At 34.9% G+C, this 57,671-nt stretch carries 51 protein-coding genes (2 of these 51 only partly in view); 26 read left to right on the top strand and 25 right to left on the bottom strand.

Annotation, left to right across the window (positions count from 1 at the left end; all coding sequences use genetic code 11):
• The 5 genes from BXU01_RS06140 to BXU01_RS06120 all read left to right on the top strand — a co-directional run.
• Nucleotides 1–1,043 carry the 3' portion of a winged helix DNA-binding domain-containing protein gene (locus BXU01_RS06140; protein ID WP_083692255.1) on the top strand. Its footprint begins 31 nt before the window's first position, so 1,043 of the gene's 1,074 nt are visible here — the last part of the coding sequence; the start codon falls outside the window, past its left edge; its stop codon occupies nucleotides 1,041–1,043.
• Between the two features lie 111 nt (nucleotides 1,044–1,154).
• Nucleotides 1,155–2,594, top strand: a complete 1,440-nt coding sequence (locus BXU01_RS06135; protein ID WP_083692254.1) for a nucleoside recognition domain-containing protein — start codon at nucleotides 1,155–1,157, stop codon at nucleotides 2,592–2,594.
• Between the two features lie 366 nt (nucleotides 2,595–2,960).
• Nucleotides 2,961–3,422 (top strand): IS200/IS605 family transposase, encoded by a 462-nt coding sequence (gene tnpA / locus BXU01_RS06130; RefSeq protein ID WP_083692252.1) that lies wholly within the window; start codon nucleotides 2,961–2,963, stop codon nucleotides 3,420–3,422.
• A gap of 142 nt (nucleotides 3,423–3,564) precedes the next feature.
• On the top strand, nucleotides 3,565–4,290 hold the full coding sequence (locus BXU01_RS06125) for a hypothetical protein (RefSeq protein WP_083692251.1): 726 nt from the start codon (nucleotides 3,565–3,567) through the stop codon (nucleotides 4,288–4,290).
• Between the two features lie 70 nt (nucleotides 4,291–4,360).
• Entirely contained in the window at nucleotides 4,361–5,965 is a 1,605-nt protein-coding gene (locus BXU01_RS06120; RefSeq protein WP_083692249.1) for a fumarate hydratase, read from the top strand.
• Between the two features lie 134 nt (nucleotides 5,966–6,099).
• Here the strand turns inward: BXU01_RS06120 and BXU01_RS06115 are convergent, their stop codons facing one another.
• Together BXU01_RS06115 and dinB are read right to left on the bottom strand one after the other, a co-directional pair.
• A complete protein-coding gene (locus BXU01_RS06115) occupies nucleotides 6,100–6,594 on the bottom strand; it encodes a PAS domain-containing protein (RefSeq protein WP_083692247.1) in 495 nt (164 codons plus the stop codon).
• Between the two features lie 101 nt (nucleotides 6,595–6,695).
• Nucleotides 6,696–7,778: a DNA polymerase IV gene (gene dinB / locus BXU01_RS06110; RefSeq protein WP_083692245.1), complete on the bottom strand. Its 1,083-nt coding sequence runs from the start codon at nucleotides 7,776–7,778 to the stop codon at nucleotides 6,696–6,698.
• 138 nt (nucleotides 7,779–7,916) lie between these two features.
• Here dinB and BXU01_RS06105 point away from each other — a divergent pair, with 138 nt between their 5' ends.
• Nucleotides 7,917–8,651 (top strand): metallophosphoesterase family protein, encoded by a 735-nt coding sequence (locus BXU01_RS06105; protein ID WP_083692243.1) that lies wholly within the window; start codon nucleotides 7,917–7,919, stop codon nucleotides 8,649–8,651.
• 48 nt (nucleotides 8,652–8,699) lie between these two features.
• Nucleotides 8,700–9,227, top strand: coding sequence for a DUF6646 family protein (locus BXU01_RS06100; protein WP_055094314.1), 528 nt, complete (start codon nucleotides 8,700–8,702; stop codon nucleotides 9,225–9,227).
• A 76-nt stretch (nucleotides 9,228–9,303) separates the two neighbouring features.
• Here BXU01_RS06100 and BXU01_RS06095 read toward each other — a convergent pair whose 3' ends face one another.
• From BXU01_RS06095 to BXU01_RS06070, 6 genes are all read right to left on the bottom strand, one after another.
• On the bottom strand, nucleotides 9,304–12,087 hold the full coding sequence (locus BXU01_RS06095) for a M4 family metallopeptidase (RefSeq protein WP_083692242.1): 2,784 nt from the start codon (nucleotides 12,085–12,087) through the stop codon (nucleotides 9,304–9,306).
• A 369-nt stretch (nucleotides 12,088–12,456) separates the two neighbouring features.
• On the bottom strand, nucleotides 12,457–13,110 hold the full coding sequence (locus tag BXU01_RS06090) for a 3-oxoacid CoA-transferase subunit B (protein WP_083692240.1): 654 nt from the start codon (nucleotides 13,108–13,110) through the stop codon (nucleotides 12,457–12,459).
• A gap of 99 nt (nucleotides 13,111–13,209) precedes the next feature.
• On the bottom strand, nucleotides 13,210–13,911 hold the full coding sequence (locus BXU01_RS06085) for a CoA transferase subunit A (protein WP_083692239.1): 702 nt from the start codon (nucleotides 13,909–13,911) through the stop codon (nucleotides 13,210–13,212).
• Nucleotides 13,912–14,123: 212 nt separating this feature from the next.
• Nucleotides 14,124–16,430, bottom strand: coding sequence for a penicillin-binding protein 1A (locus BXU01_RS06080; protein WP_083692237.1), 2,307 nt, complete (start codon nucleotides 16,428–16,430; stop codon nucleotides 14,124–14,126).
• Between the two features lie 10 nt (nucleotides 16,431–16,440).
• Complete coding sequence (locus BXU01_RS06075; protein WP_083692235.1) at nucleotides 16,441–16,920, bottom strand: gliding motility lipoprotein GldH; 480 nt, start codon at nucleotides 16,918–16,920, stop codon at nucleotides 16,441–16,443.
• On the bottom strand, nucleotides 16,904–18,256 hold the full coding sequence (locus tag BXU01_RS06070) for a regulatory iron-sulfur-containing complex subunit RicT (RefSeq protein WP_083692233.1): 1,353 nt from the start codon (nucleotides 18,254–18,256) through the stop codon (nucleotides 16,904–16,906). Before BXU01_RS06070 ends, BXU01_RS06075 begins: the two co-directional genes overlap by 17 nt.
• Before the next feature lie 377 nt (nucleotides 18,257–18,633).
• Here BXU01_RS06070 and BXU01_RS06065 point away from each other — a divergent pair, with 377 nt between their 5' ends.
• Together BXU01_RS06065 and BXU01_RS06060 are read left to right on the top strand one after the other, a co-directional pair.
• Nucleotides 18,634–24,231 (top strand): T9SS type B sorting domain-containing protein, encoded by a 5,598-nt coding sequence (locus tag BXU01_RS06065; protein WP_083692231.1) that lies wholly within the window; start codon nucleotides 18,634–18,636, stop codon nucleotides 24,229–24,231.
• 33 nt (nucleotides 24,232–24,264) lie between these two features.
• Nucleotides 24,265–25,236, top strand: a complete 972-nt coding sequence (locus BXU01_RS06060) for a type IX secretion system membrane protein PorP/SprF (RefSeq protein ID WP_083692701.1) — start codon at nucleotides 24,265–24,267, stop codon at nucleotides 25,234–25,236.
• Nucleotides 25,237–25,327: 91 nt separating this feature from the next.
• Here the strand turns inward: BXU01_RS06060 and BXU01_RS23840 are convergent, their stop codons facing one another.
• A complete protein-coding gene (locus BXU01_RS23840; RefSeq protein ID WP_083692229.1) occupies nucleotides 25,328–25,606 on the bottom strand; it encodes a hypothetical protein in 279 nt (92 codons plus the stop codon).
• A 111-nt stretch (nucleotides 25,607–25,717) separates the two neighbouring features.
• On the opposite strand from BXU01_RS23840, the gene BXU01_RS06050 reads away from it, so the two are divergent.
• Genes BXU01_RS06050 through BXU01_RS06040 form a run of 3 tightly spaced genes read left to right on the top strand, consistent with a single transcriptional unit; the run spans nucleotide 25,718 to nucleotide 28,822 of the window.
• Nucleotides 25,718–26,896, top strand: a complete 1,179-nt coding sequence (locus BXU01_RS06050) for an ankyrin repeat domain-containing protein (protein WP_083692227.1) — start codon at nucleotides 25,718–25,720, stop codon at nucleotides 26,894–26,896.
• A gap of 26 nt (nucleotides 26,897–26,922) precedes the next feature.
• Nucleotides 26,923–28,266, top strand: coding sequence for an ankyrin repeat domain-containing protein (locus BXU01_RS06045; RefSeq protein WP_083692224.1), 1,344 nt, complete (start codon nucleotides 26,923–26,925; stop codon nucleotides 28,264–28,266).
• A gap of 16 nt (nucleotides 28,267–28,282) precedes the next feature.
• The gene (locus BXU01_RS06040) at nucleotides 28,283–28,822 is read left to right on the top strand and encodes a hypothetical protein (RefSeq protein ID WP_083692222.1); all 540 of its coding nucleotides are present in this window, start codon (nucleotides 28,283–28,285) and stop codon (nucleotides 28,820–28,822) included.
• Nucleotides 28,823–28,889: 67 nt separating this feature from the next.
• Here the strand turns inward: BXU01_RS06040 and BXU01_RS06035 are convergent, their stop codons facing one another.
• From BXU01_RS06035 to BXU01_RS05995, 9 genes are all read right to left on the bottom strand, one after another.
• Entirely contained in the window at nucleotides 28,890–29,120 is a 231-nt protein-coding gene (locus BXU01_RS06035; protein WP_083692220.1) for a ferredoxin, read from the bottom strand.
• Nucleotides 29,120–30,361 (bottom strand): peptidase U32 family protein, encoded by a 1,242-nt coding sequence (locus BXU01_RS06030; protein WP_083692218.1) that lies wholly within the window; start codon nucleotides 30,359–30,361, stop codon nucleotides 29,120–29,122. The genes BXU01_RS06035 and BXU01_RS06030 overlap by 1 nt, the downstream gene beginning before the upstream one ends.
• Before the next feature lie 87 nt (nucleotides 30,362–30,448).
• Nucleotides 30,449–31,807: a rhodanese-related sulfurtransferase gene (locus BXU01_RS06025; protein ID WP_083692216.1), complete on the bottom strand. Its 1,359-nt coding sequence runs from the start codon at nucleotides 31,805–31,807 to the stop codon at nucleotides 30,449–30,451.
• A gap of 266 nt (nucleotides 31,808–32,073) precedes the next feature.
• On the bottom strand, nucleotides 32,074–32,484 hold the full coding sequence (locus tag BXU01_RS06020) for a BrxA/BrxB family bacilliredoxin (protein ID WP_056247939.1): 411 nt from the start codon (nucleotides 32,482–32,484) through the stop codon (nucleotides 32,074–32,076).
• Nucleotides 32,485–32,686: 202 nt separating this feature from the next.
• The gene (locus BXU01_RS06015; protein WP_083692213.1) at nucleotides 32,687–33,889 is read right to left on the bottom strand and encodes a lycopene cyclase family protein; all 1,203 of its coding nucleotides are present in this window, start codon (nucleotides 33,887–33,889) and stop codon (nucleotides 32,687–32,689) included.
• Between the two features lie 18 nt (nucleotides 33,890–33,907).
• On the bottom strand, nucleotides 33,908–34,372 hold the full coding sequence (locus BXU01_RS06010; RefSeq protein WP_083692211.1) for a thioredoxin family protein: 465 nt from the start codon (nucleotides 34,370–34,372) through the stop codon (nucleotides 33,908–33,910).
• Between the two features lie 220 nt (nucleotides 34,373–34,592).
• A complete protein-coding gene (locus BXU01_RS06005) occupies nucleotides 34,593–36,854 on the bottom strand; it encodes a TonB-dependent receptor (protein WP_083692209.1) in 2,262 nt (753 codons plus the stop codon).
• A 268-nt stretch (nucleotides 36,855–37,122) separates the two neighbouring features.
• Nucleotides 37,123–38,031, bottom strand: coding sequence for an NAD(P)/FAD-dependent oxidoreductase (locus tag BXU01_RS06000; protein WP_083692207.1), 909 nt, complete (start codon nucleotides 38,029–38,031; stop codon nucleotides 37,123–37,125).
• Nucleotides 38,032–38,041: 10 nt separating this feature from the next.
• Nucleotides 38,042–38,395: a MerC family mercury resistance protein gene (locus BXU01_RS05995; RefSeq protein ID WP_083692205.1), complete on the bottom strand. Its 354-nt coding sequence runs from the start codon at nucleotides 38,393–38,395 to the stop codon at nucleotides 38,042–38,044.
• Between the two features lie 93 nt (nucleotides 38,396–38,488).
• Here BXU01_RS05995 and BXU01_RS05990 point away from each other — a divergent pair, with 93 nt between their 5' ends.
• From BXU01_RS05990 to BXU01_RS05980, 3 genes are all read left to right on the top strand, one after another.
• Nucleotides 38,489–38,881, top strand: coding sequence for a Fur family transcriptional regulator (locus BXU01_RS05990; RefSeq protein WP_083692203.1), 393 nt, complete (start codon nucleotides 38,489–38,491; stop codon nucleotides 38,879–38,881).
• Nucleotides 38,882–38,955: 74 nt separating this feature from the next.
• Entirely contained in the window at nucleotides 38,956–40,827 is a 1,872-nt protein-coding gene (locus BXU01_RS05985) for an Nramp family divalent metal transporter (protein ID WP_083692202.1), read from the top strand.
• A 94-nt stretch (nucleotides 40,828–40,921) separates the two neighbouring features.
• On the top strand, nucleotides 40,922–41,575 hold the full coding sequence (locus BXU01_RS05980; RefSeq protein ID WP_083692199.1) for a metal-dependent transcriptional regulator: 654 nt from the start codon (nucleotides 40,922–40,924) through the stop codon (nucleotides 41,573–41,575).
• 398 nt (nucleotides 41,576–41,973) lie between these two features.
• On the opposite strand, the gene BXU01_RS05970 is transcribed toward BXU01_RS05980, so the two are convergent.
• From BXU01_RS05970 to BXU01_RS05945, 6 genes are all read right to left on the bottom strand, one after another.
• Nucleotides 41,974–42,375: a hypothetical protein gene (locus BXU01_RS05970; RefSeq protein ID WP_083692194.1), complete on the bottom strand. Its 402-nt coding sequence runs from the start codon at nucleotides 42,373–42,375 to the stop codon at nucleotides 41,974–41,976.
• A gap of 118 nt (nucleotides 42,376–42,493) precedes the next feature.
• Nucleotides 42,494–43,276, bottom strand: a complete 783-nt coding sequence (locus BXU01_RS05965; RefSeq protein WP_083692700.1) for an enoyl-CoA hydratase/isomerase family protein — start codon at nucleotides 43,274–43,276, stop codon at nucleotides 42,494–42,496.
• 10 nt (nucleotides 43,277–43,286) lie between these two features.
• Nucleotides 43,287–44,702: an ATP-binding protein gene (locus BXU01_RS05960; RefSeq protein ID WP_083692192.1), complete on the bottom strand. Its 1,416-nt coding sequence runs from the start codon at nucleotides 44,700–44,702 to the stop codon at nucleotides 43,287–43,289.
• A gap of 138 nt (nucleotides 44,703–44,840) precedes the next feature.
• A complete protein-coding gene (locus BXU01_RS05955) occupies nucleotides 44,841–45,389 on the bottom strand; it encodes a CopD family protein (RefSeq protein ID WP_083692190.1) in 549 nt (182 codons plus the stop codon).
• A gap of 140 nt (nucleotides 45,390–45,529) precedes the next feature.
• Nucleotides 45,530–46,543 (bottom strand): ferrochelatase, encoded by a 1,014-nt coding sequence (hemH, locus tag BXU01_RS05950; protein WP_083692188.1) that lies wholly within the window; start codon nucleotides 46,541–46,543, stop codon nucleotides 45,530–45,532.
• 236 nt (nucleotides 46,544–46,779) lie between these two features.
• A complete protein-coding gene (locus BXU01_RS05945; protein ID WP_055094375.1) occupies nucleotides 46,780–47,652 on the bottom strand; it encodes an AraC family transcriptional regulator in 873 nt (290 codons plus the stop codon).
• 227 nt (nucleotides 47,653–47,879) lie between these two features.
• Between BXU01_RS05945 and hemA the strand changes: the two genes are divergently transcribed.
• From hemA to BXU01_RS05890, 11 genes are all read left to right on the top strand, one after another.
• Nucleotides 47,880–49,130 carry a glutamyl-tRNA reductase gene (hemA, locus tag BXU01_RS05940; RefSeq protein ID WP_083692186.1) on the top strand — a complete coding sequence of 417 codons (1,251 nt, stop codon included), beginning with the start codon at nucleotides 47,880–47,882 and terminating at the stop codon, nucleotides 49,128–49,130.
• 108 nt (nucleotides 49,131–49,238) lie between these two features.
• A complete protein-coding gene (hemC, locus tag BXU01_RS05935) occupies nucleotides 49,239–50,162 on the top strand; it encodes a hydroxymethylbilane synthase (RefSeq protein WP_083692183.1) in 924 nt (307 codons plus the stop codon).
• Nucleotides 50,162–50,827: a uroporphyrinogen-III synthase gene (locus tag BXU01_RS05930; protein ID WP_083692181.1), complete on the top strand. Its 666-nt coding sequence runs from the start codon at nucleotides 50,162–50,164 to the stop codon at nucleotides 50,825–50,827. Before hemC ends, BXU01_RS05930 begins: the two co-directional genes overlap by 1 nt.
• Nucleotides 50,828–50,886: 59 nt before the next feature.
• On the top strand, nucleotides 50,887–51,912 hold the full coding sequence (gene hemE, locus BXU01_RS05925; protein ID WP_041520396.1) for a uroporphyrinogen decarboxylase: 1,026 nt from the start codon (nucleotides 50,887–50,889) through the stop codon (nucleotides 51,910–51,912).
• Nucleotides 51,913–52,002: 90 nt separating this feature from the next.
• Nucleotides 52,003–52,698 carry a hypothetical protein gene (locus BXU01_RS05920; RefSeq protein ID WP_083692179.1) on the top strand — a complete coding sequence of 232 codons (696 nt, stop codon included), beginning with the start codon at nucleotides 52,003–52,005 and terminating at the stop codon, nucleotides 52,696–52,698.
• 5 nt (nucleotides 52,699–52,703) lie between these two features.
• Nucleotides 52,704–53,081: a hypothetical protein gene (locus tag BXU01_RS05915; protein WP_083692177.1), complete on the top strand. Its 378-nt coding sequence runs from the start codon at nucleotides 52,704–52,706 to the stop codon at nucleotides 53,079–53,081.
• Nucleotides 53,082–53,083: 2 nt separating this feature from the next.
• A complete protein-coding gene (locus tag BXU01_RS05910) occupies nucleotides 53,084–53,635 on the top strand; it encodes a GNAT family N-acetyltransferase (protein ID WP_083692175.1) in 552 nt (183 codons plus the stop codon).
• Nucleotides 53,625–54,527 (top strand): oxygen-dependent coproporphyrinogen oxidase, encoded by a 903-nt coding sequence (gene hemF, locus BXU01_RS05905; RefSeq protein ID WP_083692173.1) that lies wholly within the window; start codon nucleotides 53,625–53,627, stop codon nucleotides 54,525–54,527. Before BXU01_RS05910 ends, hemF begins: the two co-directional genes overlap by 11 nt.
• 423 nt (nucleotides 54,528–54,950) lie before the next feature.
• Complete coding sequence (tnpA, locus tag BXU01_RS05900; RefSeq protein ID WP_083692171.1) at nucleotides 54,951–55,409, top strand: IS200/IS605 family transposase; 459 nt, start codon at nucleotides 54,951–54,953, stop codon at nucleotides 55,407–55,409.
• 96 nt (nucleotides 55,410–55,505) lie between these two features.
• Nucleotides 55,506–56,444, top strand: coding sequence for a DUF4421 family protein (locus BXU01_RS05895; protein WP_083692699.1), 939 nt, complete (start codon nucleotides 55,506–55,508; stop codon nucleotides 56,442–56,444).
• Nucleotides 56,445–56,485: 41 nt separating this feature from the next.
• Nucleotides 56,486–57,388 (top strand): fructose bisphosphate aldolase, encoded by a 903-nt coding sequence (locus BXU01_RS05890; RefSeq protein WP_083692169.1) that lies wholly within the window; start codon nucleotides 56,486–56,488, stop codon nucleotides 57,386–57,388.
• Between the two features lie 56 nt (nucleotides 57,389–57,444).
• Here BXU01_RS05890 and BXU01_RS05885 read toward each other — a convergent pair whose 3' ends face one another.
• Nucleotides 57,445–57,671: the end of a hypothetical protein gene (locus BXU01_RS05885; protein WP_083692167.1), read on the bottom strand. It continues 1,558 nt past the right edge of the window; only the last 227 of its 1,785 coding nucleotides appear in the window; its start codon lies off the right edge, out of view; the stop codon is at nucleotides 57,445–57,447.

Here is a 57,671-nt window from a genome sequence, read left to right as displayed (position 1 = left end):
TTGCCGCTCAAAAGCTTCTTAAAACTAGTTCAAATTCTCCCGTTGAAATTGTTCATCATCTGGGCGCCATGCAAGCACAGGATTATGCGATGGCAAAATGGGCGATTGGATCCAGGTGTAATGCGACTGAGGCAGCCATTGAAGAGGCTATAAATTCAGCACAAATTATCAGAACTCATATTCTTAGGCCAACCTGGCATTTTGTAGCTGCTGAAGATATTTATTGGATGTTGGAACTCTCTGCACCTCAAGTTAAAAGATTCACCACTTCGGCGGCTCGTAAATACGGATTTGATGCTAAGAAATTAGATCAGGCGAATTCTGTAATAGAAAAAGTATTAAGCGGAAATAATCATTTTACCCGTGATGAAATTATGCAGGAACTTAATATCAAGAAAACTTCAAGCGAAGATTTTTTGAGTGCTGCAATTATGATGAATGCAGAACTTGACGGCTTGGTTTGTAATGGTAAAATGAAAGGAAAACAAATCACATATGCTTTATTGGAAGAAAGGGTTTCTAAACCAAAATCGAAACTAACAAAAGAAGAAGCTCTGGCAAAATTAGCCTTGCGTTATTTTGAAAGTCATGGTCCGGCAACATTACTTGATTTTTCTTGGTGGTCCGGTTTTTCGCCAACAATCTGTAAATCTGCCATTAATGCAATTGAGTTGCAAATGACTTCAATCGAAATAAACAAACAAACATACTGGTTTGTAAATCAACCAACTAACAGCAATTTGATTCACGAAAGCATACACTTTCTTCCTGCTTTTGATGAAATTTTAATCTCTTATAAAACCCGTGAAGCTTCTATTGTTTTAGAACATCAACCGAAAGCTTTTACTAATAATGGGATCTTTAAACCGATTATTCTCGAAAATTCAAAAGTTATAGGAACCTGGAAAAGGACGATTAAAAAGGATCATGCAAAAATAGAAACGCATTTTTTTAGCGAGACAGAAACCTCTAAAAAAGAAATTCTCTTTGACGGAATTAAAGCTTTTGAAAATTATCTGGAAACCAAAATCATTATCGAATAAATTGATTTTTCACTAAATCATTGTGCTTTATAATAAATACTTCGAGTTTCGACTGTAAAATCTTTGTACATATTATCGCTAAATAATTACATTTACAAAAAAATTAGCATTATGGTATTAAGTAGATTTTGGTTAACGATTTTTATTTCTTCGATTCTTTTTATTGTTGTAAGTTTATTTACAGCCAACACTTATACCATTGATTCAGTTATAAATGGAAAGAAAGATGATCCCATTTTAGTCTCTGAAAAATACATCGACGAACTTCCTGCTTTTATCAAAGACAGTATCAAAAAAGCACCGGATCAAAGCATGATTATCAATCGTGACACTCTTAATGCGGATACTACTTATGTTTATAAAAATAAAACTGTAAAAATTTTTAGTGGTCTTCAAAAATCTGATGGTTTATTACCAACTTGTAAAAGTACTTTGGTCGACTTGATCTTACCGCTTATTGCTTATTTAGCTTTTTTCTGCGGATTAATGGAACTACTAATCATTTCCGGCGCATCAGGAAAATTAGCTAAGGTATTGAGTCCGGTATTTGTAAAAGTATTTCCTAGTATTCCTGAAAATCATCCATCGATATCCTATATGACATTAAACTTTGCTGCTAATTTCCTTGGGTTAGATTCGGCTGCAACTCCATTTGGGCTTAAAGCCATGGAAAGTTTACAGGAAATAAACCCGGACAAAGACAAAGCGAGTGATGCTCAAATCATGTTTATGTGTCTTCACGCTTCAGGTTTGACTTTAATTGCGACTTCGATTATTGGATATCGCGCTGCGGCAAATGCCAGTAATCCTGCTGATGTGATGCTGCCATGTATTATTACCTCTTTCATAGGTACTATTGCAGCTTTTTTAATTGTGGGAATCAAACAAAAAATCAATTTCAAAAGTGCCTCTCTTCTCATTGTCTTAATGGGATTAATTGCTGCAATTGTTGGTTTATTGATGTACGTAAATCATCTGGATCTAATTGGTAAAAATTACTTTACCTCTAACCTTTCCGGATTAATATTAATTGGAATCATTGCCTTTACTTTGATTTTTGCCTTTAAAAATGAAAAGAAATTTATAGATGCCAATACTACGCCTTTTGACACGTTTGTAGTTGGAGCCAATAATGGACTTAAAACTGGGGTTACTATTTTTCCTTATGTATTGGGAATGTTAGTAGCAATTTCTTTATTTAGAAATAGTGGTTTATTTGAAATTATCAGTAACGGAATTGCTTTTGTTTTCTCGAATATGGGAGTAAGCAAAGAAATAACAAATGCATTGCCTGTAGCGATGTTACGTCCTTTTAGCTCTGCAGGATCCCGCGGATTTTTAATTGATTCGATGAATACCTTTGGTGCAGATTCTTTAACGGCAAGATTAAGCAGTATTTTTCAGTGTAGTGCCGAAAGCACATTCTATGTTATTGCGGTTTATTTTGGTTCTGTTAATATTAAAAACACCCGTTACGCATTGGGGACAATGCTTCTGGTGGATCTAATTTGTGTGATTACGGCGATTTTTGTAGCTACTTGGTTTTTTTAAATCATTACTAAATTTAACTGGACTAAAGTCCAGCTCTACAATATGGATTGAGCCGCTGGCTCTTTTTAAAGTTCCGGAGGAACGTTTTATATTGTAGGGCCGGATTTTAATCCGGTTTAAAATAGCAATTGAATGCATAGCTTTTTTTCAAAGTTCCGGAGGAACGTTTTATATTGTAGGGACGGATTTTAATCCGGTTTAAAATAGCAATTGAGTGCATAGCTTTTTTTCAAAGTTCAGAAAGAACGATTCATATTGTAGAGCTGGATTTTAATCCGGTTTAAATTATCAAAAACGATCTTATAAAATATTTGTAAGAATAATTTTGTATTATTGTAAGGTAATTTAAATCTTTATGAATACAAAATGTCAAATACCTATCATCAAGTATATATTCAGGCCGTTTTTGCAGTAAAATATAGAGAAGCACTTATCACTAAAGAATGCAAGTCAAAAATATTAAGTGTAATTGGAAATTTAATAAATGAAACAGGATGCAAGACCATAATTGTCAATGGAACAGAAGATCATGTTCACTGCCTGTTAGGTCTTAAACCAACTATTTCAATTTCGGAATTAATGAAAATTGTAAAAGGGAAATCGTCAAAATTTATAAATGATCATGAATTGACAAGACATAAATTCGAGTGGCAGGAAGGTTATGGTGTTTTTTCTTATAGTAGATCCCATATAGATGCTGTATATAAATACATTGCCAATCAGGAGGAACATCACAAAAAACAAAATTTTAGAGATGAATATTTATCATTCTTAAATAAATTTAATGTCAAATTTGATGAAAAATATATTTTTGAAAATTTAATATAATTATATTTAAACCGGATTAAAATCCGGCCATACAATATGACTCTAGCCGATGGCTCTTTATTTAAAGTTCCGAAGGAATGATTTATATTGTAAGGCTGGACTTCAGTCCAGTTGAACACAAAAACAATAATACCACACATTAATGAAACCACAATACCTTTTTATTCTATGCCTTTTAATTGGTTGCCAAAAACCAAAACCGGTAAATCAAGTAGTTGCTAAACTTCCGGAAACTAAATCTGAAGTAATCGCAGCTAAAGAGAGTTTCTTAAAAACAGATACTATTTCTATTTCTGATTATGGTGAAACATCAAAAGATAATTATATTCTGGCACATCTTTTAGATCAAAAAGCAGATAAAGACAGCATTGTCACAGGAAAATACCGACTTGATTTTTATCAGAATAAAATTAAAACCAATTCCTCAAAAATAACAATTGACGGAATCGAAAAAGGATCAGAATGGGGAGCTATATACGGATTAGGAACAGAAAGTGATAAAAATTCTCCGTTTATTCAGGTTAGTTTTGGATATCCGGCTTGCGGATACAATCAAAATCACTATTTGTATTATTTTAAAAATAGCGATGTACAGTTGGTGTACGAATGGTATACAATGTCTGACAGTGGCTGGGGAAATTGGGTTGAATTTGAAAAACCAGCAAAAGCAAATCCTGAATCTTTCTATTGCAAAACAGTTTCTTTTGAACCTGATGATAATGATGAAAATATGGGTACGGTAAAACACTCTGACTCGATGGTCTTTCGCTTAAGCGGAAATCGCTGGAAAAGTCAATTACTTTCTGCAAGAGACAAGACTTACTTTGAGAAAAAAATGAGTTTTGATGACTTTCATAAACAAGAATAAAACACCATAAACAGCCTTATTCAAATTCTTTCTTAGGTAAATAATTTCTAACTTTGTCAAAAACAAAACAATGATTGATTTTATATACCAAGACCCTTATCCTATTTTAAAGGATGATACGCAGTACCGCAAAATTACTTCTGATTTTGTGAAAGTTGAAAAATTTGGAGAACGTGAAGTTTTAACTGTTGACCCAAAAGGTTTAGAATTATTGGCCGAAGAAGCTTTAACAGATGTTTCGTTCATGCTAAGAACAACACATTTACAAAAACTTCGTAAAATTCTTGATGATCCTGAAGCTACAGATAACGATCGTTTTGTGGCTTATAATTTACTGCAAAATGCTTCTGTTGCTGCCGAAGGTCAATTGCCAAGCTGCCAGGATACTGGAACGGCAATTGTAATGGCAAAAAAAGGTGAGAGTATTTTTACCGGTGTTGATGATGCAGAATGGTTAAGCAGAGGAATCTTTAATACCTACCAAAAACGTAATTTACGTTATTCGCAAATTGTACCGATTTCGATGTTTGAAGAAAAAAATTCAGGATCGAATCTTCCGGCTCAAATTGACATTTATGCTAAAAAAGGAACTTCATACGAGTTTTTATTTATGGCAAAAGGCGGAGGATCTGCAAATAAAACATACTTATACCAACAAACAAAATCATTATTGAATGAAAAATCCATGGATGCTTTCATTCGAACAAAAATAAAAGATCTAGGAACTTCGGCTTGTCCTCCTTATCACTTGGCTTTAGTAATTGGAGGAACTTCTGCGGAAGCAAATTTAAGCGCTGTAAAAAAAGCATCTGCAGGATATTATGATCATTTGCCTACTTCTGGTAATATGTCTGGTCAGGCTTTTCGTGATATAGAATGGGAAGCTAAAGTGCAGCAAATTTGCCAGGAAAGTGCTATTGGTGCACAATTTGGCGGAAAATACTTTACACATGATGTTCGTGTAATTCGTTTGCCTCGTCACGCGGCTTCTTGTCCGGTTGGATTGGGAGTTTCTTGTTCTGCTGATAGAAATATAAAAGGAAAAATTAATAAAGACGGGATTTTCGTCGAGCAATTAGAAGTAAATCCAAAACAATTTTTGCCTGAAACAGCTCCTCATTTAGAAGCTCCTGTAGAAATTGATCTTGATATGCCAATGGCTAATATTTTGGCTAAATTGACTCAATATCCAATAAAAACCCGTTTAAAATTAAACGGAACTGTGATTGTAGCACGAGATATAGCTCACGCCAAAATCATGGAATTACTGGAAGCTGGTAAACCAATGCCGGAATATTTTAAAAACCACCCGGTTTATTATGCGGGACCTGCAAAAACTCCGGAGGGAATGGCTTCAGGAAGTTTTGGACCTACAACTGCAGGACGTATGGATGTTTATGTAGATGAATTCCAGAAACATGGCGGAAGCATGATTATGCTCGCAAAAGGAAACCGTACTAAACAAGTAACGGATGCTTGTAATAAATATGGCGGATTCTATTTAGGTTCTATTGGAGGTCCGGCAGCAATTTTAGCCCAGGACAATATCCTAAAAGTTGAAGTTGTTGATTTTGAAGAATTAGGAATGGAAGCCGTACGTAAAATCACCGTTAAAGATTTCCCCGCTTTTATCATTACTGATGATAAAGGAAATGATTTTTTCGAAAATTTATAATTTTTTAGTCGCTGAGACACTAAGTTGCTGAGTTACTAAGTTTTTTTCATAGGAAAACCGCCTGTTTTGGGCGGTTTTGTCATTTATATTATTGTTGAACTTGCTGTGAATCTTAGCTAAATTTGTGTTTAACTTTAAGCGACTTCTTTTTCAAAGGCAATAAAATGTGTTAATTGCCCCTTTATGTTGAAAACTGGAGAACCATTAATTTTGCATTTATAAGTTCGACCGTCTTTTCTATAATTTTGGATTGTTTTTTCAAAAGGGACTTGCAGTTTGATTGCTTCTCGAATCTCTTTTAAAACATTTTTTGAAGTTTTAGGCCCCTGAAACATTTTTGGCGTTTTACCTAATACTTCACATTCCGAATAACCTGTCATTCTTTTTATTCCGTTTGAAGCGAAAACAATTTTTAGTTCAAGATCGGTAACCAAAACAACTTCGTCTTTAATACGCTCTTCTATTTCAAGATTTTTTTCATTCCAGGTATATTGATTCGAAATCTTATTTACTCGCTTTAAATCGGCAAAAATGGCTTTCAGTTCATTTAAATATTCATAATGAAAATCCCATGCAAGGATAGGAACTGAATTGCGATGCAAAACATCATCAGAATTAGCTTTTTTCATTTGAAATAATTTTAAGGGTAATAGAATGTTTCACTCAAAGGTAGAACGAAAATTCATCACAAAATCAATTTTTTACCTATTTAACGATTGTTTAATAGCAATTAGAAAGAAAATTTTAATTGTACAACTACTGCTTTTTTTTCTTCTGTATTTAGATTGTTAAGAGAAATCCCAAGTAATCGAACAGAATCTTTCATACGCTCCTGATATAATAATTCTTCTACTGTTTCGAGAATCAGACTTTTATCAGATATAAAATAAGGCAGGGTTTTACTTCGGGTTTGCTGTGAAAAATCACTGTATTTAATTTTAAGTGTAACCGTTTTTCCTGAAATTTTATGCTTTTGCAATCGTCTTTCAAGAGATGTTGCAATTTTATCAAGCTGTTCTAACATAAAAATTTCGGATGTTAGATTGACATCAAAAGTGTTTTCTGCCGCAACTGATTTGGTTATACGATGTGGCTTTACTTCACTGTTATGAATTCCGCGAACTACATTAAAATAGAAAGCACCCGATTTTCCGAAATGTTTTTCCAGAAATTCAACTGATTTGCTTTTAAGATCAAGACCGGTAAAAATGCCTAATTGATACATTTTTTCTGTTGTCACTTTCCCTACTCCATAAAACTTTCTGATTGGTAAATCTTCTAAAAATGCTTCAATTTCATCCGGGTTTACGGTTTTTTGTCCATTTGGTTTATTAACATCGCTGGCAATCTTGGCAACGAATTTATTGACTGAAATTCCCGCCGAGGCAGAAATTCCGACCTCATTCAAAATTCTCAGTCTAATTTCCTGGGCAAGCAAACTCGCACTTGGATTTCCTTTTTTATTCTGTGTAACATCCAGATAAGCTTCGTCAAGCGAAAGTGGCTCTACCAGATCTGTATATTCATGAAAGATCGTATGAATTTTACTTGAAATCTCTTTATACCGATCGAAGCGCGGACGCACAAAAATAATATCCGGACAATATTTTTTAGCCAAAACTCCACTTATAGCACTTCGCACACCAAATTTGCGGGCTTCATAACTTGCTGCTGAAACTACTCCTCTATTCTCTGAACCGCCTACAGCAACAGGTTTTCCTCGTAAAGCAGGATTATCCATTTGCTCTACCGAAGCGTAAAAAGCATCCATATCAATATGGATTATTTTTCGATATTTAGGTGCGTCTGACATTATGCAAATTTAAACAGTAAAGCAATAAAAAGAGCGTTGTTATAGTTATAAATAGTATCAATTTTTAAAGATTAACAACTTAATGATCTCAAACAAATCATTTTCTTTATTTTTGTAAGCTACACGAAATAAATTAAAATGCGAACATTTGTTATAGGCGACATACACGGGGGATTACTCGCACTTGAACAAGTGTTGAAAAAAGCCGATGTAACGACAAAAGACACTCTTATATTTTTAGGCGATTATGTTGACGGATGGAGCCAATCTGCAGAAGTAATCGATTATTTAATTGATTTAAAAAGCAAGCAAAACTGCATTTGCATCAGGGGAAATCATGATCAGCTTGCTTTAGACTGGCTGGAAAACAGACATGAAGATCTTGATGAGGAAATGTGGTACAAACATGGCGGAAAAGCTACTGTTGAAGGATATGCTAAAATCTCACCTGAAAGAAAAAAGGAACATATTGCGTTTTTTGAATCGCTGAAAGATTATTATCTGGATGACGAAAACCGACTTTTTGTTCATGCAGGTTTTACAAACTTAAGCGGCGTAATGTGGGAATATTTTCCAAAACTATTTTATTGGGACAGAACACTTTGGGAAACGGCACTTTCATTAGATCCTAATTTAAAACCTGATGATTTATATTATCCTAAACGTTTTACGATTTATAAAGAAATTTACATTGGCCACACTCCGGTTACCCGAATTGGAAAAACTGTTCCGGTTCAAAAAGCCTGCGTCTGGAATGTAGATACTGGTGCTGCCTTTAGAGGTCCTCTAACAATCATGAACGTCGATACCAAGGAATTCTGGCAAAGTGATCCGTTAAATGAACTGTATTTCAACGAAAAAGGTAGGAATTAATCTATAAAAAACTATTTTTGCATTTTAAAATAATTAATATTTAAGTTTATGAAAAAGGTAATTACACTTTTGTTTTTAGTATCATTTGGATTTACACAAGCACAACAAGCTTTTAAAGGCAAAGGAGATGTTAAGGTTAACGTTGGTGCTAATCTTCAAGATGGTGGTTCAGGAATTCAGGGTTCTGTTGATTTTGGTTTAGGAGAAAATTTCTCTTTTGGTTTTGTTGCTAATTATTTATTAGGTGTAGATAATTTTAATGGTTTCTATCACAATAATCCAACTCCTTACAATGATTACAAACCAGAATTTCAGGATCGTTTTGATGCTAAAGCCAGAATTAATGCTAATTTAAGCAGTGTTATTGGTGTAGAGCAATTAGATGTTTACCCGGGTTTAAGTTTAGGACTGCATAATTTTGGTGGTCATGTAGGTGGTCGTTATTTCTTTACTGACGGATTTGGTGTTTTCACAGAAATTGGTTTTCCAATCGCAAAATATGGTAATAATGATGGTGTATTCGATCATTTAAACAATCAGGCCACTTTTAGTTTAGGAGCTTCATTTAATTTGTAAGCACTTATGATTAATCATAAAAAAGCCTCGCAATTAAAATTGCGAGGCTTTTCATTTTTACTAATTCAAATTGAATTTATTTCTTAGCAAATTTCTTAACGATTCTTTTACTGCCGTTATTTAATTCGATAATATAAACTCCAGTATTTAATTTACTCACATCAATAGGATTTTCGGAAAGTTCTCCAGTACTAATTTGTTGTCCTAAAGTATTTACAATTCTAAAAGTATATCCTGTATTATTCAAAAATGAAACATTTAGCTCATCTGCAACCGGATTTGGATATAATGCAAAACTTGAAGTTTCTGTAGTCTCAACTAATCCTGTTACAATTTCCTCAGTTACAATTGCTCCTGAAGAAGTTATGTTTATAGAGTAATCTTCAACTTGTCCATAAGAAAAAGCCTCGCAAGATGTTGGAATTGCATTGTATTTCATAGAAACTCTAAGTCTTGTTGTGCCAAGAGTTGCTGTAGCAGGAATTGTTATAGTCCCTGTTACCGGACTTGTTGTTGATGCAGCTTTTGTCCAGACTGTTTCTCCAGAATCTGTGAAATCCCCATCTTGATTATAATCTATAAAAACAGCATATCCTTCACTATAAACAGTAGATGTCCAGCTTGGTGTAATTGTAATTGTATAAGCTGTTCCTGTGGTTGCATTGGTAGAAATAGAAGTATAATTTTCATAACCTGTTGTTCCGGTTGATGTATTATTTATTGTTCCAAATACAACTTTACCAATTCTTTCATCTGCAGTACTATTACCCTGAGAAGTACAATATGCTAAACTTGCTGCAGTCGTAGTTACATTTACGGTATTGCTTGAGGCAGAAAGATTTCCTGCAGCATCTTTTGCTTTTACACTAAAAGTATAGGCTGTTAAAGCAGTTAATCCGGTTACGGTATAACTTGTTGTTGTAGACGAACCTTTTAAAGTTGTTCCCTGATAGATGTTATATCCCGTAACTGCCACATTATCTGTAGAAGGTGTCCAGGTTAAATTTGTTGTTGATCCGGTTGTTCCTGAAGCAGCAAGTGAAGCTGGAGTTGTTGGGGCAACTGTATCAGTAGATCCTACGTATGCAGCACCAACACCTACGGCATAAAATGCATTAGTAGTTGCTATAACTTCTGCAGATCCTGAACCATATAAATCTATTGCAGATTGTATACCGGAAGTTCTTGCATTTGCATATGTTGAATTTGCAGTTAAATAAACACTTTCTAAGCGGTAAGCAATTTTTGCTGCTTTGTCGATCGTAATACCTGTTACGTTATAAACGCTTCCAATATCATTAGTTCCTGATTTACCAACAGATAAAATATAAAACCAATGATTTAGAACTCCTGAATTAGTATGAACTCCACATTGATCGTTACTGCTTGTTGGTGTACAATTTACATTTACCCAGTAAGTTCCGCCGTACGTATCCGGTTGTCCTTCAGAATTTGGATCACTCATAGAACGCAAAGCAAGATGGCCGCTTCTTCTTTCAATATCTTCACCAACTAACCAGGTCGATTTTGTTGGTGCAGCACGATATTCAATACAAGCTCCCCATATATCAGAGAAAGCTTCATTCATCGCTCCTGATTCTTTTTGATACGCTAAATTAGCGGTATAAGTACAAACAGCATGACCAATTTCGTGTCCCGCCACGTCCATTGCTGTTAAGATGTCAAACCCACCAGTTCCGGTACCGTCACCGTATGTCATAACACTACCATTCCAGAATGCATTATTATTATTTGGATATCCGGCGGCTACCAGATTATAATGAACATAGCTTTTAATTTTTGCTCCTGCATTGTCAAAACTATTTCTCCCATGCACGGCAGACCAGTAATCATAAGTCATTTCAGCACCCCAATGTGCATCTAATGCTCCATTGTCTTTGTTTGTGTTATTATATTCGGCTGCTGTCCAGTTATTATCAGCATCTGTAAAATTTGTTGTTGGATAAGTTGCCGTTCTCGCAGAGTTATAAGTCTGAACTCCGTTACCACGAGTTACATCAGATAAAATATATGATGAACCGCTTAAACTTGTCTGAATGGTTTGCGTTCCGCTATAACGTGTCGCAGCATTTGCAGCAACAAATGCAATGTTTGGGTTTGTAGTCTTGTTTTGTTCTTTGGCTGCAGCCGAAATTAATCTGCCATGGCTATTTTCTCCAAGATGTTTTATAGTAGCATTGTAATACAAAGCTGCTCCGGTCTGAGCATCAATATAAAGATCACCACGACTTAACGGATTTGTAGCATAAATATCAAATTTATAGGCCAATCGCACTTTATCGCTTTTTCTCGCTTCTCCTTGTTCTTCCATCGCCGGAAGTAAAACCAGTTCTCCTTTTGGTTTCTCATAATTCATTGCAGCGGCATCTTCCGGTTTTTCCCATAAATATTCTTTTGCTCCGGTGTAAACAATTGCTTTAGCAAAAGCAGCCTGACTAGATAGTTTAGGAGTTGTTTTAACATTTTCAAGAGCATAAAACTCTCCATTCATCGATGTCAATTTTCCGTTTTTTGAATGCAGGGTATAATTGGCAAATTCAACCTTAACACCTTGTTCATACAACTGAAATTTTTCGTGTGTAAAACCTTCTTTATCAGATTCTATTTTTACTTTCGAAAAAGACTGATTGTCTTTTAAACCTAATTGCTCTTTAAAGACAGTATTATAATCTGTTCCTTTGTAGGTAGATTTTTCACTAAAAGTGATTAAACTTGGTTGTCCGTTTTCTGAAACATTTTTCTGACTTATCCGTTTATCTGTAGTTTGGGCAAAACCTGCTACAGAAAATGTAAGAATAATAACGGTTGATGTCATAATTTTTGGTAATTTTCTTTCCATAATAAATTATTTTTGAGTTTGGTTAAAGGATTACAAATAAAATATTTAATGTAAGTAAATACTTTATTTTGAGATAAAAGTATTTTATTTATGTCAGATTATCGATAAAATTTGCCGTTAATCGATAAAATACAACATTTTTTATGTTAAATTCACTTTTATTTAACAAACTCTAAATAATTCACAAAAAAACAAGCCTAAAAATAATTATATCACTGTTTTATAGCAAGTTAAAGGCATAAAAACAGCTGACATCCTAATTTTACTGGAAAAAACAAAAAAAAACAATTCTTAAATTATTCTTACAAAAAAGGCTGACCTATTAAAGGTCAGCCTAAATTTGTTTTTAAACGAAAAGTAAGATTTCTATCAAATATCCATTTCCGGAATATCTCCTTCAATAATCAACTCAGCGTCTGTTGAGGCAATGATGTGCTCGACAGAAACACCAGGCGCACGTTCTAAGAGCTTAAAACCCTTTTTAGTCACTTCGAGTACTGCAAGTTCAGTTACGATCTTTTTTACACATCCTACGCCGGTTAAAGGCAGAGTGCATTTCTTTAATATTTTAGATTCACCGGCTTTATTAACGTGCATCATAGCAACGATTATATTTTCTGCAGAAGCAACTAAATCCATAGCTCCTCCCATTCCCTTCACCATTTTACCCGGAATCTTCCAATTGGCAATATCTCCGTTTTCGGAAACCTCCATAGCACCCAAAATAGTTAAATCTACTTTTTGACTTCTAATCATTCCAAAACTAAAAGCCGAATCAAAGAAACTCGCTCCGGGAAGTGTCGTAATAGTTTGCTTTCCGGCATTGATAATATCAGCATCTTCTTCTCCTGCAAAAGGAAAAGGCCCCATTCCTAAAACTCCATTTTCGCTTTGAAATTCAACAGCAATATCTTCCCTGACATAATTTGCAACCAAAGTAGGAATGCCAATGCCAAGATTAACAAAATATCGGTCTTTTACTTCTTTCGCAATTCTTTTTGCAATATCTTCTTTTGTTAACATATTTTCTAATGTGTTAATTTTTATATGTGTCAATTAGTCAATTTGATAATTAGATAATTTAAAATATCCTGTAAAGAATTATCCAATTATCTCAATTATCTAATTCCTTTGTCTAACTGTTCGTTGTTCAATTCTCTTTTCAAACTTTTCTCCCTGAAAAATGCGTTGCACCATAATTCCTGGAATATGAATTTGATTGGGATCTAAAGTTCCAACAGGAACTAATTCTTCAACTTCAGCAATGGTTATTTTTGCAGCTCCCGCCATACAGGCATTAAAATTTCTGGCTGTTCCCTTAAAAATCAAATTTCCGGCTTCATCACCTTTCCAGGCTTTTACAATTGCAAAATCAGCTTTGAAGGCTTCTTCCATAATATGCATTTTTCCGTTGAATTCCCGAACTTCTTTTCCTTCTGCGACTTCGGTTCCGTAACCTGCGGGTGTAAAAAAAGCTGGAATTCCGGCTTGTGCTGATCTACAACGCTCTGCTAAGGTTCCTTGTGGGGTTAATTCAACTTCCAGTTCTCCTGAAAGCATCTGACGTTCGAATTCAGCGTTTTCACCAACATAAGATGAAATCATTTTTTTGATCTGTTTCTTCTGCAAAAGCAATCCTAAACCAAAATCATCAACTCCTGCATTATTCGAAATACAAGTTAAATCAGAAATTGGCGTGTTAACCAGTGCAGCGATAGTATTCTCAGGAATTCCGCACAATCCAAAACCACCAAACATAATAGTCATTCCGCCTTCTATGCCTTTTATGGCTTCCTGAACGTTATTTACTTTTTTTGTAATCATAACAAATAGTCTTTATTACCGTATATTTTTGATAAAAATAAGATTTTTAGATTGAATTATAACGATTTCGTAAAAAAAATAAAATTGTAATTTTAATCTATTTTTTTGCAAACAATCTACGCTATAATATAAAAATCCATACAAAAAATCCTCTTGTTCCTTCTTAAATTAGAAGTATACAAGAGGATTATATATTAAAAATTGAATTTAAATTATAATTCGAATTCGTCAGTATTTTGTTCTGTTGCTGTTGTATCTTTTACAACTGCAGGTCTGCTATAACAATCTACTTTAATAGAAAGATTTGCTGGTCGCTCGAACTCTGATTTAGAAACCTGAAGTCCCGGATCTGCATAACAAAGTTTCATGAAATAACCCCAAATTGGCAATGCAGCTGTAGCTCCTTGTCCGTAAGTTAAACTTTTAAAACGAGCTGAACGATCCTCGCAACCTACCCAAACTCCTGTTACTAAGTTAGGAACCATTCCCATAAACCAACCATCAGACTGATTTTGTGTTGTTCCGGTTTTACCCGCAATAGGATTTTTGAACATATATGGATATCCTGTCCAGCGATTATCTCCACTTCCACCACCTTGCGTACGTAAACGTGCCCCAGAACCAGTTTCTGTAACCCCTTCCAACAATTTAATTACTGCAAAGGCAATATCTTTATTTAAAACATCATGAGATTCTGGAATTGGCTCGTAAATAACTTCTCCACTCTTGTTCTCGATACGGCTTAAAAACTGTGGCTTAACATAAACTCCCTGATTGGCAAATGTACTATACGCAGCAACCATATCTTCAACAGTAATATCTACAGCTCCTAATGCAATAGAAGGCTGTGCAGGAATTTCAGTTTTGACACCTAATTTATGCGTTAGCTCTACAACAGCTTCCGGACCTGTTCTGTCAATCAATTTAGCAGAAACTGTATTAATAGAATTCGCAAGACCTTGTTTTAAGGTTACCATGCCTCGGTATCTATTATCAGAGTTTTTTGGTTGCCAATCAGCAGTGACATTGTGACGCCCTTTATGAATCATAAATGGTCCATCTAAAATTGAATCACAAGGAGACATATTTAACTGTTCAATTGCTGTGGCATATAAAAATGGTTTAAACGTAGAACCTACTTGTCTTGCTCCTTGTCCAACGTGATCATATTGGAAATATTTATAATTGATTCCTCCAACCCATGCCTTAATATTTCCGGTTTGTGGCTCCATGGCCATTAAACCAGATTGCAGGAAGTGTTTGAAATAACGAATAGAATCCATTGGAGTCATTGTAGTATCACGTTCACCTTTCCAGGTAAATATGCGCATTTTTGTTTTTACTTTGAAAGAAGCAATAATTTCATCTTCGCTTTTATCCTGATCTTTCATGATTGCCCAACGTGTAGAATTTTTCATCGCCTGCATCATAAGGCGCTCCGTTTCTGCCTGAGTAATATTTACAAAAGGTGCATTTTTATTGGTTTTCTGCTCAATGAAAAATTGCTGTTGCAGGTTTTTCATATGCTCAGAAACTGCTTCTTCTGCATGCAATTGCATTCTTGAATCGATAGTAGTGTAAATTTTCAGACCATCTTTGTAGATATCATAATCAGATCCATCCGGTTTTTTATTTTCTGCAACCCATTTTTTCATGTAATCACGAAGGTATTCCCTGAAATAAGTAGCAGTTCCTTCACGATGACTTTCTAACTTGAATTTTAAAGAAATCGGTAAAGCTTGTAATCTCAATTTTTCAGCGTCAGTAATCATTTTTGCTTTTTCCATTTGAGAAAGCACAACATTACGACGGTTTTTAACTCCTTCAGGATTACGAACCGGATTGTATAATCCTGAGTTTTTGAACATTCCTACTAAAATAGCAGATTCATCCATTGTTAAGTCCTTTGGATCTTTAGAGAAATACGTTTGTGCAGCAGAACTAACTCCTACAGAATAATTTCCAAAATCATATACGTTGCAATACATCGCCAAAATTTCGTTTTTGGTATATTGTCTTTCCAGACGAATGGCGATAATCCATTCCTTTATTTTTTGTACAATCCTAAACGGAAGAAACTTAGATCCTTCTCCGTGAAATAATTGTTTGGCTAATTGCTGTGTTAATGTACTTGCACCACCATTAGTTCCTAGACTAAAAACGGCTCTTAAAGTACCGCGTCCGTCAATTCCTGAATGCTCATAAAAACGGGCATCTTCGGTGGCAACCAACGCTTCAACTAAACTTTTTGGTAAATCTGAGTATTTAAGTTGAGATCTGTTGGTTTTAAAATACTTACCAATTACTACTCCATCAGACGAAATAATTTCTGTGGCCAGGTTAGAATCCGGGTTCTCTAAATCTTCAAAAGAAGGCATTGAACCGAATAATCCCCATGAGGCAAATAAAAAGAAAGCTAAAACACCTAATAAGGTATAAGCAAAAAATCTCCAAAATTTCTTTTTATAGTAGTTAATATCCTTATTACTATTAGGTTGATTGTTTTTTTTGGTGGCCATAACTATTTTTCTAATCTTTTTGTTCTATTCTAAAACCTACGTCTGTAATTCCTTCTAAAGCCTGAACACCAGGGATTTTACCTGATTCTCTAACAGCTTGTTTAATGTGTACTTTATATTTCCCTTTAAATTTTACATCTTCTTTATAATAAAGCTTACTTTCTTTTATATCTGTAAAACCGTTCCCAAGCAGGGTTCCGTCAGGTTTTGCCATTTCATATTCTAAAGTATCTACTTTTGTAAAACCACTTGGTGTTTCAATAGCTACAATCAAAAATAAATTCTTGAATGGATAGTTGTTGTTATCCCTCAAATTTATAAATAAATTGTATTTCTTGGTCGAATCTAAAACTGGCAGATCAAAGGTTACAATACTGTCTTTGTTCCAGGCACTTCCAACAGATTTATACTCATCAAATACTCTTTTTTTATCACAAGAAAAAAGAAGTATTGCTACCAATAGAAGAATCACGCTATTTTTTATTCTCATTTTTAGTAATAATTATAGGTTTTCTAGGTTCAGACGGCTTATTATCATTTGACTGATTCGATTTATTCGACTGATTTGATTTGTTATTATTTGGTTTATTTCCCTTGTTTGGATTATTCCCTTTATTTTGATTTCCACCGGCAGGTTTATTTTGAGTTGGAGCAGCCTGCGGTTTGTTTGGAGTTCCCACAATCGCAGCTTCGGCATTTGGTTTGCGTTTGCGACTTGGTTTTTTCTTCCTTTTTGGCTGATCAAAACGAGTTAAACTCTCTTGCCCCATTGCATTATTAAAGTCTTTTTCAGGTTCTGAAACCACTTCGATAGCAAAATCTTCTAATGAAGAAACTTTATTTTTCTGTTTGTTTTCAGCAATAATTTCTTTAACCTGATCGATTTTCAAAACATGCCAGTTTGCAAAGTTATTGGTATAAGCAAACCACATCAACCCTTTAAAAATATCTTGTTTCTGACAGATTGCATCTCCTTTTTCAGTCACTAACTTAGTGTCATAATCCGGAAAATCTTTCAAAGCATCCATATAAGTATCAAGCTCATAATTTAAGCAGCACTTTAATTTTCCGCATTGTCCGGCCAGTTTTTGAGGATTCAGCGAAAGCTGTTGGTAACGCGCTGCAGATGTATTTACACTTCTAAAATCTGTTAGCCAGGTCGAGCAGCAAAGTTCTCTTCCGCAAGAACCAATTCCGCCTAAACGAGCCGCTTCCTGACGAAAACCTACTTGTTTCATTTCGACTCTTGTACTGAATTCTTTTGCAAAATCCTTTATCAAAAGTCTAAAATCGACTCTGTCATTTGCAGTGTAATAGAATGTGGCCTTAGATCCATCACCTTGAAATTCAATATCTGAGATTTTCATTTCAAGTTTATGCTGAATTGCTAATTCACGTGCCCTAACTTTCATTGGTTCTTCACGATCACGTGCAACAGACCAGATATCAATATCTTTTTGAGATGCTTTGCGATAAATTTTTGGCACTTCATTACTTTCGTGATTAACACCTTTTTTCTTCATTTGAATTTTTACCAATTCGCCTGTCAAAGTAACAATCCCAATATCATGTCCCGGTGATGCAACAGTTGCTACAATATCACCAATGCTTAAAGTTAATTTTTCTGAATTTCTAAAAAATTCCTTACGTCCGTTTTTAAAACGAACTTCAACACAGTCAAAAATTGCTTCTCCATTAGACGGGCTCATGTTAGCGAGCCAGTCGAAAACCGTCAATTTATTGCAGCTATCGGTGCCGCAAGTCCCATTATTTTTACAACCTTTTGGTGCGCCACCATCTGAGGTTGAACAACTTGTACATGCCATAATTATATATGTAGTGTTGCAAAAAAAGCAACTTAAGTTCATAAACGTTTGAACGGTAAAGATAGTATTTTTTTTAGTTTGCTTTTTACGGATTATTCTTTAGGCATGTTAAAGCGGTAAATCACTCATTCTTAACGAAAAAGAAAATTAAAACACTTTTTAATTAACCCTATTCTGTTATTCTTTTGTCTTTTACCATTAATCCAATGGGGTTAAATAGAGGAATTTTGCCAATTCATTTTTTAAAAACCAAAGCATCAAATCATATTAAAATTATCTGCCTTAAATACTTTGATTATCTTTATTTTCTTAAATAAAATGAGACATAGGTGTTTTGAGATTTTTAAAGCATATTCATACTATAGCTCATTATCAACATGAAAAAAATAACCTCTTTTTTTTTTTTAATTATACTGTTAATATGCATTTCTACAATTGCATCTGCACAGTCATTTACATGTCCTTCAATAAATTTACAGCCAATTGATCCTATTATAGGTCAATGCTTACCGATCCCTGTAAAAGCCCAATTATCTGAAGGAAACTTCAAAATTTTAGATATAAAATGGACTTTACCACTATCACCTCATTCTTCATTAAGCAATACAACTTCCTTAACAGCTAATTTAATAGGTATTTCAGAAGGTTACGATGAATACAAATTAGTTTTAAAAACTATTAGTAATCAAAATTTAATCATAAATGGAGATTTTGAACTAGGCTATAGTAATTTTACCAGTAATTATAGCTATAAAAGTGGCATAGGAGGAAATGTGCTATATGATGCAGGAACCTTTACAGTTGCTAACAACCCAAATTCAGTTCATCACGCTTTTCCAAATATGGGAGATCATACAAGCGGCGCAGGGAAAATGCTGATTGTAAATGGTGCAGAAGAAGCAAATGTAAAAGTCTGGTCCCAAACTATACAAGGAGTAAAACCTCATACTAAATATGCTTTTTCAGCATTTTTAGCTTCTTGCAGCCCTGATAACCTTCCAATCCTAAGTTTTTCAATAAATGGAAGACAAGAAGGTTCTTCTCTAACTGGTGGAATTGTTGGACGTTGGAATCAATTTTATACAGAATGGGATAGTGGCGAATTAAGCGGAAACATAACATTAGACATTATAAATCAACAACTTGGAAACGGTGGAAACGATTTTGCCTTGGATGATTTATCTTTTGCAGAATTATGTGAAACAACTTCTACACTAAAAGTAACAATAGAAGGATTGCCAACACTTACTATCAATACACCTGATGCAATATGTTCACTTGGTACAGCTGATTTAACTGCACCAACCATCTCAACAAAGGGAAACTCAACAGATATACTAACCTATTACAGTGATGCAGCAGCTACTTCACTTTTAGTAAACCCAACAAGGGTAATTGCAGGAACCTATTATATTAAGAGTACTACTTTACAAGGTTGCTCTATAATAAAACCTGTAACGGTTAACATCACACCGAAACCGCTACCAATAACCGCAACAGAAAACATCAACTTTGGAACATCGTATTTCTGGCAAGTAAACGGACAAACCTATACTAAAACAGGTATTTACAGTAAAACAAATGATGTCTGTACAGCTGATCAAATATTAGAATTAATTGTAAATGCAGCACCTTTAGTTTGTAACGGAGAGTTGCAAGTAATACTAGATGATAATTTTGGAACAGGAACTTCCGACAGAGGACCAAAACCTCTTGATTTTACGACTACATATAATTATACCGCTTCCGGGGGCATAGGTCAGAATGGATATAGTGTAATGAAAAATGCCAAACAGGGCAACAATGCATGGTCAGCGGGTGGGGATCATACTAGTGGCAAAAATGGAAATGGTTATATGCTGATATTTGATGCGAACACTACTTTAGGAAGCATTTTTTATGAAAAAAAATATTCAGGTCTTTGTTCGGGTAGTTTATGTACATTCTCTATTTATGCAGCAAATCTTGTACCGTCATCTTATGCAAACTTTACTGTCAAACCAATGGTCAAAATTGATTTAATAAATCCATTAACTGGTGTAATTTTAAAATCGATGCTTTCTAGTGAGTTACAATTAAGTACGGATGATGAACTTCTTTGGAAAGAATTATCCTTATCATTTAATATCCCCGCAGGATTAGACACAATAATAGTTAGGGTAAGTAATGGTCAGGCAGATACTAATGGTAATGGCAATGATGTAGCATTTGATGATGTATCGTTTAGCATTTGTGTACCAGCAGTAACTATTTCTCTCTCTGATGAAAAAATATGCGTGGGAACCAGTGCTGTTTTATTAGCTACTCTTAACAATCCAACATCCATAACTTATGCGTATCAATGGCAAAATTTTGACGGCACAAATTGGGTTGATATTATTGGAGCCACCTCAAACCAATACACAACTCCATCATTATTTAACAATACAAAATATAGAATTCGATACGCACAGGCGGGCATCGATATTGATAATAATAATAACTTGAATTGTTCTGGAAGCAAGGAAACAACAATACAAATTACTCAACATGCGAAAGCCGATGATATACAAGTAGAGTCAATATATGATATCTGTGAAGGTTCTGAAACGACAATAACCCCCTCATCAAATGCAGGAACAAATTTTTATTGGTATGATGGTCCTACAAGCGAAGCGATACTTTTAAGTAGTTCCTCATCTTATTCAACCGGAATACTTGATAATTCAAAAACATATTATATTGCCGTAAGTGGAGACGATTATTGCGAAAACAAACCTGAAGACAGAAAAGCTGTCACAGCTAATTTAATATTAAAACCAACTCCGGTAACAACAATAATAGATATTTGCTTTGAAGCCTCATATTCCTGGCCCGTAAATGGAGAAACCTATAACGCCTCAGGAGCGTATGTAAAAATTAATGATGGCTGCACAGCAAATGAGATATTGAATTTAACCGTGGGAACCGAACTTACTACTTCATTTACGCAAACGAACGTAAAGTGCAAGGGTAATTCAGATGGTTCAGTTGTGATTACTGCTTCCGGAGGAAAGGAACCTTATAGTATTCCATCAACAACGGGACTAAACTCAGGCACGCATACTTTTACCATCACAGATGACAATGGCTGTACAATAGAAGTTGAAGTCAATATAACAGAACCGGAAACTCTTAGCGCCGTATTTACACAAACCAATGTATCCTGTAATGGGCTTTCAGACGGATCAGTAGAAATTAATGCTTCTGGAGGAACGGAGCCTTATGGTATTCCCCAAACAACAGGATTAAATGCAGGCACGCATATTTTTACCATAACAGATGCCAAGGGATGTACAACTGACGTGGAAGTAAACATTACAGAACCGGAAACCCTTAGCGCTGTATTTACACAAACCAATGTATCCTGTAATGGGCTTTCAGACGGATCAGTAAAAATTACTGCCTCCGGGGGAACAGAGCCTTATGATATTCCTTCAACAACGGGATTGAATGCAGGCAATTATACTTTTACGGTAACTGACAGCAATAATTGTAAAACAGAAGTTTCAGTAATCATTACAGAACCCCAAGTACTTAGCACCGTATTTACACAAATCAATGTATCGTGCAATGGGCTTTCAGACGGATCAGTAAAAATCAATGCGTCCGGGGGAACAGCGCCTTATAACATTCCTTCAACAACTGGACTAAATGCAGGCAGGCATACTTTTACCATAACAGATGCCAATGGCTGTACAACAGATGTTGACGTAATTATTACAGAACCTCTTCTCCTTACTGCAGTTTCAGGCAAGCAGGTCAATGTATCCTGTAATGGGCTTTCAGACGGATCAGTAGTCATTACTGCTTTGGGAGGAACGGCTCCTTATACGATTCCATCAACAACCGGATTAAATGCAGGCAGGCATATCTTTACTATAACAGATACCAAGGGCTGTACAACAGATGTTCAAGTCAATATCACCCAGCCTGCTGTGCTTACAGCGGTCTCAGGCAAACAGGTCAATGTATCCTGCAATGGCCTCTCAGACGGATCAGTTGTGATTACTCCTTCCGGAGGAACAGCTCCGTATGCAATCCCTTCTACAACGGGACTAAACGCAGGCAGCCATACCTTTACCATAACGGATGCCAATGGCTGTACAACAGATCTTCAAGTCAATATCACCCAGCCTGCCGTGCTTACGGCCGTATCCGCCAAACAGGTCGATGTAAAATGCAAGGGCGATGCAACCGGATCTGTCCTGATTACCCCTTCGGGAGGAACAGGCCCTTATATCATCACCCCGCCACAAACCGGTTTAACGGCAGGAGCTTATATTTTTAATGTCATCGATACCCAGAAGTGTTCAACAGAAGTGCGTGTAACCATTACAGAACCAGCTATGGCCCTAAAGGCAGTAATTCAAAGCCAGGCAGATGTAACATGCAAAGGCGGTGCGGACGGATCTGTTCTCATCACTCCAAGCGGGGGAACCGCTCCTTACGACATTACCCCCTCACAAATTGGCCTGGCAGCAGGGACCCACACTTTTACCCTAACCGATTATAACAATTGCAAGACAACAATCAAAGCCACAATTGCCGAGCCGGCTATGGTCCTGGCAGCAACTCTCAAAAGCCAGGTAAATGTAAAATGCAAAGGCGATGCAACAGGATCTGTTCTCATCACTCCAAGTGGAGGAACTGCGCCCTATAAAATTACACCGCAGCAGACCGGCCTGAGCGCTGGGGTCCATACTTTTACCATAACGGATTATAATAATTGCCAGACAATAATAAAAGCCACTATTACCGAACCCGCTATAGCACTTACTGCCAGCATTAAAACACAGTTCAATGTAGAATGCAAAGGAGAAGCAGGCGGATCCGTGCTTATTATCCCATCGGGAGGAACAGGTCCTTATCTCATTACACCACCGCAAACTGGACTGATGGCAGGGGATTATACCTTCACCGTAACGGACGGCAATAAATGCACAACCTCCGTTCAGGTGACCATTACAGAACCTTTACTCCTGCAGGCCAAAGTGCTGGAGCCTCTGCTTCCCGAATTCTGTCAAGGGGATAAGGACGGTGCCTTTAGTATCGAAATCTCGGGAGGAACCATCCCCTACACCTATAGCCTGGACAGCAAAAAAGGACCCTTTGTAAAAGCCGGTCCACAGCAAAACATAATCGATCTTACCGGGCTTTCGGCAGGCAGCCATATGGTTTATATCACAGATGCATTGGGCTGTACAGCCCAGGTTTCGGCAATCCTTCCCGATGCAGTCAAACTAAATCCCATTGTGGAGATCAGCACAGAATGTGTCCAGAATGCCACTGCCAACAGGGTCAGTGTAAAAGTGGATCCCTCTATTGACAATCCTGCCGATGTGGATTATTCCCTGGACGGGGGAACCTACCAGTCGGGCAATGTTTTTACAAACCTTACCCCGGGCAAGCACACCATAACGGCCAGACATTCAAACGGCTGTACCAGGACTGCAAAGGAGTTTACCATACAGTACATCGCTCCTCTGGAAGTGAGCATTGAAGATGGGGAATTAAACCAGATCCTGGCCACGCCAAATGGCGGTCAGGGACCCTACAGGTATTCCTTTGAAGCAGAACCTTACACCACCGAAAACAAGTTTACCATATACAAATCAGGCGTATACCAGGTCGGCATAACAGATAAAAACGGATGCACCGCTACCGTTTCAAGGTATTTTCAGTACATCGATCTGTGTATCCCAAACCACTTTACCCCAAACGGGGATGGCATCAATGACCAGTGGGGACCCGGATGCAGTACAAGTTACAAGAACCTCACCTTTGCCATCTTTGACAGGCATGGACGTATCATCGGAAACTTTAAGTACGGTCAGAAATGGGACGGAAAATACAACGGAAACGAATTGTCATCCGGGGATTACTGGTATGTATTCAAACTAAACGACAACAAGGACAACAGGGAATTTGTTGGACATTTTACCCTTTACAGATAACCAAAAATAATGGTGTCTAAAAATTATAAGACAATGAAAAAATTTATCATATCTATTGTAATGATGGCCGTAACCTCAGGGTACAGCCAGGAATTGAACCTGCCGGTCTTTACACAATACCTCGCTGACAATCCCTTTGTGGTATCCCCAACATTTGCCGGTATTGGCGACAACTTAAGGATACGCGCCAACGGGCTCACACAATGGGTAGGCATTAAGGATGCGCCGGACAACCAGTCCATATATGCCGATTTCAGGGTTTTGGACCGATCAGGGGTAGGAATATCCCTGTACAACGACTCCAACGGATATACCAAACAAATGGGGGCAAAAATATCTTTTGCACACCACCTGATTTTGGATTACTATTCCAAACAATACCTCTCCCTTGGGATTTCCTATAACTTTAATAATTTCAAAATCGATACCGGACAGTTCAGGCCTACCTATGAATTCCCGGTTTCCGATCCCGGAATTACCGATAACCGCTACCTGGCAAACAGCAACTTTGACATAGGCGCATTATACAGAAACAAAGGGTATTTCCTGAGCTTTAATATCAGCAATATACTCGAGAAAAAAATAGACCAGTTTACCGGTATAGAACCCGGTTTGCTTCGAAATTACCAAGTCTATACCGGGTTTACCTTTAAAGGGGCCAGCAACAGGGTAGAATTTGAACCATCACTGTATTACCAAATGTTTGCCAGTGACAAGCGTTCCAGTACCGACATAAATTTTAAATACCGACAATACAACCGCTACGAAGATTATTTCTGGATTGGCGTGTCCTACCGTTTCCTGAACGATCAGCCACTAGAACCCCTGATGATCGGGCCAATGGCGGGCTTTAAAAAAAATGAATTCTATTTTGGATATTCCTACCAGGCATCACTCAACCAGCTCGGAGCCTACAACTCCGGGACACATGTGGTAACCATTGGCATTGATTTCCTTAGGGGAATCAGCAACTGTTCCTGTACACAAAGTCCTGTACATTATTAAAATTCATTTATTAATCCCAAAACATATTTAAATACAAGAAAGCCCATTCTAGATTATAGAATGGGCTTTGTCTTTTTAAGAAGACTTTTTTCTAAGTTTCTTTAATTGTAATAATCTTGAATGGAGAAGCTTTCGCTGCCAATTCAAAAATTTCTACAATAATATGATTAGGACATTTTAAAGTAAAAAAAACTTTTGCCTCTTTTGAATGAAGTAAAACTAATTTCCCTTTTTTTGACGTTTGGAACTTCGCGATACGTTTTGATATTCGTTGTGCACAACCGCGGCTTTCAATCTTTAAAACCTGAATTCCGGAATCTATTACTTGATCTAAAAAATCTAATGTATATAAATCTTTTTTAATTTTCATCTTGAAATATATTTCTCAATTTTATGTTTTATCTTACAACATAGTTTGTGAAGTCAATTATTATTAATCTTGACTTCGCTAAACATAATTTTTCATTTAATACCACTTCAAATGCAAACACAAAACCAAATTGAAAATTTCCTTTTCCAGGGAAAATTTGACGAGGCCAGAGAATGCCTAAACAATGGCGAAACTTTTAACGATCAATATCTTAAAAACAATTTTTCTCAAATCACAGCCAAAATTATTACAGCCAAAGAAATTGATTTCATTGAAAAATTAATTAAAGCCGGTTTTATTGAAACTGATATCTATGAATTGGATAGTTTTGACAAATCGATTTTTAATTCTTTAACCGGAGTAAAAGATGACGATGAATCGATTGCTTTTTTCAAAGAATTGATGTCAAAAATGGAAAACATTAATGATGAAATAAGCGATAAAACGTTACTTGGTTATTTTCTTGAAAAAAATGCATCTCCAAAAATCATTAAAACTCTGATTGATGATTTTGGGGCGAATGTTCAATATAAAAATAATGCAGGAGAAAATTTTATCTATACTATTTTGAACACTTATGGTCTTGAAACAGATAAAGTAAAAGAATACATAGCCATTCTTTTAGATAATGGTCTCGACATTAACGAAAAAAACATCGTTGGTACAACTCCGTTAATCTGTGCTATTAAAAGAAGCAAGAAAGATTTTGTTCCTTTCCTACTTGAAAATGATGCGGATGCAAACGAAACAGACAACCTCAACAATAACGCTTTTTATTATGCTGTTGCTGAACAGTTTTCTTTTGATATGTATGATGCGTTAGCAACAGTTTCTTCACCTGATTTTAATATTGTAAACAAAGACGGTCGCACTTTATTGACTCATTTCATCAGTTCTGTTTCGGGCTCGCCAAGCGATATTACCTTTTTAGAAAGATTGCTATCAGATGGTGCCGATGTAAATTTCTGCGCTCAATATTATGGTCAGCCAAAATCGGGGATTGATTTTATTGTGGAAAAGAAATCAGACATTTTAAAATCGGTTTTAGAAAATGTTTCTTTAGATGTGAATGAACAAGACAATCAGGGAAACACAATTTTGCATAAAGTTTGCGCGTATAATGTCAATTATGATGCAGAAATGGCAAAAGAAACCTATCGAAAAGTGAAACTGCTCTTAGATCAGGGAGTAGATATTTCGATTACCAATGATAAAGATGAAACCGCTTTAATGCTTGCATCCGGAGATAATCTAAAAATTAAAACGGTCGAACTTTTAATGAAATCGTAAACTGAATTATACAAAATACCACTTATATGTCAATGTCATTTATAATTGCCTGTGAAAACGGCAACAGAAAAATAGCTGAATTACTGCTTCAAAACAAGGAAGTGGACGTAAAATATACAGATGAAAAAGGAAGAACTGCCCTTCACTATGCAGCTCACAGAGGTTATCTTGATATTGTAAAAATTTTAACGGAAGATGGTGCTGATATTAATTATGAAGATCATCAGGGAGAAACGCCATTGTTTTTTGCTTGTCTTCAAAAGCAAAAGCAAACCTCTTTATATCTTTTAGAAAATGGCGCTGAAATTACCAAAAATGATAAATCGGGAAACAGTCTTTTGCATTTAGTAGTTCAAACTGCTCAAACAGAAATTGCAACAAAGTTGCTTGAAGCAGGAATTGATGTTAATTTACTCAATAACAACGGAGAAACTCCGCTTTTACTAGCTTCAACAAAATTAAACCGTGAAATTATTCAGTTGCTTTTAGACAAAGGAGCCGATATTAATGTTACAGATAAACAAGGAAACACACCACTGCTTCATGCTTGTTACACCAAATCGATCCCGGTTGTAACTTTACTTTTAGACCATGGCGCTGCTATAAATCATGTCAATCATTCCGGAGAAAATGCTTTATTGATTGCGTGCTATGAAACTAACAGAATGCTTGCTAAACTTTTAGTAGAAAGAGGAGCTGATGTATTCACATCAAACAATAACGGCTACTCTCCTATCTGGTACGCTTGCGCAAATAATCAAAAGGAAATCGTCTCTTTGTTTTTAGAAAATGGAGTTGACGTGAACTACAGCAAACCTTTGGCCAGCGACACTTCTTCTATGAATGATTATCTGGATTGGATTGTAAGCGCTACTAACATTTCTAACGAATCTAGTTTTACCCTCAACAATTCTTATACGTATGGTGGTGAAAGTCTTTTGCATATTGCTACTAAAAAAGGCAATTTGAGTATGGTAAAATTACTAATCGAAGCTGGGGCAAATATCGACATTCAGGACGAATCCGGGAATACTCCTTTGCATTACAGCGCTGCAAACGGAAAGAAAGATGTTGTCAAATATTTACTCGATAACAAAGCAGACGCATCCATTGTAAATGTAAAAGAGCAAAAAGCAATTGATTATTCGAATGTAAAAGGCTTTAATGAAATTACAGAATTGATTTTGAAATATGCACCATCTGGAACTGTAATAACACCAATTCAGAAAGAAGAACCACAAAAAGCAGATTCAGGAAATTCTATGGAAGGAAAGAAAAAGGCATTATTGGATTTAAAAGAACTTTTGGATGCCGGAATTTTAACTTCTGAAGAATTTGACGTTGAGAAAAGTAAAATTTTAAAAGGATAAATAACAAATTTAAAAAATGAAAAAGACATTAAATAATTCCATCATATTAGTATTAATCGCTGCAAGTTTAGTTCTTACCTCTTGTACAAAGCTTTCCCCAGAAAAAACTTTTGAAATAGCCGCGCTAAATTCGAATTTATTATCCCGTTTTGGCAGTAAGGATATTAATTTTAAACTGGCATCTGAACCTCAGATTTATGATGAAGCCCAAAAAAAGATGATTCCATCTTCCTATTACGATTATTTTAAATTTGATATCTCCAATTTAGAAACTCAGTTGAAAAATATCAAAGATATAAAGGAAGATGATGATAATCGAGAACTTCTTCAAGCATCAAAAGATTTATTCTCTTATGCAATTGCTAAAGAGAAAGAAGGATATTTGCCAATTGCCAAAATGAAGGATGAAAAAGCTTCACCAGAACAAATAGAAAAAGCAATAGTAGATTTTGATGCCTCAACTCAAAATGATATAGAAACCAAGTTTACAAAATTAATGAATGTCGCAAAGGCATATGTCGAAAAGCATAATATCGATGCCAAAATAGGCATTTAATAAAGAAAGTTTCTAAGACAAAACAAACCCTATTTTGCATTACTACAAAATAGGGTTTGTTTTAATTCTAAGTCTCCTTAACCGTTATAATTTTTACCGGACAGGCTTTCGCAGCCAGTTCAAAACCTTCAGCAAGAGCGTGATTATTCGATTTTAAAGTAAAAAATCCTTTTGCCTCCTTTGAATGAAGCAAAACTGATTTTCCATCTTTCTTTGACATTTGAAAATGTACCGGATCCATTTCAACACAGTAATTGCATCCGATACATTTATCTCTTTGTAATGTTATGATAACCATTATGCCTCGACGATTTTATATAATTTATCAGACATTCTGATTCGAAAAGGCATTTTAAAAGTGCAGTCATCCCCTTTTGTTGCTTTTTCAGACACTATATCATTTACAAACATTTCATCAATTACCATTTCCTTAGCACCTGTACTTGGACCGGTAACTAAAATCTTGTCTCCAATTTTTATATCGTAAGCTTCGATTTTAAATTGTCCTACTTCTGCTTTGGGAAAATAATGGGTTCCTTTTCCCACATAAACCTTTTTCTGTGTTGCAGCAGATCCAGGAATATCACTCCACTCTCCTAATTCCTGTCCTAAATAATATCCAGACCAAAAGCCACGATTGTAAACCGCATTCAATGCTTCCATCCAAATAGAAACTTTCTCTTTAGAGAATGTTTTACCATAATAGGCATCAATAGCTTCCCGATACGTTTTGATTACTGTTGCCACATATTCAGGAGCACGACCGCGACCTTCTATTTTTAAGACCTGAATTCCGGAATCGATTACCTGATCAAGAAAATCCAGTGTACATAAATCTTTAGGTGACATCATATATTCATTATCCAGTTCGATTTCGAAACCTGTTTCCTGATCAATAACGGTATATTTTTTACGACAGTTTTGTTTGCAGGCTCCACGATTTGCAGATGAATTATGCGAATGCAGACTCAAATAGCACTTTCCAGAAACTGCCATACACAAAGCTCCATGTCCAAAGATTTCTATTTCTACTAAATTCCCGTTTGGGCCTTTTATCTGTTCTTTCACAATTTGATCTGTGATACTTTTTACCTGACGTAAACTTAATTCACGACTTAAAACCATAGTATCAGCAAACAAACTGTAAAACTTTATCGTTTCAATGTTGGTTATATTCAATTGTGTTGAAATATGAACTTCCATACCAATCGTTCTTGCCATAGCAATTACTGCCTGATCAGATGCAATCACAGCGGTAATATTTGCTTCTTTAGCTTTATTCAGCAATGTTTTTACAACAGATAAATCATGATCGTAAATAATCGTGTTCAAAGTAAGATAACTTCGTACTTTTTTAGCTTCGCAACGATTGGCAATTTCATGCAAGTCATCCATAGTAAAATTTACCGTTGAACGCGCACGCATATTGAGTTGTTCTACACCAAAATAGATCGAATCAGCGCCATTATCGAGCGCAGCCTGAAGTGACTCAAAGCTCCCGGCGGGAGCCATAAGTTCAATTTTATTATTTATTGTCATTGGAATTAATTTAAAGCTTATTTTTTTCTCTAAAAATTAACTTTATGTGGTATTTGAACGTGCTAAAGTTTCGCACTAATACTAATTTTATTCTAAAATCTTATATATTTTATCTGACAATCTTATTCTGAATGGGACTTCAAAAGTAACACGATCACCAATTTTAGCAGTAGTGGCTTCTGCTTCATTAACGATCATTTTGTGTAAAATCAATTCCTGATTTCCTGTAGTTGGTCCGGAAATTAAGATTTTATCACCTGCATTTAATTCCTGATTTTCAATAGTAAAAAGACCAACTTGTGCTTTTACATAATAATGCTCCGCTTTACCAATAAGTACTTTTTTAACTTTTATTTTCTGGCGAATATCAAGTGGTTTTTCTGCAGTAGCTAAGGCAGTATTTGGTAATTCGCCGGAATGCTTGAATTTCAAACTATCCGATTTTCCTTTTCTGAAAACTTTATTTCCAACTTGCTTTCCGGTTCTTAATCTTACCTGATCTACCAAAGGCATATGGATAACCTCAAGACATTCTGTAGAGCAGCAGTTTTCCATGGCAGTTTTACATTCATCACACTGAATAAATAACAAATGGCATCCGTCATTTTCGCAATTGGTGTGATTGTCGCAAGGTTTTCCACATTGGTGGCATTGCGAAATAATATCTTCGGTAATTCTCTCACCAAGGCGATTATCAAATACAAAGTTTTTTCCAATGAATTTACTTTCTAAACCTTCTGCTTCAATTTGTTTCGCGTAATTGATGATTCCGCCTTCTAACTGAAAAACATTTTTAAAACCCTGATGTTTAAAGTAAGCACTGGCTTTCTCACAACGAATTCCTCCGGTACAATACATTACCAGATTTTTATCTTCTTTATGATTTTGAAGCTGATCGTTTATTATTGGTAAACTTTCTCTAAATGTTTCAACATCCGGAGTAATTGCACCTTTAAAATGACCAACTTCACTTTCGTAATGATTTCTAAAATCTACTACAATCGTGTTTGGATCATCAAGGATTTCGTTGAATTCTTTGGCTTTCAAGTGAACGCCAATATTAGTTACATCAAAAGTTTCGTCGTTTAAACCGTCGGCAACGATTTTATCACGAACTTTAATAGTTAGTTTTAAAAATGAATGATCATCATGTTCAACCGCTTCGTTCAACCGAATGCCTTTCATAAAATCATAAACTTCCAGAGTTGCTCTAAAAGTCTCCAAATTTTCTTCAGGAATACTCATCTGAGCATTTATTCCTTCAGTGGCAACGTAAATTCGGCCTAAAGCATCGAGCTTATTCCAGGCTACAAATAAATCATCGCGAAATTTTTTGGGATCTTGAATTTTGGCATACGCATAGAAAGACAACGTTAGTCGTTGTTTACCGGCATCATCGATCATGATGGCTCTTTCTTCTGCGCTTAAAGTGTTATACAGTTGCATGCTATAAACAGTTTTTAAGTTTAGAAATTATTTTTTAAGCGGCAAAGGTACTAAATAAGGTTCTAAGATGCAAAGACTCTAAGTTTCTAAGTTTTCGCTAAAACTCTAAAATAAGATTTAAACATTTTAAATAGTTTAATTTTTAACCCAGATGGTAGCGGCATACTTTTGGACAGCTATTAGCTTTAAATAAAAAAGACTGCCTAAAAGACAGTCTTTATATAAACTTATAACCTTAGTTACTTAGAACCTCAGCAGCTTAAAAATTAACAAAACTCGTTAAACGCGTCTTGCAAGTTCTCAGCGATTAATTCAGCTGGACGACCTTCGATGTGGTGACGCTCTAACATGTGAACCAATTCTCCGTTTTTGAACAAAGCCATAGATGGCGATGATGGAGGAAAAGGGAACATATGTTGTCTTGCAGCATCTACAGCTTCTTTGTCAACGCCAGCAAAAACAGTAATTAAGTGATCTGGTTTTTTAGCTCCTTCTAAACTCATTTTTGCTCCCGGACGTGCATTTCTTGCAGCACAACCACAAACAGAGTTTACAACAACTAAAGTGGTACCTTCAGCTTTGATAGCATTATCTACAGCGTCAGCACTATGTAAATCTTGAAAACCTGCAACTGTTAATTCAGCTTGCATTGGTTTTACCATTTCTTCTGGATACATATTTCTTTATTTTTAAATTTTACTTTTGAACTGCAAAGTTACAAAGTTTACTCGCAACTACTTAATTTGAAGTATAAAGTTTTGTTATAGTTCGATTGATATTTTGCTGTTTTATAAATTGCCCGCAGATTTTGCGGATTTAGACTGATAAGCACCCGTTTTTATTTGAATTTTATACTAATAAAAACGAAAAGAAGATCTGCTACAATATGCCTAAACATTTTTTTTTTTTGAACATCACCCGAAACAACGCTTTGATAAACGGCATTTTAGGACATTTTAAAATCACTTTTAGATCTTCTGATAAACTGGTTTCTTCATCCAGAAAAGTAAAGATCAGAGCAGGATTTCCTTTTTTGAACATGGATGAAAAAATAACACTTCCCAATTCATTATGGCGATGCAGAATATCCAAAAGCAATAAATCATAAAACCAAAATCGGTTTTTTTTATAGAAAGATGACATTCTGAGCGATCCCGAAGCTTCAGGAGTAGTGACGGAAAGAAACTCAACCAATTTATCAGATTTTTTATCCGAATTTCTAAAGGTATAACCCGTACTAGCTTTTGTCCATCCGCCGGCAGTTCCTATATTTAGAACACGTTTGGTATTTTTTTTCCAAAAAGGATAAGATGTCATAGGAATACTTCCCTGTTCCTTCTCAATAATTTCATATCGATCAACTCCTAAGTTCTTTAAGTAAATCTGAATCTCGTTTTCATATTCTTCTTTTGAAAGCAGATTTTCTGAAAACAACGTATATTCAACTAAAGCTTCGGTTTTAGAAATTGGCAAAACATACATAAAACGTGTATTGCCTCTTTGTTCAACCGAAAAATCCATGAATGTTGCCTCTTCAGGATTAAAAACCTCAACTTCGGTTTTTACAAACCAGCCCAAGAAGTGTTGTTGCAAAACCGGATATTTCGTTTGACTTAAAGCAAAAGCTTTGGTATAAATACTATTGAATAAATAATCACAAGTATATCTGTTCACTTCAGTACCTACAAAAACATGCGTTTCAAGTTCGTTGATATCTGTTACTTTTTCATTTGAAAAAGTAATATTTGAATATTTAGAAAGAGTTTCGAAAACAAAATTATAAAAATCCAATCCTTTGATTTGATTGTATTTATAGGGTTCGAGATTTAAATCCCGTTTAAAATCTTCATAGGCAAACAAAGCCGAATCCCATTTTTTGAAAACAATCGAATTCCATAACGTTTCCTCTTTTGACCAAAAGCACCAGGTTCTGTCATTTGTTTTTTTTGAATCCTGGTCTAACAGTAAAATGGATTTATTAGAGAATTTCCCGGACAATACCATTTTATAAACGGTCATCAAGGCAGATAAACCCGTTCCGGTAAAGATGTAACTGAAGTGTTGGATTTGCGAAGAATTCATTCTCAAAAATAATGAATTTTATTCACTCAATTTTTCTAAAAGAGCCTTAAAATCCTTTGGATTAAGATAGTTATTATATTGTAAGATAATTTCTCGTTTTTCATTCAAAACACACAAAACCGGATATACGATTTGATTGTTTATAGTTCCTAATTGCAAAGCCAATTCATGAACGCCTACATTATTTCCCGAAGGTTTATATTTAAATATTTGATTGTTAAACCTAACATCTCGTTTTTCTTCGGCATTAAAATCGACAAAATAAAAATCTGAGTTCAGTTTTTCGATGATTTCCTGATTTTTGAAAGTCGTTTGCTTCATTCTTTGACAAAACTTACACCAATCTGTATGTATAAAAACAATTATTTTTTTCTTTTGAATTTGCTGTAAACTATCAACGACCTCAAAAGATCTGCCTTTGAGTTGGCAGAATCCTGTTGAAGTTATACTGAAGAAGATTATAAATAGTATTAGCTTTTTCATTTGTTTTTTATTGTCTGCGGAAATAAAAAGGATTTAACTCCTATTGTCATCCTGAGCGAAGTCGAAGGCTTGTAAATTGTAGCAGGCTTCGACTTCGCTCAGCCTGACAAATGTTAGTCAAAAATAAAAATCCGTGAAAACCCGTTTAATCAGTAAAATCCGTGGGCAATCTATGTACCAAAGAAATCCATTTAAATCCATATAATCTGTGGTATTAAATTTACCTCAAAGTATATCTCAAACCAAAAAAACCGCGAATGGTTTGGTTTTGTCCATACACATAAGTCGTATCAAAAGTCAAACCGTACGGATTATCCGGTGTAACCAAAACTTTTCCGGCCGAATCATATTGAACATTTTTATCAAAAGGATCCTGGGTTCTGGAAATCAAAAACGGATTATTCTGTTTTGGCGTAAAGTTTAACAGGTTTTTTATACCGCCGTATAATTCAAAATTCTTCCATCCAAAATAAGTAAACTGAATATTCTGAATACTATACCAAGGCGATTTTGGACTTCTTGGATCTAAATCACTCAGTAAAGGCAATTTCATTGGACTGTAAACGTTGCCTGTATAATCCAGTAATAAATTCCAAGGCTCTATTTTATATGAAATGCTCCAGGTTCCTGTAAACTTTTCGGTTAAAAAAGGAGTTTGTGAGATTCCGTTTTCAACATTTTTGTTGTCTAAAACCGTTGCGCCTAAAATCATTTTTAATCCTGTTGGAAAGTTAACATCAACATTCGTGCTGATTCCCTGGCTTATGGCATAACCGTTAATGTTGTCATAGACGATTTTATTAGGATCAGTTTCATAATCTGATATAATCTTATTGCTGAAACGGGTATAAAAAGCCGTTGTTTCAATGCCTATAAAAATTCCGTTAGTAAAGTTTATTTTCTGAATGTAATTCAAGTTCGCATTTATAGACTGTTCCGGTTTTAAATTGCTTTTAAGCACAACATCTCTCGAACCTGTAAGTGCAGCGTGATCTTCGGTAAATAAATTCACGACACGAAATCCTGTTCCGGCATTGAAACGGAAAATCGTGTTTTCATTCGCTTTCCATCGATACGCTACTCTTGGCGTATAAATAGAACCGTGAATCGAATTATAATCATAACGCATTCCTAACAAAACCTGACTTTTTGGAGAAAGCGTAATTTCATCCTGAATAAAAATTCCCGGTAGCCACGTACTTTCCGCTTCTTTTGTGGATGTAGTATTATCGTCATAATATGAATATCGATTGGCAATTCCGGCAAGAAAATCATTGCGGCCAATCTTTTTATCCCAGGTTAATTGAAGGAAACCTATTTTTTGATTGGCAATGTATGAAGTTGTTCCATAACGACTGTCCTGATAATGTACATTTCCTGAGAACGAAAGCATTAGTTTTTCTTCAAATGGCAATTGATAACTTCCTATCAATTCGCCTCTTTTGGTATAAATACTTTCGCCGTAAATTTCATCACCTCCACGATACTTCTTTCCCCAACGTACGTCTCCGCCCCATCGATCTTCGTACATTCCTCGTGCTGCGATTGTAAACAAACGATTATTTTCCCTTTGAAAACTCCATTTATTAAAAACTGAAATCCTTTGCGAAAGTGTCACATCAGTAAATCCGTCCTTATCTTTATCCACAATCTGATTGTAATCGAAGTAGTTGACTCCTAAAAGCGTTGTCGATTTTTTTGTTGGATTAAATTTCATTCCCAAATCAACATTCGTTTCTAAATATGAAGTCGTAAAAACATCTGCCGAAAACAAAGGCGCATTTATTGGATTCTTCGTAATAATGTTAATCAAACCTCCAACAGCTTCACTTCCGTAAAGAGAAGATGCCGGACCTTTTACGATTTCGATACGTTCTACTAGTGAATTAGGAATTCCGGATAAACCATAAACCGTTGAAAGGCTGCTCACAATTGGCATTCCGTCAATTAAAACCAGAGTATAAGGTCCTTCCAATCCGTTAATGTGAATATCTCCCGTATTACAAACACCACAATTCAGCTGCGGACGCACACCGTTTATATTCTGAAGTGCTTCATAAATACTTGGAGTTGGGTTTCTTTTGAAGAAAACCGGTGAATAAACCTCAACCGGAACAGCACTTTCCAATCTTTTTACCGCTTTTAAAGTTCCGGAAACCACAACTTCGTTCAGTTGGTTTTCGTTATCCGTCAATTCAAAATCATACGACTGAATAGAATCTTTAATGACTTCTATTTTCTTTTTCAAAGTCTGAAATCCCATTTGAGAAACCTGAACGGTATAATTGCCAATCGCAACATTTTCTAATTTATAATATCCCAAACTATCCGTAACTGCTTTGTATTTTGTTCCTAATAAATGAACATTTACCAGCTGCAATTTCCGTCCTTCACCAGATACAAAACCTGAAATAGAAGTAGTTTCTTGTGCAAACGAAATTTGTAAACCAAACAAAAGCAATATCAAAAATAGTTTTTTCATTATTATAAAATTAAATTTAGACAAAACTAAAAATTAAATTTGACAAATAATGACTTTACATTTATAAATTTATAATTCAATTCACTTCAATATGTTATATTTCTATTTAAGCAAATTGAAATAAGGCGAAAAAGTTTTTATTAAGCTTGAAAAGCGTGCAGCTTTAGCTGAATGAGAATATAAACAGCACCGAAAAAAGCTTTAGTCAAATCTTATAAGTTTGACTAAAGCCCATTTGTAATTCAATATTATTCCTATGCAAAAAAGCTTAAAAATTTTCGTCAATAAGCTCTTTATTAATTACTGCTCCCGCAAAAGATCCTGTAGAAACCGCAATTGCCACAGATCGCATTTGAGTTGTGCAATCGCCGCTCGCATAGATTCCGGTAATATTTGTTTTTTGCATGGCATCGACTTTCAGCAAACCTTGTTGGGTCAATTCGCAACCTAAACTTTCCGGTAAATGACAATGCTGTTCAAAAGGAGGTCTGGCATAAATAGCTTTTATTGTGATTTTTGATTGGTTTTTAAAAACAATATTCTCAATATTTCCATTTTCATGTTCAAAAGAATCAATTTCATCTTCAATAATATCAATATTATGTTGTTGCAAGATCAATGTTTCTTCCGGAGATAAGGTCGATTTTCCATTGGTTAATACGCTGAGATCTTTTGTCCAATTAGAAATCAGTTTGGCAAATTCAAATCCCATTTCGCCATTCGCAATAATGGCAGTTTTTTCTTTTTTGACTTCATAACCGTGGCAATACGGACAATGTATAACCGAAATTCCCCAGCATTCAGCAAATCCTGGAATTTCCGGAAGCAAATCTTTTACTCCTGTTGCAAATAATAGTTTTTTAGAGGTGAAGATTTTTCCTGATTCAGTTTTGATTTCAAAGCCGTTTTCAGTTTTAACAGCACTTATGGCAAGTCCGTTATAAAATTGGACAGTATCATAAAAGTCTACTTGTATTTTGGCTTTTGCCGAAATAACGGCAGGTTTCTCACCATCATGTGTAATAAAATTATGCGAATGTGGCGTTTGTCTGTTGCAGGGCAATCCACTGTCAATCACTAAAACCTGTCGCAGCGAACGTCCTAAGCTCATGGCAGCCGAAAGTCCGCTGTAACTTCCTCCAACAATAATTACTTCAAAATCTGTTTCTTGTATCATAATTTTATATTTAATGATTGCTATTTTTATGTAATTTGTAATTAATTAAATGTCCAATGATCATTCCTATTCCGCCAATAAAAATTAGGTCGAGATGAATATCAAGAACAATCTCGCTTAAAACACTGATCCATATTAAAGCCATTGAAATAATCAGAATAGAAGAAATCAAAAGGTTTGATTTCTTAATTATCTTTACAATTGCAAAGAGTCCGATGGTCGCAAAAAGTAAATCAATAAATGGATTGTGACTTAAACCTAAAGGCAAAATAGTAAGAAGCGGAAAAACCAAACAATGAACTAAACAAATAGTCGCGCTCGAAATTCCTAAAATATCATAAAAGGGTGTGCTTGTTTTCTTCATTTTCAGTACTTTTGCTTAATGCAATTTTGTTGCAAATATACAAGATTATTTTAATTGCAACATTGTTGCGATAATATTTTTAATTACAATAAAATGAAAACAACACGAAATACAGCAGCAAAGACAGCCATTTTAGAGATTTTTGGCAATTCTAAAACCGCGCTTTCACATGCCGAAATTCAAAAACAAACGGGAGATTTGTGTGACAGGGTTACAATTTATAGAATTTTAGAACGATTGGTAAATGATGATATTATTCACAAAATTGTAAATCTTGACGGTACGGTTAAGTATGCAAAATGTCATCATCATGCCCAACGTGTACATATTCATAATCATGCTCATTTTAGTTGTGAAAATTGTTTAGAGATAACATGTCTTGAAAATGTAAAGCCAAGCTACATTATCCCTCATAATTATAAAGTCAATGATATAAACTTTACGTTGTCAGGATTATGTCCAAATTGTTTGAATTCTAACATTTAAGTTTTAGACTTGCCTAAAAATATTGTTTTACGAATGTAATTTTTATATATATTTGTTAAAACAACATTTTTACAATGACCAACTCTTTAGAAGAAGTTCACCAATCGGTTGCAACAGAGCATAAAAAAACAGGATTCAGAAAAATATTAGCCTTTTTAGGCCCGGCATATTTAGTAAGCGTAGGATATATGGATCCTGGAAACTGGGCAACAGATATTGCTGGCGGTAGTCAGTTTGGGTATTCTTTGCTTTGGGTTTTGCTAATGAGTAATTTAATGGCTTTACTTTTACAAAGTTTAAGCGCAAGACTTGGAATTGTAACACAACGCGACTTAGCACAGGCTTCTCGTGAAACATATTCGAAGTTCATTAATTATATTTTATATTTTCTGGCAGAAATAGCCATTGCCGCCTGTGATTTAGCCGAAGTATTAGGAATGGCGATCGGGATCAACTTGCTTTTTGATATTCCGCTTATCGAAGGTGTTTTAATTACCGTTTTAGATACCTTTTTATTATTATTCCTAATCAATAAAGGAATCCGAAAAATGGAAGCTTTTATTATTGTTCTGGTTGCTATTATTGGTTTCTCCTTTATTTTTGAAATGATTTTTGCAGAACCGGAACTGGACAAAGTGCTTTACGGACTTATTCCTTCAATGCCAAACTCAGCAGCTTTATATATTGCCATTGGAATTATTGGTGCAACGGTAATGCCGCACAATTTATACTTGCATTCCTCTTTAGTTCAAACCAGAAAATTTGACAGAACTCCTGCAGGAATCAAACAAGCTCTGAAATATAATTTCATAGATTCTACAATAGCCTTAAACCTTGCCTTTTTTGTAAATGCTGCTATTTTGATTTTGGCTGCAGCTACATTCTATAGAAACGGAATGTTTGAAGTTGCAGAAATTCAGGACGCACATCAATTTTTAGAACCGTTGCTGGGAACTAAATGGGCACCAATATTATTTGCCGTTGCTTTGATTGCTGCCGGACAAAGCTCAACCGTAACCGGAACTTTAGCCGGACAAATTGTAATGGAAGGTTATCTGAACCTGAGAATTCAGCCTTGGGTCCGTCGTATTATTACGCGTTTAATTGCCATTGTTCCGGCAGTAATCGTGATTTTAATTTATGGAGAAAGCGTAACAGGAAAACTTCTAATTTTGAGTCAGGTTATTTTGAGTTTACAATTGGGGTTTGCGATTATTCCGCTAATTCACTTTGTGAGTGATAAAACCAAAATGAAAGGATTCCATATTTCTAAAACAACTCAGGTTGCTGCCTGGATTATTGCTTTGATTATCGTTTCATTAAATGCAAAACTGGTTTATGATGAAATCACTTCATGGTTGAAAAACTCCAGTCATCCAACAATTCTATGGTTAACGGTCGTTCCGCTCGCTTTTGGATTTCTTGCCCTACTATTATATATCATTGCAAAACCTTTTATCGCAAGAGCAAAATCGAATATCGAAAACCATTCACCTCATCATTTAAAATTAGTTTATACACCAAAAGAAAGTTACGGCAAGAAAAACATAGCGATTTCAGTCGACTTTTCTAAAGCTGATGAAGCTGCACTTAACAATGCCTTTGAATTGGGCGGAATCGAGGCGCAATACACCTTAATTCACATTGTAGAAACTGTTGGCGCATTAATGTATGGAGTTCATGTTGACGATCACGAAACGACTATTGATGAAAAATTATTATTAGAATATAAAGAGATGCTTTCGCAGAAGGGATTCAGGATCGAGACAGAACTCGGTTTTGGAAAACCTAACGCTGTGATCCCGAAGATTATCAACCAGGGAAATTTTGACATTCTGGTTATGGGAACCCACGGCCACACTGGATTAAAAGATATTTTATTTGGTACAACAGTAGACAAATTGAGACATAAAATTTCAATACCTTTGTTGATTGTTAAAAAATAGTAACTAAGGTTCTGAGTTGCTAAGTTTCTGAGGTTTTCCTTTGATACTTTTAACTTAGAACCTTAGCAACTCAGAACCTTAGAACCTTTCAAAAATGACTTTTTCAGAAGAAAACTATCTAAAATCGATCTATCATCTTACGGCTTCAAATGATGCCGAAGTAAGCACGAATGCTATTGCCGAAATGATGGAGACCAAAGCTTCATCTGTTACGGATATGCTTAAAAAGTTATCTGAAAAGGATTTGGTAAACTACAAAAAGTACCAAGGTGTTTCTTTGACTGAAAATGGCAAATTAGCCGCTAAAATGATTGTTAGGAAACATCGTCTTTGGGAAGTTTTCCTTGTTGAAAAACTAAATTTTTCCTGGGATGAAGTTCATGATATTGCAGAACAATTAGAACACATTAAATCAGAACAGTTAATCAATCGTTTAGATGATTTTCTGGGAAATCCTACCGAAGATCCGCATGGTGACCCTATTCCGGATGCAAATGGACGAATTGTAAAAATTGAAAAACATTTACTTTCTGAATTAACAGAAAATCAAGTTGGAGTTTGTGTAGGTGTAAAAGACACTTCATCAGAGTTCCTGAAATATCTGGACAAACAAGAAATTGCTTTGGGTTCGCAAATTGAACTTCTGTCTAAAGAATCTTTTGACTTATCTGTTAAGATTAAAATTGATGGCAGAGAATTGTCAATTTCAAATAAAATTGCTTCTAATTTGTTTGTGAAGCTGGTTTAGGATTATTCTGTGGAGATTCTCGAAGAAATTGTACCGTGGTATGCAAAAAATTTAAGAACAGGATCATCCCATTATTATTTGGATGGATTAAAATCCATCCCTACAATATAGATCGAGCCGAAGGCTCTTTCTTGTATTTGATTGGCATTTTAGTTTCGGAGGAACGAACCATTTTGTAGCAACGGATTTTAATCCGTTGGTGACAACAAGTTCAGCGAAACGGGGCTTCGACTTCGCTCAGCCTGACAATCGAAACTTAATTCTTTATGATGCAAAAAAGGTTCATCAACGTGCTTTTAGCCCCGATAGAAGTGGAAATCCTTTTGTGCCGGGGTTCGGCACAAAAGATTGTAACGTCCCGAAGCTTCGGGAGCGGGATTAGCTTCTAATAAAAAATATTAAACAATTCCCTTCTCGATCATTTCTAACATTACCGGTGAAGCATTCTTGAAAGTAGGCTCTTGCTCAATGATACTTCCTGCGTTCTTTTTGTTTACTTTAAACGTCACATCGTTGTCTGTTGTGAACAATAAAGCGGTCAAAAACGGATTTTTAATGTAGGTTCCTAAAACCAATAAAGCTTCATCTAAAGTATGTGTACTTTCGATTTCTTCGGTTTTATAGCGCGTTGTTAAGGCAATCGAATAGGTATTGTCTTCGTTTATCGCTAAACGGAAATAGATGTTTTTGATCTCGGTATCGCCAATGGTTTTTGCCAGAGTCAATTTGGCAAAGGTTCCGGCTTTGATGCTTTCTTTTACGCGTTCGCAAAAAAGGGCAAATATTGGTTCATATGACATTGTAGTGTGTTTAAAATTTAACCGCAAAGTTCGCAAAGGTTTTTCGCAAAGGACACAAAGAAATTAAAAACTTTGCGAACCTTGCGTAAATCTTAGCGAACTTTGCGGTTAGAGAATATTATTTTCCTGTAAATTCAGCTTTTCTTTTTTCTAAGAATGCCGTTGTTCCTTCTTTAAAATCCTGAGTTCCGAAACATTTTCCGAATGATTTTATTTCGGTATCAAAACCATTTTTACCGTCTGTATAATTGGCATTGATTGCTTTTATAGCTTTACCAATTGCAAAAGGAGCATTTTTAATGATTTTATGAGCAATTGCATTTGTAAAAGACAAAAGTTCTGCTTGTGGCACAACATAATTTACTAATCCGTATTGTTTGGCCTCTTCTGCAGAAATCATTGCTGCGGTCATTATCATTTCCATTGCGCGGCCTTTACCTACTAATTGTGGCAACCGCTGTGTTCCTCCATAACCGGGAATCAATCCTAAGGTTACTTCAGGCAATCCCATCTTTGCATTATCAGATGCTACTCTAAAATGACACGCCATTGCCAGCTCTAATCCTCCGCCCAATGCAAAACCATTTACGGCAGCAATAACAGGTTTCTTTAAGTTCTCTATAAAATTAAATAGTAATTCTTGTCCTTCTCCAGCCAATTGAGCCCCTTCTGCCACAGAATAATTTGCAAATTCTGAGATATCAGCTCCGGCTACAAATGCTTTTTCACCGCTTCCTGTAATAACAATTACACGAACATCATCATTTTTACCTAATAACTTTACTGCTTTGCTCAAATCACTAATAGTTGCTTTGTTTAAAGCATTTAGTTTGGTAGGTCTGTTAATGGTTACGGTTGCAATTTTTTCTTCAATCGAGATTAAAAGATTTTCGTAGTTCATGACGCTTTTTTTAGGAGTTTGTGATTGGTAAGGAAACTCTAAAAGTAGTTCCTTTTCCATAAGTTGATTCAAAGGTAATTGTTCCTTTGTAATTTTCTATAATGTTTTTTATAATTCCGAGTCCAAGTCCCATTCCACTTGTTTTAGTGGTAAATTTTGGTTCAAAGATCCTACCTGTATCCAATTTCTGAATCCCTATTCCGTTGTCTCTTACAGCAATTTCTACATTATTATTTCTGCGTTTTACAGTAACAACAATAGATTTATGAAACTGACTTTCCGGAATTGCCTGAGTTGCATTTTTTACAAGATTGGTAATTACACGAATCAATTGTGTACGATCCATTTTTGAAATGATTTCCTCTTCTTCACTTTCAAAAACAATATAATCCTCGTTGAAAATATCCAAAGAAAGCTCAACAACTTCAACCACATTTAAGGTTTCATTTTGTTGCGCCGGCATGGAGGCAAAATTCGAAAATGCCGATGCCACCGCTGTCATAGTATCTATTTGCTGAATTAATGTTTCGGAATAATCGTTTAGTTTCTGTTTTACATCCGGAGCTGTTGGGTCAAACTTTCGTTGAAAACTCTGCACAGTCAAACGCATTGGTGTAAGCGGATTTTTAATTTCATGCGCGACTTGTTTTGCCATTTCGCGCCACGCTTCTTCACGCTCACTTTGGGCCAGTTTTATAGCACTGGTCTCTAATTTGTCGACCATTCCGTTATACGCTTTTATCAGAAAATTGACTTCCTTGCTATTTGCCTCTAATACGATTTTTTCGTTTTTCTGATCCAGATTCGTTTCTTCTAAACGATCAGAAATGGTTTTTAGGGATTTTGTAATATAGGTCGAAAGAAAATATGCCAAAGCAAAAGCCACAACCAGCATAAACGAATAAACCTGACTAAGACGAATCAGAAAAGTATTCAGCTCGTTATCATAATAACCATCGTCTTCTAAATACGGAAGATTTAAAATACCAAGCGGTTTGAATTTTTCATCTTTAATTAAACTATAAGAAGATCTATTTTTGACTCCATCAATGGTTTTAATATCTACAAAACGTTTCTCAATCGAAGAACGTACTAGTTTCAGGATATAATCCGGAACTGGCGGCGCTACTTTATCAACAGCAAAAGACTCTTTGGATGATTTTAGCAATTTTCCGTCAAGACTGTAAATATTAATTTCGATTTTGTGAATCTGCGCTAATTCGTGGATTTTATCTTTAAAAATTAAATCCAGGTTTCCAGTTTTTAAAGGATAAGTTGTAGTCGACAGCACATAATTAATATGCTCTTTTACCGCATTTTCTTTACGTTCGAGACGTTCCTGATGGTATTCTTTTGCTTCATTTTTAAACTGAATAATCGAAATGGAAGCTAATAAAAAAGATGCTACAACGATCAATACAATCATCGACAGGAAAATCCTGGTACGAAGCGAAAGCATTGACATTTTGAAGTTGTTCAGCATATTATATTAAGTATTCAGTCTCAGTATTCAGTCTCAGTCTCAGTCTCAGCATAAACTGAAAACTGCGACTGCGACTGAAAACTATTTTCTCTCTCTTATTCTTTTATAAAAACGGAAGCCCAACATAATGATAACCGAGAATAAAATGATTCCGATTACGCCGAAAATCCAGTTGATAGCACTTTTTAAAACTACTAAAAAAACCACAGCAAAAAGGATAATTGTTGCGCCTTCATTCCATAAACGCATGAAGTTGTTGGAATATTTTACCTCATCATTTTGTAATTGTTTAAATATTTGATGGCATTTTCCGTGATATAAATATAAAAGAAAAACAAAGCATAATTTTACATGCATCCACGGCATTTTCATCCATACATGACCTGCGTCTGTAAAAAACAACATCCAAAATGCAAAAATACTCGCCAAAACTGCTGATGGCCAAGTAATAATATACCACAAACGATACGTCATTATTTTGTATTGCGCTTGTAGAATTTCTTTTTCGGGAGATGGTTTTTCGTTGGCTTCAATTTGGTATACAAACAAACGCACGATATAAAACAATCCCGCAAACCAGGTTATTACAAAAATAAGATGCAGCGATTTTAGATAGTTATAATATTCCATTTATTATTTGTTTCAAGTTTCAAGTTTAAGGTTTTTTTTAAAGTTGATTATAACTTGAAACCTTAAACTTGAAACAAATATTATTGGTCACAATATGCGTCCAATATAAAGTCTTTTTACTTTACTCTTTGTTCTATTTTCTATTTAGCCCAATCGTTAATCCAATTTCCAACTGTCTGGCACCATTCATCATCATCATTCAAACACGGAATTGCTAAGAATTTTTCTCCACCGTTCTTCTCAAAATCTTCTTTGGCGCGCATGGCGATTTCTTCCAGTGTTTCTAAGCAATCAGATACAAAAGCCGGTGTTACAACCGCTAAATTCCGGATTCCTTTTCCAGGCATTTTATCAATTTCAACATCGGTATAAGGTTCTAACCATTTATCTCCAGCTAAACGAGATTGAAAAGTTAAACTGTATTTGTCTTCAGGAAGTCCTAATAGTCTCACCACTTGTTTTGTAGTTTCATAACATTGGTGACGGTAACAAAAATCATGTGCCGGCGATGGAGTATTACAACAAGAACCATCAATTTTACAATGCGATTTTGTTACATCGGTTTTGCGGATATGACGTTCCGGAATTCCGTGATACGAGAATAATAAATGATCGTAATCAAAACCAACTAAATTTTTCTGAATCGAATCTGCCAAATTCTTGATGTAATCCGGTTTGTTATAAAACGCTGGAACATCAGTAAAAGTCATTTGAGGGAATTTCTTTTTACGAATTTCTTCTGCTTTTACTAAAATAGTCAAAGTCGAAGCCATTGCATATTGTGGATATAACGGGAAAAGTAATACCTCAGTAACTCCTTTATCATGTAATTCCTGAAGTCCTTTTTCGATCGTCATGCTTCCGTAACGCATTGCTAAAGCAACCGGAACATTTACTAAAGGTTGTACTTTCTTTTGCATTCTTTCAGAAAGTACTACTAACGGAGAACCTTCATCCCACCAAATTTTCGCGTAAGCATGTGCTGATTCTTCTGGTCTTTTTCTTAAAATAATACCACGAACTAACAAAGCTCTCAATAAATACGGAACATCGATCACGTATTTATCCATTAAAAATTCGTCTAAGTATGGTTTTACATCTTTTGGTGTTGGACTTTCCGGAGATCCTAAGTTTACTAATAATACGCCTTTCATTATAATTTTATTGCTTTAGGCTTTAAGCTTTGGGCTTTAAGCATTTGTTTTTTAAATTTTCGTCAAAAGTATTGTATGTAACTTTTTAGAAATATGATAATTATTATTTTTTATTTATTGTTGAATATCGAAAATCGATTCTCTATTGAATTTTGTTATAGTTTTTCACGCAGATTTAGCAGATCTAGCAGATTTTTTAATTTGTGCTAATTCGTGAAATTTGTGGTGAAAAAAAACTAAACATTCGTATTAATTGACATCAAATATTTTTTAGGAGTTGTGGCAAACTTTTTCTTGAAAGCCGCTATAAAGTGACTTCCCGTACTATAACCAATCTTCAACCCTACTTCGTTTACATTATAAGATCCGCTGTCTAATAGTTTTCGTGCGAAATCCATTTTATAATCAAATAGAAATCCATAAACCGTGTCGCCGTAAATTTGTTTGAAACCCATTTTAAGTTTCTTCAAATTCAAACCAATTTCATCTGCCAATTCCTGTAATCCCGGAGGTTCGGCCATATTCGCGATAATAATTTCTTTGGCTTTTCTGATTTTTAGAACGTTATCTTCATCAATCAAAAACGGACATTGTTCTGCATTTGGATCTTCGGTTCTGTTAAAATATAAACTCAGCAATTCGTATCCTTTTCCTTTATAATAAAGGTTTTTTATAGACGGATGTAAGTTATAATGAAACAGTTGACTCAAAACAATCGCCATCGACGGACTAATATTTCCTTCGTTATAATACTTTTTGTCTTTATTATCCGGACTTAAAAAAGTAATATAGTCTGCTTCTGCAGAAAACAACGCGTGAAATTTCTTAATCGAAACAATTACAGAGATTACCCAGGAATTTGGAGCCAACTCTAAATTCAATGGTAATTCTTTCTGCGGATTATATAAAAGCAACGATTTTTCTTCTTTCAATTCTAAAGCATAATTACCCTGATTGAACAAGAATTTTGCATTTCCTTTTATTCCGAAGTGAAACTGTATCAGGCCACTACCAATTTCGCGTTGCGCAGAAAAAGGTTCTAAACTGTCATTTTGAAAACGGATAAGCGTAAAGTCGTCTTCAATTTTAATAATTTCCTGAGAACTCATAGCGATATTTTTTTAGAACAAAAATCAAGACATTTGGAAAATGTTATTTAGAATCACTCTAAACAAATCATTTCTAACGAGTTGATTTTGCTACAAAAGTACTTCTTTTTGCATAAAAACAGACCTTTACAAACAAAAAAACATGCAGCGATACAAAAAGTACTTTCAGCGTTACTTTTATAAAGACTATAGTGATAATTTTGTTGCACTTTTATGAAAGTGAATTTATGGAAAACAATAACGTACCTAAACATCTTTATTTTTACTCAGTTGGTTTGAGTTATAAAAAAGCTGATGCTGAGGTAAGAGGTAAATTTAGTTTGGATGCAATTGCAAAAACGCGTTTGTTGGAACAGGCTAAAGAAGAAGGAATAGAAAGTTTGATTGTCACTTCGACCTGCAACAGAACCGAGATTTACGGTTTTGCAGAACATCCATTTCAATTAATAAAACTAATTTGTGATAACAGCAACGGTTCTGTTGATGCTTTTCAGAAAGTTGGTTTTGTTTATAAAAATCAAGAAGCTATTAGTCATATGTTTCGCGTAGGAACTGGTTTAGACAGTCAGATCTTAGGCGATTTTGAGATTATATCTCAAATTAAGACCAGTTTTGCACATTCAAAATCTATGGGTCTTTCAAATGCATTCTTAGAAAGATTGGTAAATGCCGTGATTCAGGCGAGCAAAAAGATCAAGAATGAAACGGAGATTAGTTCCGGAGCAACATCTGTTTCTTTTGCATCGGTCCAATACATTATTAAAAATGTAGAAGATATTGGCAATAAAAATATTTTACTTTTTGGAACAGGAAAAATCGGAAGAAATACTTGCGAAAATCTTGTAAAGCATACCAAGAACGAACATATTACTTTAATAAACAGAACAAAGGATAAAGCGGAGAAATTAGCCGGAAAACTAAATTTGATTGTTAAAGATTATTCGGAGTTACATTTAGAACTTCAAAAAGCTGATGTTGTAGTTGTCGCGACAGGCGCTCAAAACCCAACGGTTGACAAAGCAATTTTGAATCTTAAGAAACCTTTATTAATTCTGGATTTATCGATTCCGAAAAACGTTCATGAAAACGTAGAGGAATTAGAAGGTGTAACGTTGATTCATATGGATTATTTGTCACAATTGACAGATGAAACTCTTGAAAACAGAAAATTACATATTCCTGCTGCCGAAGCTATTATTGAAGAGGTTAAAGAGGAATTCGTAACCTGGACAAAAGGACGCAAATTTGCTCCAACTATTAATGCTTTGAAAGAAAAACTGAACGCTATTAAAGTTTCAGAATTGGATTTTCAAAGCCGTAAAATTGCAGATTTTAATGAAGCTCAAGCTGAAATTATCAGTAACAGAATCATCCAGAAAATCACTACACATTTCGCAAATCATTTAAAAGACGACGATACCATGGTTGATGAAAGTATCGAATGGATCGAAAAAGTCTTTAAAATAAAAGCATCTTAAAAACATAACTCTTTCTACCATATAAGTTATATAAGTTCATTTAATATAGTTGTTTACGCATTGCTTAAATTTACTTATATAACTTATATGGTGGGAAAAAAGTAAAACATGGCTGAAAAAACAATCAGAATTGGAACTCGCGATAGCGAATTAGCACTTTGGCAAGCACATACTGTCGAAAAAAAACTAAACGACTTAGGTTATAAAACCGAAATTGTTGCGGTAAAATCTACAGGAGATATTATTCTTGACAAACCTCTTTACGAACTTGGTATTACCGGAATCTTTACTAAAACCTTAGACATTGCCATGATTAATGGCAGTATTGATATTGCGGTACATTCGATGAAAGATGTTCCAACAGCTTTACCAAAAGGTATTGTTCAGGCGGCGGTTTTAGAAAGAGCCAATGTTCTGGACATTTTAGTTCATAAAGGAAATCCTGATTTTGCCAATCCAAGTACGATTGCAACCGGAAGTTTACGTCGTCAGGCGCAATGGTTTAACAAATATCCTAATCATACCGTAGTTGATTTACGCGGAAACGTAAACACACGTATGCAAAAACTACAAGACAATAATTGGGACGGAGCTGTTTTTGCCGCTGCAGGTTTAGAGCGCATTAACCTGAAACCAGGAAATTACATAGATCTTGATTGGATGATTCCGGCACCGGCTCAAGGCGCAATGCTAGTTGTGGCAATGGAAAATGACAATTATACTTTAGACGCACTTTCACAACTAAACCATATCGAAACTGAGATTTGTACCTATATAGAACGTCAGTTTCTAAGAACGCTTGAAGGCGGTTGTACGGCGCCAATTGGAGCGTTAGTAAATTATAATGAAGACGAAGACACTTTGCATTTTCAAGGCGTTTTGCTTTCTATTGATGGAAAACAAAAACTAGAAATTGACAAAACAGTTGATATTTCAGAATGGAAAAAACTAGGTTTCTTCGCTGCTCAGGAAATTCTGAATAACGGCGGAACCGAATTGATGGCATTTATTAAAGAATCTTTAAAAAAATAATGAGTAAATCAATTCAAATATTATCTACAAAAAAGCTATCAGGCGAACAAAAACAAGCATTGGTAAAAGCCAATATTGAAGTTATCGAAGCTGATTTTATTCAAACTCAAAACAAACCTTTCGAACTAAAAGACCTCAACGAAAATCTAATTTTTACAAGTCAGAATGCAGTTCATAGCGTTTTATCTCATCCGGAATCAGAAAAACTGAAAAGTAAAAATGTTTTTTGCGTGGGTTTAAAAACTAAGATTCTTTTATCTGAAAGCGGGTTTAATGTTGTTGCTTACACCGGATATGCATCAGATTTAGCCGAAATCATCACTTTGATTTACCGCAGCGAAAGCTATACTTTTTTTAGCGGAAACCTTCGTAGAGAAACGTTGCCAAAAGCATTAAAAGATGCTGATGTGAAATTGAATGAAATTCAGGTTTATGATACCTCATTAACACCTCAGAAGATAAAAACTGCCATTGACGGAATTCTATTCTTTAGTCCTTCTGGCGTTGAAAGTTATTTGAAAGACAATACAATCAAGAAAGAAAAGTGCTTTTGCATAGGAGAAACAACTGCAGAAGCTTTAGATAAAATTACCAAAAACATCATCATAGCAGATCAGCCTACGGTTGAAGACGTAATCGAAGATGTAATTAATGAATATAAATAACGATAACAAAGAAACCCGACAGGGTTTAAAAACCTGTCGGGTTTAAAATATAGAAACTCATGTTAAAAAACGACCTATTTTTAAAAGCATTAAAAGGAGAAACTGTTCAACGTCCGCCAGTATGGATGATGCGTCAAGCCGGAAGATATTTACCGGAATTTATCGCTTTACGTGATAAATACGATTTCTTCACTCGTTGTCAAACTCCTGAATTAGCTGCTGAAATTACTGTTCAGCCTATTCGTAGAATTGCTCCGGATGCTGCGATTTTATTCTCGGATATCTTGGTTGTTCCGCAAGCAATGGGAATCGAAGTTTTAATGAAAGAGAATTTTGGTCCGTTTTTACCAAACCCAATTCGTTCATTAGCAGATGTTCATAGAGTTTACGTTCCGGATATTCAGGAAAGTTTAGGTTATGTAATGGATGCTATTAAATTGACTAAAGAAATGTTGAATGACGAAGTACCATTAATTGGTTTCGCCGGTTCTCCTTGGACAATTTTCTGTTATGCTGTTGAAGGAAAAGGTTCAAAAAGTTTTGATACTGCAAAAGGATTTTGTTTCTCAAACCCTGCTGCAGCACATACATTATTACAAAAAATTACAGACACTACTATTTTATACTTAAAAGAAAAAGTAAAAGCGGGTGTTGATGCCGTTCAGATTTTTGATTCTTGGGGAGGAATGCTTTCTCCGGTTGATTATCAGGAATTCTCATGGAAATACATCAACCAAATCGTTGAAGCTTTGGCTGATCATGCTCCGGTTATCGTTTTCGGAAAAGGATGTTGGTTTGCTCTTGGCGAAATGGGTAAAAGTAGAGCTTCGGCACTTGGTGTAGACTGGACTTGTTCGGCTAGAAATGCTCGTTATTTGTCTGGTGGAAACATCACTTTACAAGGAAACTTTGATCCGTCAAGATTGCTTTCTCCAATTCCAACCATCAAAAAAATGGTTCACGAAATGATCGACGAGTTCGGAAAAGATAAATATGTTGTAAATTTAGGTCACGGAATTTTACCAAATATCCCTGTAGATCACGCAAAAGCGTTTATTGACGCGGTTAAGGAATACGGGAACTAAATATAGTTTCAGTTTTCAGTCGCAGTTTTCAGTCTAATTTTAAACTGAAAACTGGGACTGGGACTGAAAACTTAAAAAACCATGTCCTAAATGTTTGCAAACATAAACTTTACCAGAAATTCTCCATTTTCTTTTATAGAATATGCTTTTCAGGCGTATTATGCGACGGTATTTTTGATGGTTTGGTTACATCCGGAACAACACAATGTAAGTTTGATTAATGATTTAGCTATTTTAATGGCTTTTGAGTTTATTATGGTACATTCAGGAGTTTTTATGGCGGTTATGCCTAAAAAACTATCCCTATTTGTATTTTTCCCCATGTACGGATTATTTGCATTAGCATTTCATCACTCTGTAATCAATACAAATATTTTATACATTTATTTGTTGACGGTTTTAAACCGAATGCGATTTGCTTTTTCTAATGTTTCTCCAGAAATTCGGGCATTACAAATAGGAAAATCTGTAGCAAAAGCAATGTTCTATTTCTTTTTAATTTTTGCTGTATGTTTTGCAAATGGAATAATTCCGAAATTTGGGTTAACAGATGAGTTTTTAGAAAAATCCCATTATTTTGATACTGTAAAATCAAGTGGATTATTCATAGACAAACCATACGTTCCAATATGTATGGGATTTATATATTACTCGTTGCCAGTTTTGTATTTTATCTACCGGACTATTAAAAACTTTGGCAGAAATAAAAACAATTCTTTTCAGGAAGAGAGATTAATCTTTAGTAAAACAACATACAGTCAGAAGTTTAAATCGAATAAAAGATAAAAATCATGCTCAACAAAGGCTTAAGAGACGAGGAAAGTATTAGGATAGAAAACACGCTACGAACTTTGCATGCGTTAATTTTTGTTCCAAAGTTTTGGAATGCCGAAGATACAATCCTTATCGATGAGCAACTTAAAAATTTTGGTTTAAGCTTAGAAAGAACGATTGAAATCCCTGAAGAAGAGTTGATTCTTTTATTGCAAAGATGTCATCTCGACTGGAATCAACAGGAGGAATTTGCAGATATTTTAATAGGCTTATCCCATGAAAAACAATTTGATTTTCTATCAAAGGCCCTTGCCATCTACCAATACATCCAGCAGGAAAGCAAGGTTTTTTCATTTGGAATAAATGCTAAAATTGCTTCGGCTAAAAAAAAATAAAAATGAGTTTTACAGATTGGAAAATAGAAATAATTGCCAACATTCTTCCGGAAGAGTTTTACAACCTCATCGAAAAGAACAAAAGTTATATTGGGAAAACTTTCCCTGTTACGCTGGCCAATTCTGATTCTCTAAAGAAAGCACAGAACTTTTTAAAAGTTAGTCTTGACAAAGAGAAGAACAAAGACGGTTATCATTTTTACGCGAGAGATATAACAACCAATGCTTTAATTGGTTATTTGTGTGTTAAAACCATAGATTACCGTATTTCTAAATGCGAATTAGGTTATTTTATTGATGAAGATTACCAAGGAAAAGGAATCACTTCAGAAATGGTTTCTCATGCACTTGATTTTTGTTTCAATAAATTAATGCTAAACAAGGTTTTTATATGTACCTCAGAAATTAATTTGGCAAGCCAAAGAATTGCATTGAAACATAATTTTAAACAAGAAGGAATTTTACGAGACGAATTTAGAAATGGTGACGGCGAATTGCAAAACACTGTTTACTTTGGATTGCTCAAATCAGAATATAATAACGATGAAAGATAAATTTTACGCATACATACAAAAATTACAAGATCAAATTTGTGCCGGATTAGAAGCTGTTGACGGAACTACAAAATTCCGCGAAGATCTTTGGAAACGTCCTGAAGGCGGCGGCGGAAGAACACGCGTTATAGAAAATGGAAATGTTTTCGAAAAAGGCGGTGTAAACAATTCAGCCGTTCACGGAAAATTACCGGAAGCGATGCAAAAGATGTTTGGCGTTGGTGAAGCTGATTTCTTTGCCTGCGGATTAAGTTTGGTTTTACATCCTAAAAACCCAATGGTTCCAACTGTGCATGCTAATTGGCGATATTTTGAAATGTATGATGAATCCGGAAAAGTGATCGAACAATGGTTTGGCGGCGGACAGGATTTAACGCCTTATTATTTGTTTGAGGAAGATGCAAAACACTTTCATCAAACGTGTAAAATGGCTTGCGATAAACATAATCCAGAATTTTATCCAAAATATAAAAAACAATGCGACGCTTATTTCTGGAATGCACACAGAAACGAAGCACGCGGAATTGGTGGTTTATTCTTTGATTATTGCAAAGCAAATGAGCAAATGTCAATGGACGATTGGTACAATTTCGTAACCGAAGTTGGAAACAGTTTCCTTGAAGCCTATGTTCCGATTGTGGAAAGAAGAAAAAATTTAGAATATACTCCGGAAAACAGAAACTGGCAGGAAATTCGTCGTGGTCGTTATGTTGAGTTTAACCTTGTTCATGACAAAGGAACTTTATTCGGTTTAAAAACCAACGGAAGAATTGAGAGTATTTTGATGAGCTTGCCTCCGCATGTGCAATGGGTTTATGATCATCATGCAGAAGCCGGAAGCGAAGAGGAAAAATTGGTAAATGTGTTAGAAAATCCAATTGATTGGGTTTAATATTTATATACAAATTTATATTGTTATAAATATTTCGCTCCGCTGGAGTTTTTGAACAATATCTTATAATTTTTGCTACAGATATTTCGCTCCGCTGGAGCTTAAATCGCGATAACAGAATTCATTGCTATAGATATTTAGCTCCGCTGGAGCTTTGTGCGATGTGCCATAATTTTTGCTGTAAATATTCTGATCCTCTAGTAATAGCTGTATATTATATAAAAGCTCCAGAGGAGCTAAATATTTATAGCCCAATATTACCATTCAAGTAAAGCTCCAGCGGAGCGAAATATCTGTAGCATAATTTATCGCCGTTACCATAAAGCCCCAGCGGGGTGACATATTTATTCTTGCACAATAAAAAAGAAATATCCTACAAATTAAATTTATTAATTAGCTTTACCAATTAATAAATTTTAAAACATGGCAAACACTTATTCTCAGTTATATTTCCAAATTGTTTTTGCTGTAAAGGGAAGACAAAACTTAATTTCAAAAAATAACAAAGACGAGATTTATAAATATATCACGGGAATTATCACCAATCACAAACAAAAACTGATTGCCATTAATGGAATGCCAGATCATATTCATATCTTAGTTGGAATAAAACCGGATATATCATTATCTGATTTAGTAAGAGATATTAAATCAAGTTCATCCAAATTCATAAATGAACAAAAATGGATAAATGGAAAATTTGAATGGCAGACTGGCTTTGGTGCTTTTTCATATGGACATTCACAATTGGCCAATGTTATAAAATACATTGAGAATCAAGAAGAACATCATAAAACAAAAACATTAAGAGAAGAATATATTGCATTTTTAAAATTATTCAATATTGATTTTAGAAATGAATATCTTTTTGAAAACGTTTAATTATATATTGCTCCTCTGGAGCTTTAAACCTTTTTCGGCAATTCAATTGCTATAAATATTTTGCTCCTCTGGAGCACTATGAAACTGATTTTGCAGATGAATTTTAAATTAATCGGTATATTAACTTTAAATAGCATTTTTGGGTGTTTTGCGCAAAACGATTCACTTCAGAACCCCTATTTTAAATCTTATAATGATAAAATTACTGCCAGTATTTATTATTTAGATACTTCAAATAGTTTTCAGATTGCTTCAGGCACTCAGGATTCGGAAACATTCGTTAATCTTATACCAAATAGAAGAGAACAGATTGGTTTTAATCTGAATTATAAAATCATTGATATTTCTGTTGGTTTTGCTCCAAAATTTCTAAGCCAAAATAAAGGAGATAGCCATTCCAAAAATTTTAATTTCAATACTCGTTTTTACTACAAAAAATGGATGCAGTCGTTTACTTTCATCAATCAAAAAGGATTTTATATCAGCGATGATAATATAACGGCACAACTTCCGGATATGCGTACTACGAAAATTGGCGGATCGACGGCTTACGTTTTTAATAATAAATTCTCTTTTAAAACATTGGTAAGCCAAAACGAATGGCAGACTAAGAGTTCCGGAAGTTTTATTCCAACTTTCTCGTTTTACTATACCAATATCGACTTAAACACTCCCGATGCAACACCTGGAGACATTTATGTATTTACTTTGGCTCCATCCTATTTCTATAATTTTGTAATTAGTGACAGAGTTTTAATTGGTACTGGAATTGCTTTAGGAGTTGGAATTAATGATATTGACGGAGATTCATCTGCTCTATATCAAGCCGATTTTAATTTAAAACTGGCTTACAATAAGGATCGTTTCTTTGCTTTTGCAAGTATTAATACCGTAAGTTTTGCTCAGGACGATACAGTCAATCCGAGACTGAATGATAATATTGCCACTTTAAAACTTTCTGCAGGTTACCGATTTGATCCTCCCAAAAAAGTAAAAGAAATTTATGACAAAGTAAATCAGAAAATAGGTTTGTGATATTCATAAAATTTAAATTTTAATTCTAAAAATATAATAATATGAAAAATAGAGAAAGATACATCGCACAACTACATCGAATGCATTCCGGAAAAGGATTTATTGCTGCATTAGATCAAAGTGGCGGAAGTACGCCAAAAGCCTTATCACAATACGGAGTTCTGGAAAACAGCTTCTCGAATGATGATGAAATGTATACGCTTGTACATGAAATGAGAACCCGCATTATCAAAAGTCCTGCTTTTAAGAGCGAATATATTTTGGGCGCAATTTTATTTGAAAATACAATGGATCGTAAAATCGACAACCAATGGACTGCCGATTATTTGTGGGAGAAAAAAAACATAGTTCCTTTTTTAAAGGTTGACAAAGGACTTGCTGATCTTGCAAATGGTGTGCAATTGATGAAACCTATTTCCAATTTAGATGAATTGTTAACACGAGCTGTAGAACGAAATGTTTTTGGAACCAAAATGCGTTCTGTTATTAAAGAAGCAAATACAACAGGAATCCGTGAAGTCGTTGAACAACAATTTGCAGTAGGTTTGCAAATCTTTGAAAAAGGTCTTGTGCCAATTATCGAACCTGAAGTGGATATTTATAGTACTGATAAGGAAAAATCAGAAGAAATTCTAAAAGAAGAAATCCAGAAACAACTGAGTTTATTGGGAAAAGATGTAAAAGTAATGTTGAAACTATCGATTCCAACTGTAAATGACTTTTACAAAGAACTAATGTCTGATCCGCATGTTGTACGTGTTGTGGCATTATCCGGCGGATATGCACAAGACGAAGCCAATCATAAACTGGCACAAAATCACGGATTGATCGCCAGTTTCTCAAGAGCATTATCAGAAGGACTTATTACTTCTCAGTCTGATGAAGAGTTTGACACTAAAATAGCTAAAACAATTAAAGAGATTTACGAAGCTTCTATTACGTAAGATGATAAAAAAAATCCCCAGGAAAATATTCTGGGGATTTTTTATGTTTTATAAAGCTATTTAGTTAATTCTTCTGCTAAATCTAATGTTTGCAAAATGATATTTTTATCTGATTTTGAGGCATTTAGTTTAAATTCAAAAATCAATTTATTGTCGATTAGTTTTTTAGGAGATTCGAATGTAACATCTATGAATTCTTCGGCAACTCTTTTCATTTTATCTAATTTCGCTTTTGTGGCTTCACTACTATTAGCATAAACATTTGATAATTCGGCAATATTGA

This window comes from [Flexibacter] sp. ATCC 35103 (assembly GCF_001975985.1).
Lineage (GTDB): Bacteria > Bacteroidota > Bacteroidia > Flavobacteriales > Flavobacteriaceae > Flavobacterium.
This window is presented reverse-complemented; position numbering and strand designations above follow the sequence as displayed.

Excerpts from the sequence above, each read along its gene's own strand:
- BXU01_RS06135 (WP_083692254.1), top strand. The coding sequence starts at position 1,155 with ATGGTATTAAGTAGATTTTGGTTAACGATTTTTATTTCTTCGATTCTT.
- tnpA (WP_083692252.1), top strand. The coding sequence starts at position 2,961 with ATGTCAAATACCTATCATCAAGTATATATTCAGGCCGTTTTTGCAGTA.
- BXU01_RS06125 (WP_083692251.1), top strand. The coding sequence starts at position 3,565 with ATGAAACCACAATACCTTTTTATTCTATGCCTTTTAATTGGTTGCCAA.
- BXU01_RS06120 (WP_083692249.1), top strand. The coding sequence starts at position 4,361 with ATGATTGATTTTATATACCAAGACCCTTATCCTATTTTAAAGGATGAT.
- BXU01_RS06115 (WP_083692247.1), bottom strand. The coding sequence starts at position 6,594 with ATGAAAAAAGCTAATTCTGATGATGTTTTGCATCGCAATTCAGTTCCT.
- dinB (WP_083692245.1), bottom strand. The coding sequence starts at position 7,778 with ATGTCAGACGCACCTAAATATCGAAAAATAATCCATATTGATATGGAT.
- BXU01_RS06105 (WP_083692243.1), top strand. The coding sequence starts at position 7,917 with ATGCGAACATTTGTTATAGGCGACATACACGGGGGATTACTCGCACTT.
- BXU01_RS06100 (WP_055094314.1), top strand. The coding sequence starts at position 8,700 with ATGAAAAAGGTAATTACACTTTTGTTTTTAGTATCATTTGGATTTACA.
- BXU01_RS06095 (WP_083692242.1), bottom strand. The coding sequence starts at position 12,087 with ATGGAAAGAAAATTACCAAAAATTATGACATCAACCGTTATTATTCTT.
- BXU01_RS06090 (WP_083692240.1), bottom strand. The coding sequence starts at position 13,110 with ATGTTAACAAAAGAAGATATTGCAAAAAGAATTGCGAAAGAAGTAAAA.
- BXU01_RS06085 (WP_083692239.1), bottom strand. The coding sequence starts at position 13,911 with ATGATTACAAAAAAAGTAAATAACGTTCAGGAAGCCATAAAAGGCATA.
- BXU01_RS06080 (WP_083692237.1), bottom strand. The coding sequence starts at position 16,430 with ATGGCCACCAAAAAAAACAATCAACCTAATAGTAATAAGGATATTAAC.
- BXU01_RS06075 (WP_083692235.1), bottom strand. The coding sequence starts at position 16,920 with ATGAGAATAAAAAATAGCGTGATTCTTCTATTGGTAGCAATACTTCTT.
- BXU01_RS06070 (WP_083692233.1), bottom strand. The coding sequence starts at position 18,256 with ATGGCATGTACAAGTTGTTCAACCTCAGATGGTGGCGCACCAAAAGGT.
- BXU01_RS06065 (WP_083692231.1), top strand. The coding sequence starts at position 18,634 with ATGAAAAAAATAACCTCTTTTTTTTTTTTAATTATACTGTTAATATGC.
- BXU01_RS06060 (WP_083692701.1), top strand. The coding sequence starts at position 24,265 with ATGAAAAAATTTATCATATCTATTGTAATGATGGCCGTAACCTCAGGG.
- BXU01_RS23840 (WP_083692229.1), bottom strand. The coding sequence starts at position 25,606 with ATGAAAATTAAAAAAGATTTATATACATTAGATTTTTTAGATCAAGTA.
- BXU01_RS06050 (WP_083692227.1), top strand. The coding sequence starts at position 25,718 with ATGCAAACACAAAACCAAATTGAAAATTTCCTTTTCCAGGGAAAATTT.
- BXU01_RS06045 (WP_083692224.1), top strand. The coding sequence starts at position 26,923 with ATGTCAATGTCATTTATAATTGCCTGTGAAAACGGCAACAGAAAAATA.
- BXU01_RS06040 (WP_083692222.1), top strand. The coding sequence starts at position 28,283 with ATGAAAAAGACATTAAATAATTCCATCATATTAGTATTAATCGCTGCA.
- BXU01_RS06035 (WP_083692220.1), bottom strand. The coding sequence starts at position 29,120 with ATGGTTATCATAACATTACAAAGAGATAAATGTATCGGATGCAATTAC.
- BXU01_RS06030 (WP_083692218.1), bottom strand. The coding sequence starts at position 30,361 with ATGACAATAAATAATAAAATTGAACTTATGGCTCCCGCCGGGAGCTTT.
- BXU01_RS06025 (WP_083692216.1), bottom strand. The coding sequence starts at position 31,807 with ATGCAACTGTATAACACTTTAAGCGCAGAAGAAAGAGCCATCATGATC.
- BXU01_RS06020 (WP_056247939.1), bottom strand. The coding sequence starts at position 32,484 with ATGTATCCAGAAGAAATGGTAAAACCAATGCAAGCTGAATTAACAGTT.
- BXU01_RS06015 (WP_083692213.1), bottom strand. The coding sequence starts at position 33,889 with ATGAATTCTTCGCAAATCCAACACTTCAGTTACATCTTTACCGGAACG.
- BXU01_RS06010 (WP_083692211.1), bottom strand. The coding sequence starts at position 34,372 with ATGAAAAAGCTAATACTATTTATAATCTTCTTCAGTATAACTTCAACA.
- BXU01_RS06005 (WP_083692209.1), bottom strand. The coding sequence starts at position 36,854 with ATGAAAAAACTATTTTTGATATTGCTTTTGTTTGGTTTACAAATTTCG.
- BXU01_RS06000 (WP_083692207.1), bottom strand. The coding sequence starts at position 38,031 with ATGATACAAGAAACAGATTTTGAAGTAATTATTGTTGGAGGAAGTTAC.
- BXU01_RS05995 (WP_083692205.1), bottom strand. The coding sequence starts at position 38,395 with ATGAAGAAAACAAGCACACCCTTTTATGATATTTTAGGAATTTCGAGC.
- BXU01_RS05990 (WP_083692203.1), top strand. The coding sequence starts at position 38,489 with ATGAAAACAACACGAAATACAGCAGCAAAGACAGCCATTTTAGAGATT.
- BXU01_RS05985 (WP_083692202.1), top strand. The coding sequence starts at position 38,956 with ATGACCAACTCTTTAGAAGAAGTTCACCAATCGGTTGCAACAGAGCAT.
- BXU01_RS05980 (WP_083692199.1), top strand. The coding sequence starts at position 40,922 with ATGACTTTTTCAGAAGAAAACTATCTAAAATCGATCTATCATCTTACG.
- BXU01_RS05970 (WP_083692194.1), bottom strand. The coding sequence starts at position 42,375 with ATGTCATATGAACCAATATTTGCCCTTTTTTGCGAACGCGTAAAAGAA.
- BXU01_RS05965 (WP_083692700.1), bottom strand. The coding sequence starts at position 43,276 with ATGAACTACGAAAATCTTTTAATCTCGATTGAAGAAAAAATTGCAACC.
- BXU01_RS05960 (WP_083692192.1), bottom strand. The coding sequence starts at position 44,702 with ATGATTGTATTGATCGTTGTAGCATCTTTTTTATTAGCTTCCATTTCG.
- BXU01_RS05955 (WP_083692190.1), bottom strand. The coding sequence starts at position 45,389 with ATGGAATATTATAACTATCTAAAATCGCTGCATCTTATTTTTGTAATA.
- hemH (WP_083692188.1), bottom strand. The coding sequence starts at position 46,543 with ATGAAAGGCGTATTATTAGTAAACTTAGGATCTCCGGAAAGTCCAACA.
- BXU01_RS05945 (WP_055094375.1), bottom strand. The coding sequence starts at position 47,652 with ATGAGTTCTCAGGAAATTATTAAAATTGAAGACGACTTTACGCTTATC.
- hemA (WP_083692186.1), top strand. The coding sequence starts at position 47,880 with ATGGAAAACAATAACGTACCTAAACATCTTTATTTTTACTCAGTTGGT.
- hemC (WP_083692183.1), top strand. The coding sequence starts at position 49,239 with ATGGCTGAAAAAACAATCAGAATTGGAACTCGCGATAGCGAATTAGCA.
- BXU01_RS05930 (WP_083692181.1), top strand. The coding sequence starts at position 50,162 with ATGAGTAAATCAATTCAAATATTATCTACAAAAAAGCTATCAGGCGAA.
- hemE (WP_041520396.1), top strand. The coding sequence starts at position 50,887 with ATGTTAAAAAACGACCTATTTTTAAAAGCATTAAAAGGAGAAACTGTT.
- BXU01_RS05920 (WP_083692179.1), top strand. The coding sequence starts at position 52,003 with ATGTTTGCAAACATAAACTTTACCAGAAATTCTCCATTTTCTTTTATA.
- BXU01_RS05915 (WP_083692177.1), top strand. The coding sequence starts at position 52,704 with ATGCTCAACAAAGGCTTAAGAGACGAGGAAAGTATTAGGATAGAAAAC.
- BXU01_RS05910 (WP_083692175.1), top strand. The coding sequence starts at position 53,084 with ATGAGTTTTACAGATTGGAAAATAGAAATAATTGCCAACATTCTTCCG.
- hemF (WP_083692173.1), top strand. The coding sequence starts at position 53,625 with ATGAAAGATAAATTTTACGCATACATACAAAAATTACAAGATCAAATT.
- tnpA (WP_083692171.1), top strand. The coding sequence starts at position 54,951 with ATGGCAAACACTTATTCTCAGTTATATTTCCAAATTGTTTTTGCTGTA.
- BXU01_RS05895 (WP_083692699.1), top strand. The coding sequence starts at position 55,506 with ATGAATTTTAAATTAATCGGTATATTAACTTTAAATAGCATTTTTGGG.
- BXU01_RS05890 (WP_083692169.1), top strand. The coding sequence starts at position 56,486 with ATGAAAAATAGAGAAAGATACATCGCACAACTACATCGAATGCATTCC.